This window comes from Clostridium sp. (genome assembly GCF_026168755.1).
Lineage (GTDB): Bacteria > Bacillota > Clostridia > Clostridiales > Clostridiaceae > Clostridium.
Genome location: NZ_JAPFDR010000025.1, coordinates 1 through 41,187, shown reverse-complemented (window position 1 = coordinate 41,187; position 41,187 = coordinate 1). Strand labels below are relative to the sequence as shown.

The following is a 41,187-nucleotide window of genomic DNA, read 5'->3' as shown; positions in this document are numbered from 1 at the left end:
CTTCCAAGGAGAATACTAAACTATAAAACTCCAGAAGAACTATTTGAAATATATCTAGATAAAATCTATTCAATCTAAGTAAATTCAAGTATTTAAGTCATAAACAGAAATTAGTTCAATTTGTTATTGCAATTTATAATTAATTTCTTTTTATCTTCTTCATTATTAACTACATCCATAACATTCATATCTATAATTAAAACTTCAGATGCATTGTAATGATTATTAACCCAATTATCATACCCTTCCCATAAGAAATGATAATATTCTTTTAAACTATCATCAATCTCAAACTCTCTTCCTCTAAGATTGATTCTATTAATTACAGTTTCAAAAGATCCTTTAAGATATATCATAACATCAGGTGCCTTTTTAGGTAATGATTCTAACTCTTCCATCATATTATTTAATAGATTTTCATATATACTCATCTCTAAATCTGATATTCTACCAAGCTCCATATTTTTCTTAGCAAAATACCAATCTTCATATATTGATCTATCTAGAACGTTATTATCATTAACTAATGCTTCTTTAATACTTTTAAATCTAGTATTTAAAAAATATAATTGTAGTAAGAAAGGATATCTCTTTCTTTGTATCTCTTCTTCAGATTCACTATAAAATAACGGTAAAAGCGGATTATCATCAACAGATTCATAAAAAACCTCTGAATTAAAATGTTCTCCTAAAATTTTTGCTACTGAACTTTTACCTAAACCTATCATTCCACCAACAACTAACAACATACTTCACCTATCCTTTATTATTCATCCTTAGCGCTAATTTATGATACCTTGTATTTATATTTAAATCAAGTCTTGACAATATTTAATAAAAAAAATAAGACATACTGTTTATAACAACATGTCTTATTTTATATAAACTATTTATTTTTTAAGATATCTATATATCTTACAGCACTTAATGCTGCTATATTTCCTTCACCTGCTGATTTTATATATTGATATGGCTTACCTACGCAATCTCCTGCTGCAAAACACCCAGGAATATTACTTTTCATTTCTCTATCCACATTAATATGTCCATCAACAATTTCTAATCCTGGAACTAGTTGTCCTGGCGAAATACTATCTTTAAGAACAAATACTCCATCTGTTTCCAAATCTATACCATCAAGTTTTAATGAAGAAACTTTATTATCTCCTACTATTTCTAATGGCTTTTTATTGATAACTTCTATATTATCTCTAACTTCATATTCACCCTTATACATAGGTATATAGTATACTTTTCCTGCAAGTTCACTTACATAATTAGCTTCCTCTTCAGCTTCTTTATTATATCCTACTATTGAAACTGTTTTTCCTTTATAAAGAGGAGCATCGCAAGTTGCACAATAACCTACACCTTTACCTAATAATTCAAGTTCTCCCTTAAGAGGCTTAGTATATTCCATTCCAGTAGCTAAAATTACAGCTGTAGCTTCATACATTTTATCATTTACCATTAAAGTGAAATAATCACCCATAGCATAGATATTATTTACTCTTTCCTCTGTAATTTGTATTTCCATCTTATCTATATGCTCTGCAAACTTTTCTTTTACTTCAGCTCCGTTCATTCCATAAAAACCCAAATAGTTATTTATTTTAGGAGCTTTCACTATTTTATTACTTAAATCCTTAGTTCCAAAAATAATGAACTTTTTATTTCTTATTTTTGCATTAAGAGCTGCTGATAATCCTGCCGGACCGCTACCTACTATGGCTAAATCATATCTTTCCATAGTATTCCTCTCTTATAAATGTTTTTCAACTGCAGCTTTTAATTGTGGCTTTGGCATAAATCCAACTAATGTATCTATAGGCTCTCCATTTTTAAATACCATTATTGTTGGAATACTTGCAACTCTATATTTTCCTGCTAAATTAGGACACTCATCTACATTAACCTTTGTAAATTTAGCATTTGATAATTCTCCTGCAACTTCTTCATAGATAGGACCTATCATTTTACAAGGACCACACCATTCTGCCCAGAAATCTACTATACTAACACCATCAAAATTAACAACTTCTGAATTAAATTCATTTTCTTTTAAATGTTGAACCATTACAATTCCTCCTACTCCCCCTTAGGGGACTATTAATATTATTTGTTTTATTGTACTGCGATAATCATTATTAGTCAATAACTTTATTCTTATTTTAGTTTACCCTCTTTTTATAAAAAAATTCTATGATAAAGTTACCTAATTAATTTTTGAATACCTATTTAATTCAGTATAAATTCCACCTTTTTCAATAAGCTCTGTATGGCTACCTCTCTCTTCTATACCATTATCAGTTAGCACTATTATTTCATCTGCATTTTTTATTGTAGATAATCTATGTGCAACAACTATAGTCGTTCTATTCTTACAAAGATCTTCTAATGATTTTTGAATTAAATATTCAGTTACATTATCTAAAGCTGATGTAGCTTCATCTAAGATTAAAATTGGTGGATTTTTTAAAAACACCCTAGCAATTGATATTCTTTGTTTTTGGCCTCCTGATAATTTTATTCCTCGCTCTCCAATATATGTATCATAGCCATCTTTTAATCCCATTATAAATTCATGAATATTAGCTTTTTTTGCTGCTTCAATAACTTCTTCATCACTTGCATCTTGCTTTCCATATTTAATATTTTCCTTTATTGTTCCTGTATATAAGAATACTTCTTGTTGGACTACACCTATATTTTTTCTTAAAGAATCTAACTTAATATCATATATGCTCTTTCCATCTATTCTTATATCACCATTGTCTACATCATAAAATCTAGGTATTAAATTACAAAATGTAGTTTTTCCTCCACCTGATGGCCCTACTAAAGCTAACATTTTTCCTTTCTCTATAGATAATGTAATTTTATCTAATACTTTTTCATCTTCATCTTCATAACTAAAACATACATTTTCAAAGCTTATATTACCTTCTACTTTTTCTAATTCTACTGCATTATCTTTTTCTTTTTCTTGTTCAACATTCATTATATCAATAAATCTTTTAAATCCAGTCATTCCATTTTGATATTGCTCTACAAAATTAATAAGCTTTTTAATTGGATCTGTAAATAATTTAACATATAACATATAAGCTAAAAAATCACCTATGTTAATAGTATTATAATAAGTAAATAATCCTCCTGCTATTAAAACAACATAATCCAATATATCTACTCCAAAATTAACTCCTGCAAAATACTCTGCCATAACTTTATAGGATTGTTTTCTTACTTCTTTAAACTTATTATTTCCTTTATTAAATTTCTCATTTTCATATTCTTCTGCAACAAATGCCTTAGATATTCTTATACCTGCAATTGAGTTTTCTAATGTTGAATTTATTGCTGAAGTCTGTACCCTTGTCTCCATAAAGCATTTATTCATCTTTTTTCTTTTCTTTAAAGTAAATATTACTATAAATGGAACAAATGCAAATATTAAAATTGTAAGAGGTAAATTTATAGTTGATAATATTATAAATGAGCCTAAAAACATTATTATTGAAATAAATAAATCTTCTGGTCCATGATGAGCAAGTTCAGATATATCCATTAAATCATTTATCATTCTGCTCATTAAATCTCCAGTTTTTGTATTATCGAAATATGAGTTAGGTAATTTTTCAAGGTGCTTAAACATATCTCTTCTCATATCACCTTGCATTCCAACTCCAACAAGATGTCCAAAATACTGCATGAAATAACAACAACCTGCCTTAATTAAGTATAAAACCATAAGAATAATTGCAAATATACTTATAACTTTTATCTCCTTATTAGGTATAGCATCATTAACTAAACTTCTTGTCATCATCGGGTATATTAAATTGCATAAAGTTGCTATAGTTGCAACTATTAGATCTGCAAAAAATAATCCCTTATACGGTTTGTAATATGAAATAAACTTTTTAATCATAAAATATCTCCTTTTTATTTAACACACAAAGGAAGAACAGGGTCTTATTTATCCCTGTTCTTCCTTTGCTTTATTTATTAATAAACATCTTTAAATAGATTTATGAATATCTAACACTCCAGCTTCTTCATCAGAAATTGGCACTAAAATCGTACTTAGTAATCCTTCTTCTTTTCTTGCATAAAAATAAGAATCACTACCTATTCTAAGCTTTTTACTATATTGATTCTTTTCAATTTTATACTTCTTATTATCATAGGTTTTACCTATAAAATACTTTGATGTTTCTTTTTTTATAATAACTCTATAAAGCATTAAGTATCTCCTTTAATTTGTCATTAGTTCCACAATACTAATTTATTTAATTTTGAAAATAGTCATTTAATATCATTTTATCTTCATCATTAAAAATATAATCTTCAATGTTTCCTTTAGAAATCCATTTTATATTATTTATACTTTTATGGCAAGTAATATATTCCTTTATGCTCCCTGTAAAAACTTTCAATTTCCTTTCATCTTCTAAAACATATTCTTTAAATGGTTTTAAATCAAATACTGTACATTTTATATCTTTATCAACAGCTTTAGAAATACATTTTTCCTCTGTTTCTTTTCCCTTCATTTCCTTTCCAAACATACCCCAAGTTCTTTCGTTTCTTTTTCCTCTTTCTGCAATCAATACATTTCCAAAATCATCATAAATAATAATTGAACATCTTGTAACCATCCCCGTCTTACCTCCAATTAGCAATTAAATTTTAATGAATTTATTTATTATTATAATTATAATCTCTTTTTAGCTATTTTTAAACATTATTTTATTTTTTATTACAAATTTATTTATGATATTTTTACAATTTATTTATATTTTTATTTAAAACTCATTTAACAATTAATGTATATTATATGTAAATTTTGTTAATAATTTATATGAGGTGATTTTTATGAATTTTATTAAATCTTTGCCACTTATTATATTATTATTTTTTACATTAAAATTTTTAATATCATATATAGAAAAATCTACTATTGATTTAAACAAAAAACAATCTGAAAAACAAATTAAACTTGGTCTATTATCTATAAAAGATCTTCAAAAAAACAATTACACTACATTTATAAAAATTATAAATATTTATCTTAATATTTTGGGTTTTAAAGAAAATACAATTCTTCCTAATGGTGATAGTAATTTAACTAATTTTAGATCTTCATTAAATAATGAAGATGTATTTATAAGTTGTATTCAAAATAATTTACTTGGTGAAACTGCTGCTGATGAAGACAATTGGGAGTTAACCGGTAGGCCTGCGGTTCAAAGCTTTTTAGGCAGATTACTTATTAATAACTGTAAAAAAGGAATTCTTATTACTAATAGCTCATTTTCTGATAAAGCTATAGAATTTGCTAACGATTTTAACAACCAAAATCGTGGAATAGAAATTAAGCTTATTGATGGTTATGAACTTACAAAGTCAATAAGAACTCATAATTATTACATTAGGAAAGAAGGGCTAATAAATGAAGTTAAATACAATATATAGCTATTTCATAATAATCTTATTTGCTCCTTTAATAGGTAAATTGATAAAAAAAATTATTATATACTATAAATCATACAAAAATTTTGAAGGAAATAACCAATTATATAATTTAGTTCATAGATTAACCCCCCATGAATTTGAAATTTGGTGTAGTGAATATTTATCTAAATTAGGTTTCAATAATATTATTCTCCTTCCTTTAGGGCCAGATGGTGGAAAAGATATTATTTGTGAAAAAGGTTCTGAAAAATTCTATGTTGAATGTAAAAGATATTCCCTCAATAATTCTATATCAATATTACAGGTTGAAAAATTATTAGGTGCTATGATTTCAGATAATATAAATAATGGAATAATTATAACTACAGGTACTGTATCTGATGATGTAAAATCTATTTTAAGTAAAATAAATAAACCCTATAATATAAAAATAATAAGTTCTATTGAATTAGATATTCCATACACAGAATATATACTTAAAACTAATTAATTTAGCTATCTCATTTTTCTCTTAAATATATTAGGGATGTGTCATTTTTAATACACATCCCTTTATAAATTTCCTTTAATTAATACCACTTAATTATACTAACTATTTTAAATCCTATAATAATTATTTATACTAATAAAATTGCTAAATATATTTATTTAATACTAGGAATTATTAATTTAACTATTATTATATTGTTTTTTATATAATACATTAATTCACTATTATTTTCTTCTGCTAGCTTATTGCATATATATAATCCTAATCCTGAACTTGTTATTCCTTCTTTTTCAAGAATAATATCATTAGTATGTTTTACAAAAGCTTCTAATAAATTATTTTTTATATTTTCTGGTATTTCATAAATTTCATTTGATATTTCAAATATACTTTTTTCTGATTCTTCATAAACATTAACTATTACTTCTTTTCCTGCTGTATATTTAATAGCGTTATCTAAAAGATTTATTATTATAGTACTAATTTCTTCTTTATTACAATTTACCATTGTATTATTAATATTAGCTTTCAAATAGAGATTTGACTTTATAAATCTCATCTTCATATCAGCTATTTTTTTATTAATAAGACCCCCAAAATCAAACTCCTCTTTATCTATATTTCTCTTTACTTTTCCCCGTGATATTTCTAAAATATTTTTAACAAGGGAATTTAATTTATTACTTTCCTTAAGAATTCTCTCTAATGCTCTTTCTCTAAATTCCTCTTCTATTTCTGAAATATCATTATCTATTAATAATTGAGTATATCCACTAATAGCTGTAATAGGCGTTTTAAGTTCATGTGTTGCATTATTAAAAAACTCCCTACTTTTATTTTGCTCCTTTATAATAATTTCCATTTGATATTTAATTTCATTTTTCATAAAGTTAAATTTGTCAGCTAATATAGCTACCTCATCTTTTGTTTCTATTTTAATATCTCCTTCATCTTTTCCAATTGCAAAGTTCTCAATTGCATTAGATAGATTATTAATTGGTTTTGTAAACTTATTAATTATACTCCATAATGCCATTACTAATATTAATAGTATTATAGATTGTCCTATAAATATAGAACAACTAATTTTATAGTTTTCATTATATTCTTTAGTGTAATCTTTTTGTATAACTATATTTCCATAATAACTTTCATCAATATATATTGGATAATTAAATGTTGCAATATATAATTTACTATCTTTATTTAAATTTAATAATGATTTTCTACTATTACTTTCCTCTAAAATTTCTATTATTTTATCTTCTCGTATGAGACTCCCCCTACTACTCATCACATTATTATCTTTATAAGCTATAGCTATATAATCACCAAATATATCATATAAATTACTTACAATAATATTATCTTCTTCATTAGATGAACCGCTTGTCATTGCAATATTTCTAGCCATAAACTGTATTGTCTTCATATACCCTTGAATTGAACTTTCTAATTTCTTATTTATTGTTATATAAATAAAAACACTTAAAATTATATTTAATATTCCAACTATAATTATTGACCATAAAGTTACCTTTCCTCTTATAGTTTTAAACACTTTTTTCACCTCATTACATATCCAACCCCAAAAACTGTTTCTATTAAAGTACTATTTTTCTCTTCACCTAATCTAGCTCTTACTCTTCTAATATGAACATCAACAGTTCTTACATCACCTTCATATTCATCTCCCCATACCTTATCAAGTAATTCTTCTCTTGAAAATACTATATTTTTATTTATATATAAAAAACTTAATAAATCAAATTCCTTCTTCTTTAGCTCTATTTCAACTCCATCCTTATACACTTTTCTATCATTTAAATTTATAAATAACCCCTTATCTAATATTTCCTGGGAAATATTAGACATAATATTATTGCTTTTGCTAAGTCTTCTAAAAATACTTTTTATCCTTGCTGTTACTTCTCTAATTTCAAAAGGTTTTGTTATATAATCATCGGCTCCTATTTCTATACCCAGAATCTTATCTATAACATCATCTCTTGCTGTCAACATTATTACAAAAGTCTTATCACAAATTTCTCTACACACTTGAAATCCATCTTTGTCAGGTAACATAATATCTAAAAGCACTAAATCTGGATTAAAGCTCTCTACCATCTCTATCGCATCTTGCCCCCTATATACACCTCTAACATCATATCCTTCTTTTCTTAATGCAAATGTTAATATATCATTTATTGATATTTCATCTTCTACAACTAAAATTCTTTGCCTTTCCATGTCTCCCCCAAATTTTTCACATTTTCTATTCTATATCTAAATTATACAAAACATATCTATAAGTAACTATATTCTCATCTTTCCAAGTTCCATATTGAACAAACATATTTTTTTCATCATCATCAAATACAACTTTTATTGGACCCTCTTCAAACTCATAGATATACTCTACTTTATTTTCATGAACCTTTCCTAAAAATATCCTACTTTTCTCTTCTCCCGCTTCATGATTAACAGTTATTACATATTTGCTTGAATTAGATTGCATTAAAAAGTTAGTTTCATTATTCTTCTGTATTACATTAATTTCCTTGCTACTTAAATCAAGTAACATAGTCTCTTCTTCCGTCATAATAAACTCATCTTCACTACCATCAGGTTTAAATGACCCTATAAGTAAACTGTCTCCTATTATTTTACTCTTCCATGCAGCAGTTATCTTATCACCTAAGTCAAATTTATATATTAAATCTAAACTATAAGTGTCATCATTAATATTTATTTCATAAACTTCATCTTCATTGCTTCCACCTATAGCATAAATTTTATTATTTTCTTTTGAATACATCAAATTGCTTAAAATAGGAAAATCTCCATTAAACTTTCCATCAAAAGTTATTACTTTATTATTTTCATAATCATATAAAACAATAATTGAATCTACACTTTTAAATTTTGTTAAATCCCACTTACCATATACAGTCCTATATGAAAAGTCTTTATCATCTTCTACTTCATATACAAAATTTGTTATTTGCCTATAAATATAATTATAATTTCCTTTTACAAGATAATATTGATCACTCTTCATAGAGCGTTCATTTCCATAATATTTTTTATCTATATAGTCTTTAGCATAATTATTATTTACTTTATTATTGCTTTCTTCTGCTACTACTCTTATACCTTCTGTATCACTAGTAAAATCAATTTTAACTTCTGGTATACTTTTCTCTTCCCCTGTTACTACATCTTTAAAAGTTTCATTGTTCCAATTATATATTCTTCTTTCATTATAATTCATGTTTGAAAATATTTCTTCATTAGTCAACTTATTTAGTTTCACCAAATTATCCTCTTTAGAATAATATGCACTATATCCTTCTACATCACCCTCTGAACTTTTTGCAGTATTTATCAAAATTCCATATATCTTACCATCTTGAAAAAATCCTGGTTCAAACTTAAATCCCTCATCTATCTCAATATTAATTTCTTCACTTGTTATCTTACTTGAATTTTCTATCTCCTCCATATAAACATCTTCATTCATAGTTATAGTCTTATCCCCTATACTACAGCTAGGTAAAATAGATGTAATTATACATACTGATATCCCAAATAATATTCTTTTATTTGTATTAAGCATTTAGTACCACCCCTTATTAGTTTACAAATATATAATACATCTAAGTTTTTACATATTTTAATTAACTTATTGCCAAATTGTTACCTAACAAAAAACTTTAAATTTTTTTACATAAAAAGAACACCTTTCTGAACTATTTTCTGATAAGTATCCATCAAATAGTTCACTTCAGTGTTCTAATCTAAATTATTATTAACTTTTCATTATATTAAAGAAGTTATTAACTACTAACTATAGTAATCTACTTCCCTCTTTATCTTGAGTAAGCTTTCCAGCCTTCATAAGCCCACCTAAAGCCATCTTAAAGTAATTCTTACTAGTTCCAAAAGTCGCTTTTATATCTTCTGGATTAGACTTATCATTAAACTCCATAAATCCACCATTTTTTCTCATATAAGTTACAATTTTTTCTTGAAGTTCATCTCTTTCATTTAATCTAGTCTTTCTTGGTGTTAATCCTATTACACCATCTTCATAAACCCTCTTAACTCTTAATTGCATTTCATATCCTGGATGAACCTCATTATAGTACTCATTTGGTAATACTAATCCCCTATATTTAGCATCAATTGCAACATTTAAAGTTCCTGAAGGAGTCTTTGAAAATACCATTGCAGTAACTTCATCTCCAACTTTAAATGTTCCTTCCTCAGCAACTTCAATATATGGCTCAACCTCTGTTGTAGCTGCAAGTCTTCCTGTCTTATCTACATATATATAAAATAAATATTTTTTTCCTGTATGTAATTTATATCTTTGCTCTTTTAATGGTACAAATATATCTCTATCTAATCCAAAATCAACAAATGCACCAAACTCACCTTGATGTACAACCTTTAAATAAGCAACATCACCAACTATAGCTAAAGGCTTCTTAAATGTAGCTATTGGTCTATCCTTTGAGTCTCTGTATATAAATACTTCAACCTCCTTACCAACTTCTACTCCCATTCCTTCCGCTAATGACTTAGGAAGTAAAACATCCTCTTTACTTTGTTTATCAACTAGATAAAATCCAAAGTCCTTTTCTCTATCTACTACTAAAGTATTATATTCTCCTATTCTTAACATACGTCCTCCTACTTTTTATATCTTTTACTTAAATTTACGTAATTATCTGCTGACTTCTTAATGTTTTTTATTTCATCATCAGTTAATTCTCTAACTACTTTTGCTGGATTTCCTAAAATAAGAACTCCATCTGGAAAACTCTTTCCCTGAGTCACTAAACTTCCTGCCCCTATAATAGTATTCTTTCCAATTTTAGCATTATTTAATATTATTGATCCCATTCCCACTAAAACATTATCTGAAATACTACATCCGTGAATTATAGCTCCATGACCTATAGTTACATTTTTACCAATAATACATGGAAAGTTAGTATCAACATGTACTACTGAATTTTCTTGAATATTAGTATTAGCACCAACTACTATTTTGTTCATATCAGCTCTAAGCCTGGTACCAAACCATATGTTTACATTATCCTCAATTTCAACTTTTCCTATTATATCAACGCTTTCTGAAATATATGTATTCTCATTTATTTTAGGTTTAAATCCCTCAAAATCCATAATCATATTTTTTAACTCCCTTATAACTTATATTCATCATGAAAGTTTCACTTTATTTTATCACCCTTTATAATTATTGTCATTATTTTAATGCCTTTAATACTATATATTAATAATGAATAATTTTAAGAGGCGAATTTGTGAGTAAAAGTAAGCGTAAAACCAGAGTAATCTTTGATCAGAATAAATTAAAATATTATTATGGTATTCCCCACTGTCATTCTAGCTATTCAACTGGTAAAGGTACTCCTTTAAACTTATATGAATTTGCTATAAAATGTGGTTTAAATTTTTTATTTGTAACTGATCACAATGATTTTCTTGCAAATAAAACTACTGTTAAAGATCGTACTTTAACAAAATGGGATGCAACAAATTATTTTTCCAATAAAATAAGAAAAAATGAAGATGACTTCTTACCTATTGTTGGCTTTGAATGTAGAACTATTCCCTTTGGTGATTTTAACATAATAAATCCTAGTAACTTTTTTACCGGTGCTATAAAAGATTTAAGATTATTAACTTTATGGATGATTAATAACCCTCAAGCTTTTATAATTATTAATCATCCTCATAAGGAAATTGGTAAAATTCAATATAATGAAATTTTTAATAAGATTATTACATCTATAGAAGTTTACAATGGTAATCCTGCAAGTAAATATACTAAACATGAAAAGTACTATTATCAATTACTAGATCAAGGCTGGAAATTAGGTGCTGTTAATGGGCAAGATAATCATAGAATTAATTTCGATCAATCTGATAATTTAACTGCATATATTGCAAATGATTTATCTAAGAATTCATTAATTGATGCCTTTAGAAATCATAGGACTTATTCAACTGAATCACGATTTTTAAAATTACATTTTACTATAGATGAAACATTTATGGGCGATACATTATCAATTTATTCTTCAAAAATAAAGTTTTCAATTTTTGCTGAAGATATAAGATATAAAATAAAAGAAATTCAAATAATATCAAATGGTGGTACAATTATAAAGAAAATTGAAGATATTAATTTAAGTAGTATTAAATATATATATGAACATCAAAGTTTAAAAACAGAAACTTGGTATGTTATTAGAATACTTCAAGATGAGAATAAAACTGCAGTAAGTTCTCCAATTTTTATTGTTCACTTAAATAATAACTATATTTAGAAATTATTCACTTAAAGTTACATAAAGAATACAACTTGAGTGAATAAAGTTGTTTAATAAAAAATAAAAAGCATTTAATTTTAATATTCCCTTTATAGAAAGTAATTTTAATAATAAAACTATTTCTATAAAGGGAAAAATTAAACACTTTATTTTTTATTGTTTTGATTATTATTTAAATGCTTTACTCTATTAGGCTTAGCCTTAGGTCTAATTTCAATTTTCTTTTCTTTCTTTTTAGGTCCACCAGTTGCTTGAATATCCAGGAACCATAAAAAGAATGTTACTGTTAATATAGTTAGTAAAAATGATACCCACCAAATATTTTCACCTAAAATAGCAGGCATAAATCCTTGTAAAATTAATGTTACTATAGATATACCAAGTGGTATATACTTATTAATTCTAACTTTTGAAAATACATACTTTCTTCCTAAGAACATTACTCCAAATACAATTGCTAATAGAACAATGAAATAAAGCAGCGTTGATAAAAAGCTTCCCATCAATAGCTCTCCTTCCTATATCTTTCTAATATATATATTACTTTCTATTTAACATATTTTCAACCCAGTTTTATTTTCATATTTTTATAAAACCTATTTTATGTTAAAAATTACTAATTTTCATATTATATCTCTTAAAAAATAATAATTCGATAATTTGGACTAGCATATATTTAAATTATTTGATAAAATGTATTAAAGATATTATAAATTTATTAAAGGGGTGTTATTATGGGTTCAAATCAAACCTATCAACTTGATGAATTAGATCTTCAAATTTTAGATATATTAATAAAAGATTGTAGAACTCCATATTTAGAAATTGCAAGACTTTGCCATGTTAGTGGGGGTACTATTCATGTTCGTATGAAAAAAATGGAGGAACTTGGAATAATTAAGGGAACTAAAATTCTTTTAAATCTTCCTAAATTAGGATATGATGTTTGTTGCTTTGTAGGAATATATATTGATAAAACTTCATCATTCTCAGATGTTTTTGAAGAAATGTCCAAAATTAAAGAAGTTGTTGAATTACATTTAACTACTGGTGATTATTCTGTATTTGCTAAAGTGATCTGTAAAAACATAAGTGATCTTCAAGATATACTATTAAACAAAATAAATGTTATTTCCGGAATTCAAAGAACTGACACTATTATATCTTTAAATCAACCTATTGATAGAAATATTTCAATTTAATTTTTAAATATATTTTCGCATGAATATAAATTTCTCTTTTGGAAAAAATAACTATGTTATTAAAACTAAAGGAGTTGTTTTTATGAAGGTAATTGACACCATAGTACTTATACTTATTATAATTGGAGCTATAAATTGGGGCCTATTAGGCTTTTTTCAATTCGATCTTGTTGCTACAATCTTTGGTGATATGAGTACTTTTAGCAGAATCATTTATGCTATTATTGGTATTTGTGGTTTATATGCTATATCATTTTTTGCAAAAGATAGATTTTAAAATTAAGAAAGAGCTTTGCACATAAAAGTGCAAAGCTCTTTCTTATAACTCTTTAATAATATTAAATAACTCTATTGCAGCCTCTCTTGGCCCCTCTTGCTCTCTGCCTTTAACTCCAAGACATGTCTTGATTTGTCCAACTTTTACATTTGTGTTAAACATTGTCTTAAAATATCTATCTATCAATATATCAGTAGCTTCTTGCTTTTGTGCAGGTCCAAATGGATTTGCAAAGTAACTTTCAACTAATCCTTCTTCAGTAGTAGTTCCCTTTGCCATTCTTGGACCTGATTTAAATAATTTAATTGCATCTTCAGTATTATTAAAATATTCAATAGATTTATCACCTTTGTTTATATCAGTAAAATTATTAGCATATAAAAATAAATCTATTTTATAACCTTTTACTATTTGACTATATGGTGCTACAGGCATTACTAATCGTGCATTTATTTTATCTGGATTCATAAATATACTTCTATCTATTTCTCTAAATGCATATCCTTGCGCTAAATCGTCTAATCTAACAAAAGCACCTATTTCTGTACCATATCCATATATCTCTCCATTAATTTCTTTAAATGTACCCATATCATCAAAAATAATACTCATATTACTTATATATTCTTCACTTAATGTTCTAAAAGCTTCCAAGCTTTCAGATTTTCCTGCACCACTATCACCCATTATTACTACATTAGCTTCTTTTCCATTTTTCATTTGAACATTTACCATTGCACCATGTATAGGTAAACAACCTCTTTTTATCATTATTAAATTATGCAATGTTAATATCATCTTTTTCATATATCCAAAGTAATCTATCTCCTCTGAATAATTTATATATCCAAGCATTATATTGTTTTCTTCATCATCATAGAAAACTGTTTTTAACTCTTCTCCATCATTTATTCCAAATACATAAACAATATCAGGACGCCTTCCTCTACACTCTTCTCTCTTAGCCATTTCAAATAAATTACATAAAGTTATTCCATGATTCATAAAATCTCTATGGAAATATATATATGCTATTAACTCTCCAACTTTTGCAGGATAACAAAACCAATGCTCTTTATTTATATGTGCATACTTTAAAGGATTATTATTAACCTCTGAAAACATGCCATTTCTTGTATTTTTTTTAGGATATGTTATAAATGGTGGCTCTAGTAAAATACAATCTATAAAATTAATATCCTCTAGTGATTCATATCCTTTTGGAATTGGCCATAATAACTTATTTATCATTATACTACAATTTCCACCAGCTGTTATTTGTCTAAAAACTTGCGGAGTTCTACCTAATACATTTTGCTCTATTTTTCTATAGAACTTTAATATTAACTTTTCAAAAGCTGAATTTGCTTCTGTAAAATTCATGGCTGCTAATCCTTGACTAACTTTATCATTTTGAATAATAGTATATCTTTCTAATCTTCTCCAAAATAAATAAAAATCCTCTATTACATTAATAAACTCTTCTTTATTACTAAGAAGTTCACTATATCTTGGATTTAATTCAACAACCTCTTTTACATCTATTATAGTTAACCATTTAAAAATTTTCGTAATATCTTCTCTTAAACTTGTTATCTCGGTGGTATTTAACGATTTAATTAAATATCTATATGATAAAGTTCTCTTTTTTTCAGATTTCTTTAAATAAACACTTAAAACCCTTCTAAATCCTTCACTTTCTAATAAACTCTCAAAATTATTACAATACCTAGTTGAAAAATTCATTAATACTTTATCATTACTTATTGAAAACTCTTTTTTCATCCCCATCCTCCTAATATCATTTTATTTAACTTAGCTCTTACACGATATTTTATACAATTATAACATATTATACCAATAAATTCACTTAACTAACTTATTAAATATTTATAAACTTAAGATTTCTTTCCCTAATTCTAGGCAATAATCTAAGATATATATTCTTATTTAGGAGTCTTTAATTATGAATAAATTTAAACATAAAGGTTATAAAGGATTAAAAATAATACTTACTATTTCTGTAATTATTATTTCTATTTCTTTTTTAACTCAAAATAATAATGTTAATTCCCAAAACAAAATGATTGTTCACTATATAGATGTAGGTCAAGGAGATTGTATTTTAATTCAGGTTAATAATAAAAATTTACTTATAGATTCTGGTCCATCTAGTAATAGAAAAGATTTACTAGATTATTTAGAAAATTTAAATATAAAAAAACTTGATTATATTATTGCAACACATCCTCATGAAGATCATATTGGAAATATGGATACAATTATAAAAAGATATAATATTGGAAGTTTTTATTCGCCTAAAGTAATAACTTCATCTAATACCTTTGAGAGCATGATTAGTGCCTTAGTTGATAAAAACCTTAAAATAAGTGTTTTAAAGAATGGCGTTAAAGGAATTGATCTTGGAAAAAATGTAGAAATTCAAGTATTCTCTCCTCTAGAAAATATATCTAGTGATAATTTAAATGACTATTCTCCAATCATAAAAATAACTTTCGTTAATAACTCTTTTTTATTTACAGGAGATGCTGAAGTATCCACGGAAAATATAGTACTATCTCAAAATAATAATTTAATTTGTGATATTTTAAAAGTTGGACATCATGGATCTTCAACATCTACTTCTGAAGATTTTCTAATTTCAGCAAACCCATCTGTCGCAATAATATCTGTAGGTAAAAATAACACCTATGGTCATCCTACACCAGAAACTTTATCTCTTCTTAACTCTTATAATATTAAAACACTTAGAACAGATATTAATGGTACAATTATAGCTATTTCTGATGGAAAAAATATTAATATATCTACAGTTAAATAAAAAATCCTATAAATGATAGATGCTCCTAAATAATTAGGAGCATCTATCATTTAAGGATATTATCCTTAAAATAATATAAACTTAATCTACAATACAATCCTGATTTTTTTCAATTTTAGTTTCTTCTATTTCTTCTTTATCCTCTTCTATAATCTCATTGGAATTAATTTCTTCCTTATCAACCTCTATATCTTCTTTATCTATATTAATTTTTGTTTCTTCATCTTTACTTTTTATATAGTCTTTCCAAGTAATAAAAATCTTATATAAATTTACTACATCTTGCTCATTATATAATAATATTGTCTCTATTTTTTCTTTTGGCATTCTTTCGATGTATTCTTTATCTTTTAATACCTTATGAAATGTTTTAGCTAAATTAGAACCACTAATAACATCTCCTTCTCTATATATATTAAAAACCTTTTCTAAATTTTTAAGTCCTATAGATGTATTCATATTTCTTTCATATTCTTTTTGTATATCTAAAGATTTAAACTCTTTATCAAAATCAAAATAAATATTATATTTATTAAATAAGTATTTTATAACAGTAAAATCATTATTTCCTGAAAAAGTAACTATGACTTTCTTTCCCACCTTCTTCATTTTAGTAAAATATTTTTTTGCAAGTATTAGTATTTCAACTACTTCACTCTTATTTTCTATCATATATTGAGTTACATGTATTTTTTTATCATCTTTATTATATATACATGCTCCAAATACACCTATACATTTTGGTTTCTTATAAACATAATGTTCTAAATCAAAATATATAATGTCCTCTGGTTTACACTGCACCTCCTTCCCTTCTAACATCTTTTCAATATTATATTCCTCTACATCAACAAAATTTTCTCGAATAATCACATTATCACTCTTTCTTACATTATTTATCTCCTGTTTTATAATTTGTATATCTATATCTTTTTATTATACCATGTTATTAATACAGTGAATACCATTTATACTTCTTACTTTTTTCAAACATATAGTAAATTTGTTTTTAAATATGTTGTTTATATTGACCAAGCCTTCTTTTCTTGCTATCATATATTTGTAAGATTTTTTTGATAATGATTTTCAATTTGAGGTGATATAAATGTGCCTTTGTGATTTAAGGCTTGGCGAAAAAGCTAAAATACATGAAATAAAAGGAAATAATAAACTTACTAAAAGACTTTATGCTTTAGGTCTTATTCAGGGAACTGAAATAGAATTAAAAAGGGTTGCTCCTTTAGGTGATCCTTTAGTAGTAAACTTAAGAGGTTTTGATTTAGCTATACGTAAAAAGGATGCTAAAAATATTATTCTAATAGATTAATTACAAAAAGATAAAAATAAGGGGATGACGAAATGAAAAATGTAGCTTTGCTTGGTAATCCCAACGTTGGAAAAACTACACTTTTTAATAGCTTAACTGGCTCTAATCAAAGGGTTGGTAATTGGGCAGGTGTAACTGTAGATAAAAAAGAAGGCTTTTTTGATGATTTTAAAATAGTAGATTTACCTGGTATATATGCTATGGATACTTTTTCAAATGAAGAAAAAATATCAAAAGAGTTTTTAGAAAATGGACAAGTAGATTTAATATTAAATATTATCGATGCTTCTAATATTGATAGAAACTTATACTTAACTATGCAACTGAAGCAATTTAAAAAACCTATTATTTTAGCTGTTAATATGATAGATGTAGCTGAAAAAAAAGGTATAGATATCGATTATAAAAAATTAGAGAAACTTTTAAATGTAACTGTTGTTCCTATACAAGCATCTAAGGAGCAAGGTATAGATGATGTAAAAAAAGCTTTAAAAAATCTTCATACCAATAAAATAGATAATAATGATTATAATTTTTCAAGTGAAAAAGAAACTTATACTTACATAGAAAACTTATTAAGTCAATGTACTAAAAAAGATAATAAATCAACAAGGACTATAAAAGAAAAATTAGATAATATAATGCTAAATCCATGGCTTGCTTATCCTATTTTCTTTATAATTATGGCGTTAACATTCCAAGTAACCTTCTCTTGGATAGGACAACCGCTTTCAGACCTATTAGATTCATTATTAAATGACTCTTTAGTTCCTATAATTGAAAACTTAATTCAAGAAAGTTCCCCTTGGTTCCAATCATTAATTATAGATGGTATTATAGGTGGTGTTGGCGGAATATTAGTGTTGTTACCTATAATATTATCACTTTTTGCTTGTATAACTATTTTAGAAGATAGTGGATATATGGCGAGAGTAGCTTTTATAATGGATAAAATCATGAGAAAAATGGGGCTATCAGGAAAAGCATTTATTCCTATGATTGTTGGCTTTGGATGTTCTGTTCCTGCAATTATGACTGCAAGAACTTTAGAAAGTGAAAAAGATAGAAAACTTACTGCTTTATTGATTCCTTTAATGAGTTGTAATGCTAGATTACCTGTTTATAGTATATTTGCAGCTGTATTTTTCCCTAATAGTATCGGATTTGTTGTAGCTTCACTTTACTTCTTAGGTATATTATTAGCATTTATACTTGGTATAATCTTTAAGCATACAATATTTAAAAATGAAGAAGAACCTTTACTTATAGAATTGCCAGAATATAAATTGCCATCATTAAAAAATCTTTTAAATCAATTATATGAAAAAACTAAAGGATTTTTAGTAAAAGCTGGTACATTAATTTTTGCAATGAGTATAATTTTATGGTTCTTATCAAACTTTAATTTTTCTGGTATGACAGATGTTAACAATAGTATATTATCTTCTGTAGGTGGTTTTATTGCACCAATATTTAAACCTCTAGGGTTTGGTAACTGGCAAGCATCAGTTTCATTGTTAACAGGATTAATTGCTAAAGAAACTGTTGTTTCTTCGATGAGCGTAATCTTTGCAGGTGATTTACAGCTAATGCTACCACTTCATTTTACTACACTATCAGCAATATCATTTTTAGTATTTGTTTTGCTTTATACACCATGCATTACTGTTGTTGGTACTATGAAAAAGGAATTCGGATCAAAATTAACTTTATTTTCTGTAACTTACCAATTAATTTTAGCTTGGCTAGTTGCATTCTTAGTATTTAATATAGGTTCGTTATTTATTTAAATTTCAATCTTTACTTAAAAGAAGGTGAATTTATTTGGAAATTTTTATTACAGCTTTATTAGTTATAGCTGCTGGATATATATTATTTAAAAACATAAAAAAATCTTCAAAAGGTGATTGTAACTGTGGAAGTTGTTCATCTCACTGCTCGAAGTATAAAAAATAAGAACTGTGTTTAGTACAGTTCTTATTTTTTATATAATTAAATTATAACCTTATTCTTCTCTAAAAGTTTTCCATAGTATATTTTAATTGTTGCTGCTGTTGGAGATGCTAAAAGCATTCCTATAGGACCAAAGAAGCCCCCTCCTATTACAACTGCATAAATAATCCAAAATGGTCTAACCCCAACTTTATCTCCTATAAGCTTAGGATCTAAATACCAACCATCAAACATCTGCAATAAGAATAATGTTAAAAATACAATAATCCCTTTTGTAGGTGATACAAATACATTTATTAAAAGCCCTATAACTTCACCTACAAATGGCCCAAAATAAGGTATCATATTAGTTACACCAACTAATATAGATAATAATATTGTGTATTCAGACCCTACTATATTTAATAATATAAATGCTAATATCCCTATTATCATTGAATCAATTGCCTTTATACCTATATATGTTACTATCATAGAATTATATATTTTAATAAACTCAATTAATTTATCACTTTTCTCTTTCTTTAAAGTTAAATACATCATTCTTTTACATTCACGTAGTAATCTTTCTTTATCTATAAGAATATATATAGCTACTAATAATCCAATAATAAACTTAAAAATTATTGATGATAAGTTTACTACTTGAACTAACGAGCTTTCTAATGCACTAATAAGCATTTTCCCAGTTTTGTCTATATATGTATCAACATTTATTTTAGCGCTATTATTGTTTATAATACTACTAAATTCCTCTTGCTCTAAAACACCATTAACAACATCTTCAATAGAGTTTATGTAATTAGGTATATCTCTTCCTATTTCCTTTACATTTTCTATGAGTCCAGGTATTCCATACAATGCCCAAATAGTTATTCCTCCAATTAAAATAGCATAAGTTAAAGCTATAGATACTCCTCTTTTTAATTTTGCTTTCTCATCAAATAATTTAACAACTGGAGTTAAAACATATGCAATTACTATCCCATAAACAAAGGACATAGATAATGAGATAAATTTTTTAATTATATTAATAAATATTTCAATATTATCTATCAGCTTGAAAGCTAGCAGTGATACTACTATAGTAATTAATACAGCTACTATTAAACTGTTATATTTATTATTCTTTAGAAACACTAACTTTTCACCTCTCTTTTACTATCTCTTATTATATCAAAAACAGTGTAAATTATATATTAATATTTCCTTATATTTAACTAAATTTAATATAAACACTAGGTTTCTTCTACTACTTCAATTCCTATTAAAGCTAATGCATTTTTTATAACTTGACAAGTAGCCTCAACTAAAACTAATCTTGCCTTCATCAATTCTTTATCTTCCAAATTTAACAGTGAATGAACACTATTAAACTTATTAAATTTATCAGCAACTTCTATTATATATTTTGTCATTATTGACGGCTCTAAATTTTCTATAGAATTATGAATTGTAATAGGAAATCCTTCTAGGATTTTAACTAAATCTAACTCCTCTTTTGAATTTAACTTTTTAAAATTGGGAGCTATATCAATGTCTGCAGAGCTTTTTAATATCCCATTAGCTATAATATATAGCTTTTGTACATATAAATCAGTTTCGCCTTCAAATGAAAGAGTTTCCTTCAAATCAAATATTATATTTTTTTCTATTGAATTCTTTAAATAAGTGAATATTAATAATCCTACAGCTATCTTCTCTGCAATTTGTTTTTTATTTTCTAAGTTTGGATTCTTCTCATTTATTCTTTGTAAAATATTATCTATAGATTTATTTATTAAATCTTCTAAAATTACAACTTCACCTTTTCTTGTAAAATTTCTTCTATCCTTAAATTTGACTAATCCAAACCCAACATGTATACAATCCTTTGCCCATTTATACTCTAATAACTCTAAAACTTTAAATATTTGTTTAAAATATAATGTCTTAGGAGCTTCAGCAACATATATACATTTATAGAAATTATAGTTTTTTTTCCTATCAATAGCAGCAGCTAAATCCCTAGCTACATATCCTGTTTTTTCATCATCTTTTAAAATAATACATGGAGGCATATTATATTTATTAAGCATTACTACTTGTGCCCCATTACTTTGAGATAATAACTTCTTTTCTCTTAACTCATTAAATACATCTTCAATTTTATCATCATAAAATGATTCTCCTAAATATGAGTCAAATTTTATATTAAATACATCATAAATCTTTTTAAACTCTCTTAAGCTTAAATCTCTAAACTTATTCCATAAAGCTTCTACTTCATCCTCTTTATCCTTTAACTTTTTAAAATATAGTCTTCCTTCCTCCTCTAATGATAACTCTTTCTGTACCTCTTCATGAAACTTAACATATATTCTTAAAAGTTCTTCTATAACATCATTTTCTAAGGCTTCTTCATTTCCCCATCTTTTATATGCAGATATTAATTTACCAAATTTACTTCCCCAATCTCCTAAATAATTTAACCTTTCAACTTTATATCCTTCCTTTTCAAATAACTTATAAAGAGAGTTGCCTATTAAAGTACTAAATAAATCTCCTGATTGAAATTGTTTTCCTATATTAGGTGATGAATATTGAATACATATAGTCTTACCTTCTCCAATATTAGAGCTCCCATAATCATCCCCTTCTGATAATATTTTTTCTAAAGTGCTTTTTATAAACTCACTTTTATCAATAAAGAAATTTACATATGCTCCTAAACTTTCTACCTTTTCAAAGTTATCTTGATTTAACTTACTCTTTAGTTCCCTAGCAATTATATTAGGATCTCTTCTAAGGATTTTAGCTAATTGAAAACATGGAAATGCATAATCCCCCATCTCTGGCTGTGGTGGAATTTCTATTAATTTTTCTATTGCTTCCAACTCTATATCAACATTATTTTTAATAACTTCAGCAATTTCATTTTTGTAATTCATTATTTATTCCTCTATTTTTTATATTTTGCCTTAATAATAAAAAACGCATCTTTGAAAAACAATTAAATCTTAATTTAGATTTAAAGGTTTTATCCCTAGAAGGAGTATATAATAACTCAATCAGATAAGTAAAGGTGGCAAAATTAATTGCCACCTTTTAAAAAATTCCAAATATTAATCTTGCAAAAACCATAAATCCATTTAAAATAAGGCTAACTGGTATTGATAAAATAGTTCCACCAATAAATATAATTGCAATAAGTATTAAAAATTGATATTGATATATCTTATCTGACACCTTGTAAAATTTTTTGGGCCATAAATCTCTAAATATATCAAACCCGGCTAATCCTGGTAGAGGTAGTAAATTAAATACAAATAAACTTACATTTATTACTGCAATATACCTTACCATACTAATTAATATAAAAAATATTGTATCATCTGATAAAATATTAGGTGAAAATTTATATATAGCTACATATAATATTGTTCCTACAAAGCCCACTAATAAATTAGCTAATGGTGCTGCAACAGAAACCTTTATTGCATCTTTATATCCTCTCCTATATGCACTTGGATTAGTATTTAATGGTTTAGTCCATCCGAATCCAGCTATCAAAATCATTATAAAGCCAATTAAATCAACATGAGCTGATGGGTTTAAAGTTAATCTACCTTGAAACCTTGGTGTTTTATCTCCTAATTTATCTGCAACTAAAGCTTTTGCATAGCCTTGAACAGTAAAAGCTATTAATATAGCTGGTATTTTTAAAATAATTTCTAGTAATTCCATTCTAAACGAGCCCATTAATTTATCTCCTCCCTGTTGTTTATTTGATTATTATACCACATATTGTTATATAAAGTATTATATTAATAATAATTTAATAAAATAAAAGCGATGTGTTCATCGCTTTTATTTTATATTTATTCAATTAATTTTAGTTATTAGGTGTTGTATTTTGTGCTCCTGTATTTCCATTATCAGTGTTTTCTCCGGTATTTCCACCTGGCTTTTCTCCAGTATTTCCATCTGTATTTCCCCCGGTATTTCCATCTGTATTTCCCCCGGTATTTCCATCTGTATTTCCATCTGTACTTCCTCCGGTATTTTCATCTGTGCTTCCTCCGGTATTTTCATCTGTGCTTCCTCCGGTATTTTCATCTGTACTTCCTCCGGTATTTTCATCTGTACTTCCTCCAGCATTTTCATCTGTACTTCCTCCGGTATTTTGATCTGTACTTCCTCCAGTATTTTGATCTGTGCTTCCTCCAGTATTTTGATCTGTGCTTCCTCCTGTACTTTCATCCTTATTATCATCACTACTATCATTTTTAGATGGTGGAGTAACTATATCTTCACTATTATCTATATAATCTTCTGGATCAATATTATGTTTATTACTATAATCTTCTGAATCTGTCTTATAATTAGATATTGCTTCTTTCAATGAATTATAATCATATTCATCAGGGTTTGGAACTTTTCCCTCAAATATAAATTCATCTAAAAATTTAGCATTTTGCTCTACGTCCATTAAGAACACCCATCCTAAGTTTTTATATAATCCTCCATCAGTTAACTCTGGAATTGGTATTTGAAGTTGTTGAACATCCAAACTTGGGAATTTATATATAGTATATGCCATATTTAAAGCTTGTATTGGCTCAATATTAGTTTTTATATGATCTAACATACTGTTCATTATCCCTAAATATTTACTTGGCTTAGTTTCTTTTAATTTTTCTGCTACCTTTATTAAAACCTCCCTTTGTCTATCAGTTCTTGCATATTCATCTCCAACACCTTTTCTTATTCTTGCATAAGATAAAGCTTGTTTCCCATTTAAAACTTGTAATCCTGCTTCTTTAACTGGACAGTCATTTCCACCTGTAGATTCACCAATATACTTATTTAACTCCTCTAACATATACTCTTCTACATTTAATTCTAATCCATCCATTTGATCAATAATTGCTTCAAATCCCCAGAAATTAATAATTACATATTTGTCAAGGCTAATTCCATAAGTTTCTTTTATAGTTTCAATTAAAAGCTCTATTCCCCCATATGCTAATGCTGCATTTAATTTTCCTTCTCCATGACCTGGAATATTAACTAGTGTATCTCTAAATAATGAAGTTAATCTTATTTGTTTATTATTATTGTCTAATGTAGCAATAATAATAGAATCTGCTCTCGATGCTTCATCTAATGTTCTTGCATCCGTTCCTATTAATAGAACATTAGTTATTCCTTCAATTTCTTTATATTCAGTATCTGATATTGTTTCTGAGGGAGTTAATCCCGAATATATTTTGCTTCTAATAACCATATATCCAGTTACAATAGTACATATTAATAAAGCAAAAACAATAACTGTCGATACTATAACCTTCTTTTTAGTTGACCATCTTTTCTTTCTAGAATTTTTTTTTCTTTTTCCATTTGGTTCACTCATCTCTGTGCCATCCCTTCAAAAATATTAATTTTAATATTAAAAGTTAAGTATATGCATTATTATTTTAAATATAGTTTATGTAATTTACATTTTATAATTATAAATTAACACATATAATAATATCATATTTTACATGAAATTTTAATTTTTTAATAATATTTTTGTAATTTGTTAAAATTCTATCTAATTATTATAAATTTTCCACACAAAAATAGTTATTTTCCCTTTATTTTATTATTTTATTAAACAAAGAAACTCATTTTTATATATTTTCTCCTTTAAAAGAAAACATCTTTTTTATAATATTGGATATAATATAAATAAATTATGTATATATTTTAACTTATATTTTAATAAATAAAATAAAATTTATTATTTACTTATATTATTTAAAGTATTATTATAAATATTGTTCAAAATTTAGATAATCGATGGAGGTCTTTTTATGAATATAAGTATTATTGGAATGCCTCTTTTTTATGGTTGTGATAAACCTGGAGTAGAAAAGGGACCTGAAGAATTAAGAAAAAACAACCTTATAGATATTTTTCAAGAAAATCATACTGTTAGTGATTTAGGAGATATTGAAGTTGAAAAAGTAAATGCTGAAGATAAGTTCTTAAGCAATTCAAAATTAAAATATTTAGATCAAGTTGTTGCGGCAAATAACAGGTTAGCTGCTAAGGTTTTAAGTGCATTAGAAAATAACACCTTACCTCTTACTGTTGGTGGTGACCACTCATTAGCTTTAGGATCAATTGCTGGTGCTAGTAAATTTTTAGGAAATGATTTAGCTGTAATTTGGATTGATGCTCATGGAGATATAAATACTGATGAGACCTCACCATCTGGAAATATTCATGGAATGCCTTTAGCTGCATCAATGGGCATTGGATATGATAAATTAACTTCTATTTTCTTTGATAACTTTAAAATAAAACCAGAAAATGTTTTTATTTTAGCTTGTCGTGATTTAGATGCTGGTGAAATAGCTTTAATAGATAAATTAAATATTAATGTTTGGACAAATAAAGATATAAATGATAAGGGAACTACTGTAGTTATTAATGAACTATTATCATTAATAAAAGAAAAGAATATAAAAAATATTCACCTTTCCTATGATATAGATTGTTTAGATCCAGAGTATGTTCCTGGTACTGGAACTCCAGTTAATAATGGATTATCTTATAATGAAAGCAAAGTATTACTTGAATCCATTTTAGGTACAAGCTTGGTAAAATCTATGGATTTTGTAGAATATAATCCTGATTTAGATAAAAATAATAGAACTAAGGAAACTTGCATAGAATTATTAAAACTTATATCTAAAAAATTAAAGTAAAAATGTCACCTTTATATAGATGTTATATAAGGGTGATTTTTTATTATTAATTTGTTTATTAACATAAGTTATGATATCATAAAATGAATAAATTAAAATTTTGGAGGTAAAGATGAAATTATTATTTTTCGATACTGAAACAACTAGCGTACGTCCTGGCCACATATGCCAGTTAAGTTATATAACGGTAGATACATCTACAAAACCACAAACAACTATAGGTAAAAACTTTTTCTTTACAGTTGATGAAATGGATCCTGCAGCTCAAGAAGTTCATGGTTTTTCTCTTGAAAAACTTTATGAATTATCTGATGGATTAGAATTTCTAGAACAAATCCAAGATTTTATGAGTGATTTTTTTGATGCAGATTTTGTTATTGGTCATAATGTTCAATTTGATGTTAAGTTTTTAAAACATGAAGTTAATTCGCTATATGAAGCTGGAATGATAGATGCAACTTGGGAACCAAAAAGAACATTCTGTACTATGGCATATTATAAAAATATATGTAAAATCCCTTCACCAAATGGTAATGGAATTAAAAATCCAAAGCTTTCTGAAACAATAGAATATTTAGGAATTACTGATGATGCTATTGCAAAAAAAGCTGATGAATTATTCCAAGGTAGTGGGAATTATCATGATGCTAGATTTGATACCGCTGCTGTTTATCTTTTAGTCATTGAAGGTATGAAGAAAAAATTAATAAAACCTGGATTTTTTTCAAGCCAACTTTAATTTAAATTAATAAAAAAATAGTAGCAAACTCTTTATAAAGTTTACTACTATTTTTTATTTTATAAATTAAGTAATTTATATAACTCTTTACATTTTTCTTTATCCATTGCAGGAACACCCTCTAGTCTATACTTTATTCCCATGTTATCGTATTTATTTACTCCAAGTAAATGATATGGAAGTAATTCTACTTTTTCAACATTATTTAAAGATTTAATAAATTCTCCTAATGAAGTTATATACTCTTCACTATCAGTCATTCCTGGAACAACAACTTGTCTTATCCAGATTTTTGTATTGCACTTCTTACATGCTTCTAAGAATTTTAAGCTTTCATCTATTTTTATTGCTGTCATTTCCTTATATCCTTCTGGTGTAAGATGCTTAACATCAAAAAGAACTAAATCTGTATACTTTAATATTTCTTCATAATTTCCAAATCCCACTCCAGATGTATCTAATGTAGTATGTATTCCCTTTTCTTTACAAAGTCTTAAACATTCTTTTAAGAACTCTGGTTGTCTTAATGGATCTCCACCTGAAAAAGTAACTCCACCTCCAGATCTTTCAAAATAACTTCTAAATCTCGCAATCTTATTTGCTAGTTCCTCAGGAGTAAATTCTAATGTTTCTTCCCCTTTATCACTCCATGTATCTGGATTATGACAGTATTGACATCTTAATGCACATCCTTGCATAAATACTACAACTCTAATACCTGGTCCATCTACTAATCCCATTGTCTCTATTGAATGTACTGTTCCCTTTAACATTGCTTCTCCTCCATCTTATCTTATAAGTTTATGTTAAATATTCTTTAGCTTTATCAATTTTTTTCTTCATAACATTATTTTTATTTTCCCCAACAGACATTATTATACACCTTAACTTTAAATTTGTTAATACTTTCATATAACTATTATGACTAGATAATAATTATTATTTAAATTAATATTATTTTATATGAACTTATATTTTTTATTATCATATTAAATATAAATTTATATTTAATAATTTTATATGTATTTTTTTCTGTTGTTTACCAATTATAAATTTATATAGAATTTTTTATTTTAATTATATAAGAAAATTTATATCTATAATTTGCTATTCCCCCTTAAATTGAGTATTTTGTTTTTTTTTATAATTTAGTCGTTTCTTAGTTATACTAAACTTTTAATGTATAAATGTTAAACTTTTTTTATTCCTTTTCTTCAAACCCTTTATTTATAAGGTTATATAAAGAATTTTTTATTTAAATATTTTTCAAAAAAATATTGATTTTTCATTTACAAGTCTATATAATAACATTGTTTGTTTAGTAATTTTAAACCTTTAGTTTAGTAATAGTTATTATTAAACTAATTGAAAGGCAAGGTGAAATTGTGCAAATTGGTGATAAAATAAAACGAATGAGAATTGAAAAAGGACTAACACAAGAAGAACTTGCTAATAGATGTGAATTATCCAAAGGTTTTATATCTCAAGTTGAAAATGATTTAACTTCGCCATCTATCGCTACACTAATAGATATTCTTGAAATACTCGGAACAAACTTAAAAGAATTCTTTAGTGATGATAAGGATGAAAAAGTAACCTATAAATATGAAGATATGTTTGAAACCGAAAATCATGATTTAAAATACAAATTAATGTGGTTAGTTCCAAATGCACAAAAAAATGAAATGGAACCTATAATGATAACATTAGATCCAGGTGGAAAGTATATAGAAGAAGAACCTCATCAAGGAGAAGAGTTTGGTTATGTTTTATCTGGAACAATAACTTTACATCTTGGTGATAAATCTTACAAAGTTAAAAAAAATGAAAGTTTTTATTTTAAACCAAGATCAAATCATTATATAAGCAACAGTGGAAAGACATCAGCTAAAGTTATTTGGATTTCTACTCCACCATCATTTTAAGTAATACTCTAAATTTTCAATTTAGCTAATATAACTTAATCAATTGGCTAACAAGACAAAGTGTTAACATTAAAGAAAGAGGTGTTTTTTTTGAGTCAAAATATTATCGAAATACAAGGTATTTCTAAAGTCTATGGTGATAATACTGTTTTAGATAACCTTTCATTAAATATACGTAAAAATGAATTTTTAACTTTACTTGGTCCTAGTGGATGCGGTAAAACAACTACTCTTAAAATCATAGCAGGATTTGAAACTGCTGATAGTGGAAAAGTTGTCTTTGATGGAAATGACATATCAGATTTACCACCTTATAAAAGACAATTAAATACAGTATTCCAAAAGTATGCATTATTTCCTCATATGAATATATATGAAAATATTGCATTTGGATTAAAAATTAAAAAAGTTCCTAAAGAAGAAATTGATAAAAAGGTTCGTGAAATGCTAAAAATGGTTGCTCTTGAAGGCTTTGAAAAAAGATCTGTTGAATCATTAAGTGGTGGTCAACAACAAAGAGTTGCTATTGCTAGAGCTTTAGTAAATGAACCACAAGTTCTTTTGCTTGATGAACCTCTTGGCGCATTAGATTTAAAACTTAGAAAAGAAATGCAGTTAGAACTTAAAAAAATTCAAAAAAGACTTGGAATAACATTTATATTTGTAACTCATGACCAAGAAGAAGCCTTAACAATGTCAGATACTATTGTTGTAATGAATAAAGGAGTAATTCAACAGATGGGTTCACCAGAAGATATATACAATGAACCTGCTAATGCTTTCGTTGCAGACTTTATTGGAGAAAGTAATATATTAAATGGAATTATGATAGAAGATTACAAAGTTAGATTTTCTAATAATGTTTTCACTTGTGTAGATAGTGGTTTTAATGAAAATGAAGATATTGACGTTGTAATTAGACCAGAAGATATTGAAATTACAACTGTTGATAAAGGAATGTTAACTGGAAAAGTTAACTCAGTAATCTTTAAAGGTGTTCATTATGAAATAGAAGTAGAAACTGAAAATGATAAGTGGATAATACATAATATAAAAAGTGCAAATGTTGGCAGTACTGTAGGATTAATTATAGATCCTGAAGCAATTCATATAATGAGAAAGGTTGAGACTCATGAAAAATAAAAATAATCAAGGTATACTTCCAGCATCACCTTATATTGTCTGGAGTGCTCTTTTTATTGTTATTCCACTCTTAATTGTAGTTTTTTTTAGTTTTACAGTAAAATCTGGAGATAATTATAGCTTTTCTCTTGAAAACTTCAAAAGATTAATTGATCCTAATTATTTAAAAGTATTTTGGCGAAGTTTACTTTTAGCTGCGGAAGCTACATTAGGCTGTCTTGTCCTTGGATATCCTGTTGCATATTTAATTTCTAAAATGAAAGAAGGAAAGCGAAATATATTAATTATGCTTTTTATCGTTCCAATGTGGATGAATTTCTTACTTAGAACTTATGCATGGCTTCCTATATTAGGTAAAAACGGACTTATTAATAACTTTTTAGTTACTTTAGGATTTTCCCGTATTGATATTCTTTATAATGATTTTGCAGTACTTTTAGGTATGATATATAACTTTTTACCATTTATGATATTGCCTATATATACTGTTCTTACAAAAATTGATAAAGACTTAATTAATGCCGCTGCAGATTTAGGTGCAAATAGAAAGAAAATATTCACTAAAATAATTATACCTTTAAGTATGCCTGGTGTTATTTCAGGAATTACAATGGTATTTATGCCTGCTGTTTCTACATTTGTTATTTCAAGAATACTAGGTGGCGGTCAATACATGTTACTTGGTAATTTAATTGAAACACAATATACAACAATGGGCGATTGGAACTTTGGTTCTGCTATTGCAATATTTATGATGATAATAATATTAATTTCAATGGCCTTCATGAATAAATTTGAAGGTAAAGATGATAAATAGGAAGGAGATATACTATGATAAGAAAACTTGAATCTTTCATTAAAAGATTTTACTTAATACTAATTTTTATATTTCTTTATACACCAATAGTTACCTTAATGGTATTCTCCTTTAATGATTCAAAATCCATGGGAAAATGGAGCGGTTTTACTTTAAGATGGTATACCCAACTTTTTCAAAATGCTAGAATAATGGAAGCATTAAAGTACACAATAATAATAGCTGTTATTTCATCTATTGTTGCTACAATAATAGGTACATTAGCAGCAATAGGAATCCATAGAATGAAAGGACTTCCTAAAAAAACTTTATTAAATATAAATAATCTACCTGTATTAAACCCTGATATTGTTACAGGTATATCTATAATGAGTTTATTTATATTTATCTTTCCTATATTAAATAAGATAGGAATAAATGCTCAATTTGGATTTACAACAATGCTTTTAGCACATATTACTTTTAACATTCCATATGTTATATTATCTGTATTACCTAAACTAAGACAACTACCTTCTAATATAACTGAGGCAGCCTTAGATTTAGGTGCAACACCAGGATATGCTATGAGAAAAATAATTTTACCTCAAATAAAACCTGGTATAGTTGCTGGTTTATTAATGGCCTTTACAATGTCAATTGATGACTTTGTAATTAGTTTCTTTACAACTGGTCCTGGAGTAACTAATCTTTCTATTGAAATTTACTCTATGGCTAGAAAAGGAATTAATCCTTCAATTAACGCATTATCTACTTTAATGTTTATAACAGTATTAATTTTATTATTAATTGTAAATAGAAAAGAATTTACTTCAAGGGGTGAATAAATTGAAAAGATTTAAAAAATTAGCAGCATTAGTTTCAGCAACTTTACTAACAACTTCTCTTTTTGTTGGGTGTGGAGGTAGTAATGCTGGAGAAAATGGAACATTAAACTTCTTTAACGTTGGTGATTACATCGATGAGGCGCTTATCAGAAAATTTGAAAAAGAAACAGGAATCAAAGTAAACTATTCAACTTATGATACTAATGAAATAATGTATCAAAAAGTTAAAACTAATCCTGGTACTTATGACTTAGTTGTACCATCTGACTATATGATTGAAAAAATGATAGAAGAAGACTTATTAGAAAAGATAGACTTTAATAACATTCCTAACTATAAGAATATAGGAGATAATTATAAAAACTTATCTTACGATCCTACAAATGAGTATTCTGTACCTTACATGTGGGGAACTATAGGTATAATTTATGATAGTACAAGAATTACAGAACCTGTAACTAGTTGGGATATACTTTGGGATTCTAAATATAAAGATGAAGTCTATATGTTCAATTCTCTTAGAGATTCTTTGGCTATTTCTTTAATAAAAGCTGGATACTCTATAAATTCTACAGATTCTAGTGAGATAGATTCTGCTAAAGAAGAGTTATTAAATCAAAGAAAATTAACTAATCCAGTTTATGTTGTTGATGAAGTTAAAGATAATATGATTTCAGGAGAAAAAATGCTTGCTACAGTTTGGTCTGGTGATGCAATTTATATAATGAATGAAAACCCTGATATGAAATATGTTGTACCTGAAGAAGGTTCTAATAAATGGGTAGATGCTTTATGTATTCCAAAGGGTGCACCTAATAAAGCTGCTGCTGAAGCTTTCATAAACTTCTTATGTGATCCTGAAAATGCTAAAGAAAATGTAGATTATATTGGATACTCTACACCTAATACTGCAGCTTATGATTTACTTGATGAAGAGACTAAAAATAACCCTGCTGCATATCCATCTGAAGAAACATTGTCTAAATGTGTGTTATTTACAAATTTAGATCCTGAAACATTAAAACTATATGAGAATGCTTTTACAGAAGTACTTTCTCAATAAAAAAATAATGCAGAAACTTATTAAATAGTTTCTGCATTATTTTTTATGTTTCCTTCTTTCTCTTAAATTTATACTCCTTTTTATTTCTCTAATCTTATGTAGCCTAACATTTTATCAGTAATTTTCCAAAACTTTAATTTTGGATTTTTAAAATTATATCTTATAGCTACTATTTTTATATATGATATAATTCTAAATATATGGTTGTTTATAAAAGGAGGAACTTATGATTAGATACTATATAATTGTTGAAGGTCGTGTACAAGGCGTTGGATTCAGATTCTTCTGTACAATGAATACTCGTACATTAGATTTAACCGGCTGGGTTAGAAATATGGATAATGGCATGGTAGAAATGGAAGTTCAAGGTGAAGAAAGTTCCATTGAAAAATTTATTAAAAATATCAAAAAAGGGAATCACTTTATCAGAGTTGATGAGCTTTATCAAAAGAAAATAGAAACACTCCCTCAAGAACATACCTTCACAGAACACTATTAAAAACATCGTTCACCACATGGATCCGAAAAATTAATGATATAACCTCCAGAAATTGTGTAATTTACGTTAAGAATTTAATTACAATATTTCTTCCGGTTATATCATTAATATTTTCTCTTCCACTTGCTGAACCGCAATGCCACCTTAAAAGTTAATTATTTGTCATATATATGTAGCCAGAAATGATTAACTATAAGGTGCAAGGTTATAATTAGTTACGTGAAAAAAGAAAAAATGAAATATTAATTTGGAAGGACCATTGAAATTAAGCCGTAGAATTTAATAATTGATGTAGTAAAGTTGCGTAAAGAAGTTTTTACTGTTTGAGCGAATAGCGAGTTTAAAAACTTTAGCAAACTTTACGGAATCAATTATATAAATTCTAGGTGAAAATTTCACGGTTACTGGAAAATAAATATTTCATTTTTTCGCTTCCACGTAACGAACAATTTAGTCATATTGCATTAGGTTGTATTTTTCTATAAGTGATATTAATTTATCAGCATATATTGGCTCTCCATTCTCATTTTTAACTGTACTATATCCTGCATCTTCTAAAGCTTGTGCTTGAGCTTTATAATCTTTTCCATCAAATAATCCATATTCAGCATATCTTGAGTTTTCATATAGAAACTTTCCATGATCTTCAATTGATTCATTAATACTATCATACTTTCTAAAATTAGCTACTGTAGAGTCATTATAATTTTCATTTGTAACTATAGTAGCAACAGCACCATTCCATCTTAAATCAGCTTTTATTCCAAATAAATTATTATGTGTAACTGCTAATTCAGAGTTTCCCCACCCTGATTCTAATATTGCTTGTGCCATAGTTATTGATGGTAATATTCCATACTTATTATAATTACTAGTAGCTCCTTCCGATATACTTTCTATAAAGGCCATCTTTTCACTATCTATATATGTATTAGAATATACCTCTTGATTAGTAGGATCTACCTTACTTTCTTCTAAAGCAGCTTCTTGGGTATTATTTTCTATAACTGATATTTCTTTCAAATCACTTGTTTCTTCAGAAATATTACTTCTTAATTTCAAAATCATTATATATAATGTAAAAATTGTAAATACACTAACTATACATATTTTTTCTAACTTTATTTTTTTATTTCTTTGAGTATAGCTCCTTAACCCATTATATTTAATTTTTTTTTTCATTCCAAACTCTCCTATAACCTTTAAAATACACCTTATAATTTTGGTATCTCTAAATTAATATTCTTTTTGTAATTATTTTGCCTTTATATATATTTTTTATTACACTTAATAATATGTATTTATTAAATGTTTATTACTTATTTTACTTTTTTAAAAAGCAAAAGGATCCATATATATTCTTAATAACATATATGGATCCTTTATTCTCTAATTAACTTGTAATTTATTATCTTTTGCTATTTTGCTTTCCTCATTTAACTTTTCAAAGAACTCATTAGTCTCATTTATAACTACATGCCTCAATGCTATTAATCCAACTAAATTAGGTAATGCCATTAATCCATTTACTATATCTGCTATTATAAAAACTAAATCTAATGATAAAAAAGGCCCTACCCCTACAAATACTATAAATACAAATTTATATAGCTTTATACCTTTTACACCAATTAAATATTCAATACATCTCTCACCATAATAGTTCCAACCTATAATAGTAGTAAATGCAAAAAATATTAACCCTATATTTACTATATATTTCCCTAAAACTGCAAAAGGTAACCCTTGTTGAAAAGCTAATGTTGTCATTTCAGCTCCTTTAAGTCCACTATTAAAACTTCCTGTTAAAACTATAGCTAATCCTGTCATTGTACAAATTATTATTGTATCTATAAATGTTCCAGTCATTGAAATTAACCCTTGTTTAACTGGAGACTTTGTTTTAGCAGCAGCTGCTGCTATTGGTGCACTTCCTAAACCAGCTTCATTAGAAAATACACCTCTTCCCACTCCTCTTTGAATAGCTATTGCCACAGTTATACCTACTGCACCACCTAATGCAGCTCTAGGATTAATTGCACTATACAATATTAACATAATAGCTCCTGGTAAAGCCTTGAAATTAAACACTAATACCATCAATGCTCCTAATATATATAAGATTGCCATTGCTGGAACTATCTTTTCAGCAACTTTTGATATTCTCTTTATACCACCTAATGTAACTAATGCTACTAAAACTGTAATAATTACTGCACTAATCCATGATGGTACATTAAATATTATTTTAGCTGCCGATGCTATAGAGTTCACCTGTCCAAATGTTCCTATTCCTAAAAGTGCTACTCCAACACCAAAAACAGCAAACATCTTGGCCAAAAATTTATTTCCTACTCCTCTTTCTATATAATACATAGGACCACCAGACATTTGACCATTTTCATCTACTTCTCTATACTTAATTGCTAAAACACCTTCTGCATATTTAGTTGCCATACCAAAAAATGCTGCTATCCACATCCATAAAAGAGCTCCTGGACCACCTGTTGCTATTGCAGTTGCAACACCTACAATATTTCCAGTTCCTATAGTTGCTGATAAAGCAGTGCAAAGTGCCGCAAAACTTGATACATCTCCCTTTGCATCCTCATCATACTCTTCATCATCTTTTGAAAATAAATATTTAATAGCTAATGGTAGCTTAAATATTTGTAATAATTTTAACTTAAAAGTAAAATAAATTCCTGTTCCAACTAATAATATAAGTAAAGGTGGCCCCCATACTATACCATTAATACTATTTAATAATTGCTCAATTGATTTAAAAATTTCCATAAAAAAATCCCCCTTAAAAATAAATTTATAGGAGGAGATTAAAAATAACTATAGGTTTAAAAACTAAATTGTTCGTTGCGTATAAGCGAAAAAATGAAATATTTATTTTCCAGCAACTGTGAAATTAAGTCGTAGAATTTATATTTCATTTTTTCTATCTCCACGTAATTACTTGTAGACCTACACCTTACATTCAATTTATTTTTTCACTATAATCACTTTTATCCCCTGTCCTTTTACCTGAGAGTTTCAGTTTAATTTAAACTAAACCTTGCTCCTTCGGTGCTCTAATATGAGTCTCTCCAGAGGCTCGTCCAGTAACGGTCCTAATACCTGAAAGATTTACTTCTTCGGTGGATTCAAATCGCTCTCCCATTACCTTCATCCGAACATATTAAATTATAAGGTCATTATATACATTAATTTCAAAAAAATCAATGTATTTTTTACAATTTATACAATCTATTTATTGCACTAATTATAGATTTTATAGATGCACGTGTTATATTACTATCAACTCCAACCCCAAATGTTTTCTTATATATATCATCTCTTTTCATATATACATAAGCTGCAGCTTCTGCTTCTGACCCTTTGCTTAATGCATGCTCCTTATAATCCATAATAGATATATTTATTAGATTACTGTTATATAAAGCTTTACCTAAAGAGTCTATAGGACCATTACCAACACCTTCTATATCAATTTCTACATCATTATATTTAATTTTTGCATTAACTTTAGTAGTTGCATTACTTCCATGATTTACATCAGATATAGATATATTTATTAATTTAAATGGTTCATCTAACTCTAAATATTCCTTCTTAAATACTTCTAGAATTTCATTTGGTTGAACTTCTCCCTTAACTTCAGAAATCTTTTGTACTACTTCTGCAAACTCTTGTTGCATTGCCTTTGGTAACTTATATCCAAAACAATGATCCATTACGAAAGCTACTCCACCTTTTCCTGATTGGCTATTTATCCTTACTAAAGGCTCATATTCTCTTCCTAAATCACTTGGATCAACAGGTAAGTAAGGCACTTCCCATAATTTACCTCCTCTTTCCTGGTACTTTTTCATTCCCTTATTTATAGCATCTTGATGAGAACCTGAGAAAGCTGTAAATACTAAATTACCAGCATAAGGATGTCTTACATGAACAGGTATTTTAACACACCTTTCATATGTTTCAATTATTTCATTTATATTTTCAAGATTTAACATAGGATTTACACCATGTGAAAACATATTATATGCAACAGTCAATATATCAACATTGCCTGTTCTTTCTCCATTACCAAATAAAGTTCCTTCTACTCTATCAGCTCCAGCTAAAAGTGCTAATTCTGCATCAGCTACACCTGTTCCTCTATCATTATGAGGATGAACACTTACTATTACTCTCTCTCTATCTTTAAAGTTTTTACACATATACTCTATTTGATCAGCAAAAATATTTGGTGTATCCATTTGAACAGTTGATGGAAGATTTATTATTATTTTATTATCCTGGGATGCTCCCCAAATATCTGCAACTGCATCACATACTTCAAGAGCATACTCTACTTCTGTACCAGTAAAACTTTCTGGTGAATATTCTAAAAATATTTTCCCTTCAAAGTCTGAAGAATATTTTTTTACAAGCTCTGTTCCCTCTATAGCAATTTTCTTTATTTCCTCTTTGCTCATATTAAAAACAACATCTCTCTGTAACACAGATGTAGAGTTATATATATGCACTATGGCTTGTTTAACTCCCTGTAATGCTTCAAAAGTCTTTTCTATTAAATGTGGTCTTGCCTGTGTCAATACTTGAACTACTACATCATCAGGAATATAATTTTCGTCAATTAATCTTCTTAAAAAATCATACTCTATTTGAGATGCTGATGGAAAACCGACTTCTATTTCCTTAAACCCCAATTTAACTAACAAATTAAAGAACTCTATCTTTTCATCTATATTCATTGGATTTATAAGAGCCTGATTCCCATCTCTTAAATCTACACTGCACCATATTGGTGCTTTTTCAACAATATTATTTGGCCAAGTTCTTTCCTTAAAATTTATTGTTTCAAATCTTCTATACTTATTGTAATTTAACATTCATAAAAGCCCCCTTTAAATTTAAATATAATAGATTTGCAATAAGCCATTTAAAACAAAGCAAAAAAACCGCACAAACACACCTTATATTGGAGCGTGTTTGCGCGGTACCATCCAAAATTTCACTTAATTAAAATAACGGTATTATTCCGATAAAGACTACTAAAATTTCATCCCTATAGCTCATGAGCGAGTTCAAAAATATTAATTCATAGACTCACAGCCCCGTCTACTCTCTGAAAAATTACTTATTTTCTACTACTCTCAATCTTTGCTTTTTTATGACTTTTTATAATTTTACTATAAAAGTATATTCCTGTCAATTAATATACTATATTTATTTATCTACTATATTTCTAATTTCACCATTATAAAATGCTATTATATTTTCTATAACCTCATTAAATAACCTTTCTCTTGCCTCTACACTTGCCCACGCTATATGAGGAGATAATATTATTTTATCCTTATTTTTCATTGTTAAAAGAGAACTATTTATATTTATTGGCTCTACTTCAAATACATCTAAAGCAGCTCCTCTAATTTTATTTTCATCAATAGCTCTTGCTAAATCCTCTTCTACAACAATAGGACCTCTACCCATATTAACTAATATAGCTGAATTTTTCATTTTACATAATGCATCATAATCTAGTAATCCTAAAGTATTCTCATTTAATGGTGCATGTATAGAAATAATATCACTCTTACTTAATAACTCATCAAAAGATACTCTACTAAATTCATCATTAGAATTATTGCCTGTTGTTGAATAATATACTACTTTAGCTCCAAAAGCTTCAGCTATTTTAGCAACTTTTTTACCAATGTTTCCAAGCCCTATTATTCCCCAAGTTTTACCCTCAATTTCATAATAAGGTTTATCTAAACATGTAAATAATCCTGATTTTGAATACTCTCCACTCTTAACATAACTATCATAATAAGTAACCTCATCTAATAGAGCTAAAGCAACTGCAAATGTATGTTGAACAACTGCATTAGTAGAATATCCTGCAACATTAGCTACTCCTATTCCTTTTTCTTTAGCATACTCTACATCTATATTATTAAATCCAGTAGCTACCTCTGCTATAAATTCTAAATTATTTGCATCACTTAAGTTTTCTCTATTTAAAACTACTTTATTGGTTAATACTATATTAGCTTCTCTTACTCTCTCCTTTACTTCACTAATATCAGTAGTGTCATAATATTTAACTTCTCCAATTTCACTTAATTTATCTAATTTTATATCTCCTAATGTTTTACCATCTAATATTACTATTTTTTTCATTTTTTATTTCCTTTCCTCACTCAATATATAACAAAAAAACTATTTCTAAAAATAAATACAAATAACAGCTTGTCTTTTGTAATTTAGCTATCAAACTCTGCATCTTTTCGTTGAAATAGTCTATAGTATAATAATTGGTGCAGATGGTGGGACTTGAACCCACACAAGGATTCCCTTAATAGACCCTCAATCTATCCTGTCTGCCTATTCCAGCACACCTGCATAAATACCTATTAATTTAATTTTAAATTACTTCAAGCTTATTTTCAAGAATTATTTTCCATTTAATCCTTTAATGATTTTAAAATTTTAGCAATATTATCAATATCCTCAAGTGTTAACTCATCATAATTATCTAGCATACTTTTTACATCATCAATAACCCTATCTTTATATGTCTTTCTAAATCCTTTTCTCCCTCCTATAATAGACAATGTTAGACTAGTAGTTATAACACCAATAATCCCTATTCCTATTATCATTAATAATACTGCAATAGTTCTTCCTAACTGTGTTTTTAATAAAACATCTCCATAGCCGACTGTTGTAAAAGTTACAAAGCTCCACCATAACGCATCCCCCAGAGGCATTCCTTCTACAAGCGAAATTAAGACTGCACCTATGACAATAAATATTGTAGAAATCACTAATAAAAAATTTAATCTATTTTTACGTATTTCATCTCTAACTCTAATTTTAAATTTTATAGCACATATTACAAGCATCATAAATTTAATTATTTTTATACAATATGATGGATTAATCACATTAGGTAGAATTGTAAAACCTAAAATTCTTATATAAAACTTTATAGGAAAAATCGAAAATAAATCAATTTTATTTTTCTTTATAAATTGTTTTTTTCCTTTACTTATTGATAATCTAGTAAAATAATCTCCTATAAATATTAATCTTACTATATTATCTATATAATAAAAAGTCCATTTAACTTCATTAGGTATATTAATAAATATCTCAATCACTAACATTAGTGAAAGCATTAGTGCTAATAATCCTATAAAAAAATCATATATACTTTTCTTACTCATAAAAATTATATCCCTTATAAACATTGATTGATATATCTATATTTATGTAAGATAGTATAAATTTATGAAACACATAACTAACTTAAATTTATATAATAAAATGTGAATCAAGATTTAAATAATTTTAAAATTCTGAAAATAGATATTATTTATTATTTATAACTAAATATATAATTTAAAATTATAAACAAAAAGTATTACTAAATACTAACATAAAAGCTGAAAGTTTACCCCAAATGTG

At 26.8% G+C, this 41,187-nt stretch carries 41 protein-coding genes, 1 tRNA gene, 1 riboswitch and 1 other annotated feature; of the genes, 17 read left to right on the top strand and 25 right to left on the bottom strand.

Annotated elements, in window-relative coordinates:
• Window positions 1–110: 110 nt before the first annotated feature.
• From Q0Y03_RS10100 to Q0Y03_RS10075, 6 genes are all read right to left on the bottom strand, one after another.
• Window positions 111–749, bottom strand: coding sequence for a deoxynucleoside kinase (locus Q0Y03_RS10100; protein WP_297713699.1), 639 nt, complete (start codon window positions 747–749; stop codon window positions 111–113).
• A gap of 137 nt (window positions 750–886) precedes the next feature.
• The gene (locus Q0Y03_RS10095; protein WP_297713698.1) at window positions 887–1,750 is read right to left on the bottom strand and encodes an NAD(P)/FAD-dependent oxidoreductase; all 864 of its coding nucleotides are present in this window, start codon (window positions 1,748–1,750) and stop codon (window positions 887–889) included.
• A 12-nt stretch (window positions 1,751–1,762) separates the two neighbouring features.
• Window positions 1,763–2,077, bottom strand: a complete 315-nt coding sequence (trxA, locus tag Q0Y03_RS10090) for a thioredoxin (RefSeq protein WP_291675057.1) — start codon at window positions 2,075–2,077, stop codon at window positions 1,763–1,765.
• A 138-nt stretch (window positions 2,078–2,215) separates the two neighbouring features.
• Window positions 2,216–3,931: an ABC transporter ATP-binding protein gene (locus Q0Y03_RS10085; protein ID WP_297713697.1), complete on the bottom strand. Its 1,716-nt coding sequence runs from the start codon at window positions 3,929–3,931 to the stop codon at window positions 2,216–2,218.
• 90 nt (window positions 3,932–4,021) lie between these two features.
• On the bottom strand, window positions 4,022–4,246 hold the full coding sequence (locus Q0Y03_RS10080; protein WP_297713696.1) for a hypothetical protein: 225 nt from the start codon (window positions 4,244–4,246) through the stop codon (window positions 4,022–4,024).
• A gap of 46 nt (window positions 4,247–4,292) precedes the next feature.
• Window positions 4,293–4,661: a DNA mismatch repair protein MutT gene (locus tag Q0Y03_RS10075; RefSeq protein ID WP_297713695.1), complete on the bottom strand. Its 369-nt coding sequence runs from the start codon at window positions 4,659–4,661 to the stop codon at window positions 4,293–4,295.
• 217 nt (window positions 4,662–4,878) lie between these two features.
• Here Q0Y03_RS10075 and Q0Y03_RS10070 point away from each other — a divergent pair, with 217 nt between their 5' ends.
• Window positions 4,879–5,478 (top strand): restriction endonuclease, encoded by a 600-nt coding sequence (locus Q0Y03_RS10070; protein WP_297713694.1) that lies wholly within the window; start codon window positions 4,879–4,881, stop codon window positions 5,476–5,478.
• Window positions 5,456–5,968: a restriction endonuclease gene (locus Q0Y03_RS10065; RefSeq protein ID WP_297713693.1), complete on the top strand. Its 513-nt coding sequence runs from the start codon at window positions 5,456–5,458 to the stop codon at window positions 5,966–5,968. Before Q0Y03_RS10070 ends, Q0Y03_RS10065 begins: the two co-directional genes overlap by 23 nt.
• Before the next feature lie 154 nt (window positions 5,969–6,122).
• Here Q0Y03_RS10065 and Q0Y03_RS10060 read toward each other — a convergent pair whose 3' ends face one another.
• The 5 genes from Q0Y03_RS10060 to Q0Y03_RS10040 all read right to left on the bottom strand — a co-directional run bounded on the left by Q0Y03_RS10060 (window position 6,123) and on the right by Q0Y03_RS10040 (window position 11,170).
• Window positions 6,123–7,529, bottom strand: a complete 1,407-nt coding sequence (locus Q0Y03_RS10060; RefSeq protein ID WP_297713692.1) for a HAMP domain-containing sensor histidine kinase — start codon at window positions 7,527–7,529, stop codon at window positions 6,123–6,125.
• A 5-nt stretch (window positions 7,530–7,534) separates the two neighbouring features.
• Window positions 7,535–8,218 carry a response regulator transcription factor gene (locus Q0Y03_RS10055; RefSeq protein ID WP_297713691.1) on the bottom strand — a complete coding sequence of 228 codons (684 nt, stop codon included), beginning with the start codon at window positions 8,216–8,218 and terminating at the stop codon, window positions 7,535–7,537.
• A gap of 25 nt (window positions 8,219–8,243) precedes the next feature.
• The gene (locus tag Q0Y03_RS10050; protein WP_297713690.1) at window positions 8,244–9,587 is read right to left on the bottom strand and encodes a hypothetical protein; all 1,344 of its coding nucleotides are present in this window, start codon (window positions 9,585–9,587) and stop codon (window positions 8,244–8,246) included.
• 231 nt (window positions 9,588–9,818) lie between these two features.
• Window positions 9,819–10,658 carry a S1-like domain-containing RNA-binding protein gene (locus Q0Y03_RS10045; protein WP_297713689.1) on the bottom strand — a complete coding sequence of 280 codons (840 nt, stop codon included), beginning with the start codon at window positions 10,656–10,658 and terminating at the stop codon, window positions 9,819–9,821.
• An 8-nt stretch (window positions 10,659–10,666) separates the two neighbouring features.
• Window positions 10,667–11,170 (bottom strand): gamma carbonic anhydrase family protein, encoded by a 504-nt coding sequence (locus Q0Y03_RS10040; RefSeq protein WP_297713688.1) that lies wholly within the window; start codon window positions 11,168–11,170, stop codon window positions 10,667–10,669.
• 134 nt (window positions 11,171–11,304) lie between these two features.
• Here Q0Y03_RS10040 and Q0Y03_RS10035 point away from each other — a divergent pair, with 134 nt between their 5' ends.
• The gene (locus tag Q0Y03_RS10035) at window positions 11,305–12,333 is read left to right on the top strand and encodes a CehA/McbA family metallohydrolase (RefSeq protein WP_297713687.1); all 1,029 of its coding nucleotides are present in this window, start codon (window positions 11,305–11,307) and stop codon (window positions 12,331–12,333) included.
• Between the two features lie 149 nt (window positions 12,334–12,482).
• Here the strand turns inward: Q0Y03_RS10035 and Q0Y03_RS10030 are convergent, their stop codons facing one another.
• Window positions 12,483–12,839, bottom strand: a complete 357-nt coding sequence (locus Q0Y03_RS10030) for a hypothetical protein (protein ID WP_297713686.1) — start codon at window positions 12,837–12,839, stop codon at window positions 12,483–12,485.
• A gap of 231 nt (window positions 12,840–13,070) precedes the next feature.
• Between Q0Y03_RS10030 and Q0Y03_RS10025 the strand changes: the two genes are divergently transcribed.
• Together Q0Y03_RS10025 and Q0Y03_RS10020 are read left to right on the top strand one after the other, a co-directional pair.
• Window positions 13,071–13,538: an Lrp/AsnC ligand binding domain-containing protein gene (locus Q0Y03_RS10025; protein ID WP_297713685.1), complete on the top strand. Its 468-nt coding sequence runs from the start codon at window positions 13,071–13,073 to the stop codon at window positions 13,536–13,538.
• An 82-nt stretch (window positions 13,539–13,620) separates the two neighbouring features.
• Entirely contained in the window at window positions 13,621–13,815 is a 195-nt protein-coding gene (locus Q0Y03_RS10020; RefSeq protein WP_297713684.1) for a DUF378 domain-containing protein, read from the top strand.
• A 42-nt stretch (window positions 13,816–13,857) separates the two neighbouring features.
• Here the strand turns inward: Q0Y03_RS10020 and Q0Y03_RS10015 are convergent, their stop codons facing one another.
• Window positions 13,858–15,600 carry a phosphoenolpyruvate carboxykinase gene (locus Q0Y03_RS10015; RefSeq protein WP_297713683.1) on the bottom strand — a complete coding sequence of 581 codons (1,743 nt, stop codon included), beginning with the start codon at window positions 15,598–15,600 and terminating at the stop codon, window positions 13,858–13,860.
• Between the two features lie 181 nt (window positions 15,601–15,781).
• Between Q0Y03_RS10015 and Q0Y03_RS10010 the strand changes: the two genes are divergently transcribed.
• Window positions 15,782–16,657 carry a ComEC/Rec2 family competence protein gene (locus tag Q0Y03_RS10010; protein WP_297713682.1) on the top strand — a complete coding sequence of 292 codons (876 nt, stop codon included), beginning with the start codon at window positions 15,782–15,784 and terminating at the stop codon, window positions 16,655–16,657.
• A gap of 81 nt (window positions 16,658–16,738) precedes the next feature.
• Here Q0Y03_RS10010 and Q0Y03_RS10005 read toward each other — a convergent pair whose 3' ends face one another.
• The gene (locus Q0Y03_RS10005; RefSeq protein ID WP_297713681.1) at window positions 16,739–17,530 is read right to left on the bottom strand and encodes a ribonuclease H-like domain-containing protein; all 792 of its coding nucleotides are present in this window, start codon (window positions 17,528–17,530) and stop codon (window positions 16,739–16,741) included.
• A gap of 232 nt (window positions 17,531–17,762) precedes the next feature.
• Here Q0Y03_RS10005 and Q0Y03_RS10000 point away from each other — a divergent pair, with 232 nt between their 5' ends.
• The 3 genes from Q0Y03_RS10000 to Q0Y03_RS09990 are packed head-to-tail and all read left to right on the top strand — an operon-like array spanning window position 17,763 to window position 19,940.
• Entirely contained in the window at window positions 17,763–17,984 is a 222-nt protein-coding gene (locus tag Q0Y03_RS10000) for a ferrous iron transport protein A (RefSeq protein ID WP_297713680.1), read from the top strand.
• A 32-nt stretch (window positions 17,985–18,016) separates the two neighbouring features.
• Entirely contained in the window at window positions 18,017–19,774 is a 1,758-nt protein-coding gene (feoB, locus tag Q0Y03_RS09995; RefSeq protein WP_297713679.1) for a ferrous iron transport protein B, read from the top strand.
• Between the two features lie 34 nt (window positions 19,775–19,808).
• Entirely contained in the window at window positions 19,809–19,940 is a 132-nt protein-coding gene (locus tag Q0Y03_RS09990; RefSeq protein WP_363318736.1) for a FeoB-associated Cys-rich membrane protein, read from the top strand.
• Between the two features lie 36 nt (window positions 19,941–19,976).
• Here Q0Y03_RS09990 and Q0Y03_RS09985 read toward each other — a convergent pair whose 3' ends face one another.
• From Q0Y03_RS09985 to Q0Y03_RS09970, 4 genes are all read right to left on the bottom strand, one after another.
• Window positions 19,977–21,077: an AI-2E family transporter gene (locus tag Q0Y03_RS09985; RefSeq protein ID WP_297713678.1), complete on the bottom strand. Its 1,101-nt coding sequence runs from the start codon at window positions 21,075–21,077 to the stop codon at window positions 19,977–19,979.
• A gap of 98 nt (window positions 21,078–21,175) precedes the next feature.
• Window positions 21,176–22,867 carry an arginine--tRNA ligase gene (gene argS / locus Q0Y03_RS09980; protein WP_297713677.1) on the bottom strand — a complete coding sequence of 564 codons (1,692 nt, stop codon included), beginning with the start codon at window positions 22,865–22,867 and terminating at the stop codon, window positions 21,176–21,178.
• A 157-nt stretch (window positions 22,868–23,024) separates the two neighbouring features.
• Window positions 23,025–23,678: a site-2 protease family protein gene (locus tag Q0Y03_RS09975; protein ID WP_297713676.1), complete on the bottom strand. Its 654-nt coding sequence runs from the start codon at window positions 23,676–23,678 to the stop codon at window positions 23,025–23,027.
• A 133-nt stretch (window positions 23,679–23,811) separates the two neighbouring features.
• Window positions 23,812–25,332 (bottom strand): LCP family protein, encoded by a 1,521-nt coding sequence (locus tag Q0Y03_RS09970; RefSeq protein ID WP_297713674.1) that lies wholly within the window; start codon window positions 25,330–25,332, stop codon window positions 23,812–23,814.
• Between the two features lie 445 nt (window positions 25,333–25,777).
• On the opposite strand from Q0Y03_RS09970, the gene rocF reads away from it, so the two are divergent.
• Together rocF and Q0Y03_RS09960 are read left to right on the top strand one after the other, a co-directional pair.
• Window positions 25,778–26,677 (top strand): arginase, encoded by a 900-nt coding sequence (rocF, locus tag Q0Y03_RS09965; RefSeq protein ID WP_297713673.1) that lies wholly within the window; start codon window positions 25,778–25,780, stop codon window positions 26,675–26,677.
• A 112-nt stretch (window positions 26,678–26,789) separates the two neighbouring features.
• Window positions 26,790–27,416 carry a 3'-5' exonuclease gene (locus Q0Y03_RS09960; RefSeq protein WP_195467066.1) on the top strand — a complete coding sequence of 209 codons (627 nt, stop codon included), beginning with the start codon at window positions 26,790–26,792 and terminating at the stop codon, window positions 27,414–27,416.
• 59 nt (window positions 27,417–27,475) lie between these two features.
• Here the strand turns inward: Q0Y03_RS09960 and pflA are convergent, their stop codons facing one another.
• Window positions 27,476–28,189 (bottom strand): pyruvate formate-lyase-activating protein, encoded by a 714-nt coding sequence (gene pflA, locus Q0Y03_RS09955; RefSeq protein ID WP_297713672.1) that lies wholly within the window; start codon window positions 28,187–28,189, stop codon window positions 27,476–27,478.
• 612 nt (window positions 28,190–28,801) lie between these two features.
• Between pflA and Q0Y03_RS09950 the strand changes: the two genes are divergently transcribed.
• The 6 genes from Q0Y03_RS09950 (at window position 28,802) to Q0Y03_RS09925 (ending at window position 33,690) form a co-directional block, all read left to right on the top strand.
• Window positions 28,802–29,341 carry an XRE family transcriptional regulator gene (locus Q0Y03_RS09950; protein WP_291679999.1) on the top strand — a complete coding sequence of 180 codons (540 nt, stop codon included), beginning with the start codon at window positions 28,802–28,804 and terminating at the stop codon, window positions 29,339–29,341.
• A gap of 90 nt (window positions 29,342–29,431) precedes the next feature.
• Window positions 29,432–30,484 (top strand): spermidine/putrescine ABC transporter ATP-binding protein, encoded by a 1,053-nt coding sequence (gene potA / locus Q0Y03_RS09945; protein WP_297713671.1) that lies wholly within the window; start codon window positions 29,432–29,434, stop codon window positions 30,482–30,484.
• Complete coding sequence (locus Q0Y03_RS09940) at window positions 30,474–31,301, top strand: ABC transporter permease (protein WP_297713669.1); 828 nt, start codon at window positions 30,474–30,476, stop codon at window positions 31,299–31,301. Before potA ends, Q0Y03_RS09940 begins: the two co-directional genes overlap by 11 nt.
• 14 nt (window positions 31,302–31,315) lie before the next feature.
• Entirely contained in the window at window positions 31,316–32,128 is an 813-nt protein-coding gene (locus Q0Y03_RS09935) for an ABC transporter permease (protein ID WP_297713668.1), read from the top strand.
• 1 nt (window position 32,129) lies between these two features.
• Window positions 32,130–33,191 (top strand): spermidine/putrescine ABC transporter substrate-binding protein, encoded by a 1,062-nt coding sequence (locus Q0Y03_RS09930; RefSeq protein WP_297713667.1) that lies wholly within the window; start codon window positions 32,130–32,132, stop codon window positions 33,189–33,191.
• Between the two features lie 226 nt (window positions 33,192–33,417).
• Window positions 33,418–33,690, top strand: a complete 273-nt coding sequence (locus Q0Y03_RS09925) for an acylphosphatase (protein ID WP_297713666.1) — start codon at window positions 33,418–33,420, stop codon at window positions 33,688–33,690.
• Between the two features lie 450 nt (window positions 33,691–34,140).
• On the opposite strand, the gene Q0Y03_RS09920 is transcribed toward Q0Y03_RS09925, so the two are convergent.
• The 6 genes from Q0Y03_RS09920 to Q0Y03_RS09895 all read right to left on the bottom strand — a co-directional run bounded on the left by Q0Y03_RS09920 (window position 34,141) and on the right by Q0Y03_RS09895 (window position 40,946).
• Complete coding sequence (locus Q0Y03_RS09920) at window positions 34,141–34,872, bottom strand: glycoside hydrolase family 73 protein (protein ID WP_297713665.1); 732 nt, start codon at window positions 34,870–34,872, stop codon at window positions 34,141–34,143.
• A gap of 207 nt (window positions 34,873–35,079) precedes the next feature.
• Window positions 35,080–36,486: a sodium:alanine symporter family protein gene (locus tag Q0Y03_RS09915; protein WP_297713664.1), complete on the bottom strand. Its 1,407-nt coding sequence runs from the start codon at window positions 36,484–36,486 to the stop codon at window positions 35,080–35,082.
• A 218-nt stretch (window positions 36,487–36,704) separates the two neighbouring features.
• Window positions 36,705–36,802, bottom strand: a riboswitch (glycine riboswitch).
• A 130-nt stretch (window positions 36,803–36,932) separates the two neighbouring features.
• Window positions 36,933–38,600, bottom strand: a complete 1,668-nt coding sequence (gene leuA / locus Q0Y03_RS09910; protein WP_297713663.1) for a 2-isopropylmalate synthase — start codon at window positions 38,598–38,600, stop codon at window positions 36,933–36,935.
• 87 nt (window positions 38,601–38,687) lie between these two features.
• Window positions 38,688–38,881, bottom strand: a binding site (T-box leader).
• A 56-nt stretch (window positions 38,882–38,937) separates the two neighbouring features.
• On the bottom strand, window positions 38,938–39,897 hold the full coding sequence (locus Q0Y03_RS09905; RefSeq protein WP_297713662.1) for a D-2-hydroxyacid dehydrogenase: 960 nt from the start codon (window positions 39,895–39,897) through the stop codon (window positions 38,938–38,940).
• 135 nt (window positions 39,898–40,032) lie between these two features.
• A tRNA-Leu gene (locus Q0Y03_RS09900) sits at window positions 40,033–40,119 on the bottom strand.
• A 62-nt stretch (window positions 40,120–40,181) separates the two neighbouring features.
• Complete coding sequence (locus Q0Y03_RS09895; RefSeq protein WP_297713661.1) at window positions 40,182–40,946, bottom strand: potassium channel family protein; 765 nt, start codon at window positions 40,944–40,946, stop codon at window positions 40,182–40,184.
• Window positions 40,947–41,187 lie beyond the last annotated feature (241 nt).

Bases quoted from the DNA above. Each gene is read 5' to 3' on its own strand.
- Q0Y03_RS10100 (WP_297713699.1), bottom strand. From the start codon at position 749: ATGTTGTTAGTTGTTGGTGGAATGATAGGTTTAGGTAAAAGTTCAGTA.
- Q0Y03_RS10095 (WP_297713698.1), bottom strand. From the start codon at position 1,750: ATGGAAAGATATGATTTAGCCATAGTAGGTAGCGGTCCGGCAGGATTA.
- trxA (WP_291675057.1), bottom strand. From the start codon at position 2,077: ATGGTTCAACATTTAAAAGAAAATGAATTTAATTCAGAAGTTGTTAAT.
- Q0Y03_RS10085 (WP_297713697.1), bottom strand. From the start codon at position 3,931: ATGATTAAAAAGTTTATTTCATATTACAAACCGTATAAGGGATTATTT.
- Q0Y03_RS10080 (WP_297713696.1), bottom strand. From the start codon at position 4,246: ATGCTTTATAGAGTTATTATAAAAAAAGAAACATCAAAGTATTTTATA.
- Q0Y03_RS10075 (WP_297713695.1), bottom strand. From the start codon at position 4,661: ATGGTTACAAGATGTTCAATTATTATTTATGATGATTTTGGAAATGTA.
- Q0Y03_RS10070 (WP_297713694.1), top strand. From the start codon at position 4,879: ATGAATTTTATTAAATCTTTGCCACTTATTATATTATTATTTTTTACA.
- Q0Y03_RS10065 (WP_297713693.1), top strand. From the start codon at position 5,456: ATGAAGTTAAATACAATATATAGCTATTTCATAATAATCTTATTTGCT.
- Q0Y03_RS10055 (WP_297713691.1), bottom strand. From the start codon at position 8,218: ATGGAAAGGCAAAGAATTTTAGTTGTAGAAGATGAAATATCAATAAAT.
- Q0Y03_RS10050 (WP_297713690.1), bottom strand. From the start codon at position 9,587: ATGCTTAATACAAATAAAAGAATATTATTTGGGATATCAGTATGTATA.
- Q0Y03_RS10045 (WP_297713689.1), bottom strand. From the start codon at position 10,658: ATGTTAAGAATAGGAGAATATAATACTTTAGTAGTAGATAGAGAAAAG.
- Q0Y03_RS10040 (WP_297713688.1), bottom strand. From the start codon at position 11,170: ATGATTATGGATTTTGAGGGATTTAAACCTAAAATAAATGAGAATACA.
- Q0Y03_RS10030 (WP_297713686.1), bottom strand. From the start codon at position 12,839: ATGGGAAGCTTTTTATCAACGCTGCTTTATTTCATTGTTCTATTAGCA.
- Q0Y03_RS10025 (WP_297713685.1), top strand. From the start codon at position 13,071: ATGGGTTCAAATCAAACCTATCAACTTGATGAATTAGATCTTCAAATT.
- Q0Y03_RS10020 (WP_297713684.1), top strand. From the start codon at position 13,621: ATGAAGGTAATTGACACCATAGTACTTATACTTATTATAATTGGAGCT.
- Q0Y03_RS10015 (WP_297713683.1), bottom strand. From the start codon at position 15,600: ATGAAAAAAGAGTTTTCAATAAGTAATGATAAAGTATTAATGAATTTT.
- Q0Y03_RS10010 (WP_297713682.1), top strand. From the start codon at position 15,782: ATGAATAAATTTAAACATAAAGGTTATAAAGGATTAAAAATAATACTT.
- Q0Y03_RS10000 (WP_297713680.1), top strand. From the start codon at position 17,763: ATGTGCCTTTGTGATTTAAGGCTTGGCGAAAAAGCTAAAATACATGAA.
- feoB (WP_297713679.1), top strand. From the start codon at position 18,017: ATGAAAAATGTAGCTTTGCTTGGTAATCCCAACGTTGGAAAAACTACA.
- argS (WP_297713677.1), bottom strand. From the start codon at position 22,867: ATGAATTACAAAAATGAAATTGCTGAAGTTATTAAAAATAATGTTGAT.
- Q0Y03_RS09975 (WP_297713676.1), bottom strand. From the start codon at position 23,678: ATGGGCTCGTTTAGAATGGAATTACTAGAAATTATTTTAAAAATACCA.
- Q0Y03_RS09970 (WP_297713674.1), bottom strand. From the start codon at position 25,332: ATGAGTGAACCAAATGGAAAAAGAAAAAAAAATTCTAGAAAGAAAAGA.
- rocF (WP_297713673.1), top strand. From the start codon at position 25,778: ATGAATATAAGTATTATTGGAATGCCTCTTTTTTATGGTTGTGATAAA.
- Q0Y03_RS09960 (WP_195467066.1), top strand. From the start codon at position 26,790: ATGAAATTATTATTTTTCGATACTGAAACAACTAGCGTACGTCCTGGC.
- pflA (WP_297713672.1), bottom strand. From the start codon at position 28,189: ATGTTAAAGGGAACAGTACATTCAATAGAGACAATGGGATTAGTAGAT.
- Q0Y03_RS09940 (WP_297713669.1), top strand. From the start codon at position 30,474: ATGAAAAATAAAAATAATCAAGGTATACTTCCAGCATCACCTTATATT.
- Q0Y03_RS09935 (WP_297713668.1), top strand. From the start codon at position 31,316: ATGATAAGAAAACTTGAATCTTTCATTAAAAGATTTTACTTAATACTA.
- Q0Y03_RS09925 (WP_297713666.1), top strand. From the start codon at position 33,418: ATGATTAGATACTATATAATTGTTGAAGGTCGTGTACAAGGCGTTGGA.
- Q0Y03_RS09920 (WP_297713665.1), bottom strand. From the start codon at position 34,872: ATGAAAAAAAAAATTAAATATAATGGGTTAAGGAGCTATACTCAAAGA.
- Q0Y03_RS09915 (WP_297713664.1), bottom strand. From the start codon at position 36,486: ATGGAAATTTTTAAATCAATTGAGCAATTATTAAATAGTATTAATGGT.
- leuA (WP_297713663.1), bottom strand. From the start codon at position 38,600: ATGTTAAATTACAATAAGTATAGAAGATTTGAAACAATAAATTTTAAG.
- Q0Y03_RS09905 (WP_297713662.1), bottom strand. From the start codon at position 39,897: ATGAAAAAAATAGTAATATTAGATGGTAAAACATTAGGAGATATAAAA.
- Q0Y03_RS09895 (WP_297713661.1), bottom strand. From the start codon at position 40,946: ATGAGTAAGAAAAGTATATATGATTTTTTTATAGGATTATTAGCACTA.